The organism is Neobacillus niacini, assembly GCF_030817695.1.
GTDB lineage: Bacteria > Bacillota > Bacilli > Bacillales > Cytobacillaceae > Neobacillus > Neobacillus niacini_F.
This window is the reverse complement of sequence record NZ_JAUSZQ010000007.1, coordinates 1-57,671: the sequence shown is the minus strand read 5'-3', so window position 1 is coordinate 57,671 and position 57,671 is coordinate 1. Positions and strand designations below refer to the sequence as shown.

57 protein-coding genes and 3 pseudogenes (1 of these 60 running past the window's edge) are annotated in these 57,671 nt (G+C 37.3%); 1 reads left to right on the top strand and 59 read right to left on the bottom strand.

Going from position 1 to position 57,671, the window contains the following annotated elements; genetic code table 11:
- From QFZ28_RS28145 to QFZ28_RS27900, 51 genes and pseudogenes are all read right to left on the bottom strand, one after another.
- On the bottom strand, window positions 1-45 hold the beginning of the coding sequence (locus tag QFZ28_RS28145) for a 4-hydroxyphenylacetate 3-hydroxylase family protein (RefSeq protein ID WP_307197906.1). 1,425 nt of this gene lie to the left of the window's left edge; 45 of the gene's 1,470 nt are visible here — the first part of the coding sequence; the start codon lies at window positions 43-45; its stop codon lies off the left edge, out of view.
- Window positions 45-911 carry an alpha/beta fold hydrolase gene (locus tag QFZ28_RS28140; RefSeq protein ID WP_307197905.1) on the bottom strand — a complete coding sequence of 289 codons (867 nt, stop codon included), beginning with the start codon at window positions 909-911 and terminating at the stop codon, window positions 45-47. Before QFZ28_RS28140 ends, QFZ28_RS28145 begins: the two co-directional genes overlap by 1 nt.
- A 28-nt stretch (window positions 912-939) precedes the next feature.
- Window positions 940-1,875: a hypothetical protein gene (locus QFZ28_RS28135; RefSeq protein ID WP_307197904.1), complete on the bottom strand. Its 936-nt coding sequence runs from the start codon at window positions 1,873-1,875 to the stop codon at window positions 940-942.
- Window positions 1,876-2,144: 269 nt separating this feature from the next.
- Window positions 2,145-2,816: a GntR family transcriptional regulator gene (locus QFZ28_RS28130; RefSeq protein WP_307197903.1), complete on the bottom strand. Its 672-nt coding sequence runs from the start codon at window positions 2,814-2,816 to the stop codon at window positions 2,145-2,147.
- 454 nt (window positions 2,817-3,270) lie between these two features.
- Entirely contained in the window at window positions 3,271-3,975 is a 705-nt protein-coding gene (locus tag QFZ28_RS28125; protein WP_307197902.1) for an ABC transporter ATP-binding protein, read from the bottom strand.
- Complete coding sequence (locus QFZ28_RS28120; protein ID WP_307197901.1) at window positions 3,959-4,735, bottom strand: ABC transporter ATP-binding protein; 777 nt, start codon at window positions 4,733-4,735, stop codon at window positions 3,959-3,961. The genes QFZ28_RS28125 and QFZ28_RS28120 overlap by 17 nt, the downstream gene beginning before the upstream one ends.
- Window positions 4,701-5,699 carry a branched-chain amino acid ABC transporter permease gene (locus tag QFZ28_RS28115; RefSeq protein ID WP_307197900.1) on the bottom strand — a complete coding sequence of 333 codons (999 nt, stop codon included), beginning with the start codon at window positions 5,697-5,699 and terminating at the stop codon, window positions 4,701-4,703. The genes QFZ28_RS28120 and QFZ28_RS28115 overlap by 35 nt, the downstream gene beginning before the upstream one ends.
- 6 nt (window positions 5,700-5,705) lie before the next feature.
- Window positions 5,706-6,575: a branched-chain amino acid ABC transporter permease gene (locus tag QFZ28_RS28110; protein WP_307197899.1), complete on the bottom strand. Its 870-nt coding sequence runs from the start codon at window positions 6,573-6,575 to the stop codon at window positions 5,706-5,708.
- A gap of 92 nt (window positions 6,576-6,667) precedes the next feature.
- Entirely contained in the window at window positions 6,668-7,912 is a 1,245-nt protein-coding gene (locus QFZ28_RS28105) for an ABC transporter substrate-binding protein (RefSeq protein WP_307197898.1), read from the bottom strand.
- A 286-nt stretch (window positions 7,913-8,198) separates the two neighbouring features.
- Window positions 8,199-9,290, bottom strand: a complete 1,092-nt coding sequence (locus QFZ28_RS28100) for a tartrate dehydrogenase (RefSeq protein WP_307197897.1) — start codon at window positions 9,288-9,290, stop codon at window positions 8,199-8,201.
- Between the two features lie 111 nt (window positions 9,291-9,401).
- Window positions 9,402-9,488: a VOC family protein gene (locus QFZ28_RS29915; RefSeq protein WP_373428183.1), complete on the bottom strand. Its 87-nt coding sequence runs from the start codon at window positions 9,486-9,488 to the stop codon at window positions 9,402-9,404.
- A gap of 156 nt (window positions 9,489-9,644) precedes the next feature.
- The gene (locus QFZ28_RS28095; protein WP_307197896.1) at window positions 9,645-9,974 is read right to left on the bottom strand and encodes a 4-hydroxyphenylacetate 3-hydroxylase C-terminal domain-containing protein; all 330 of its coding nucleotides are present in this window, start codon (window positions 9,972-9,974) and stop codon (window positions 9,645-9,647) included.
- Window positions 9,964-10,149 (bottom strand): 4-hydroxyphenylacetate 3-hydroxylase C-terminal domain-containing protein, encoded by a 186-nt coding sequence (locus QFZ28_RS28090; RefSeq protein ID WP_307197895.1) that lies wholly within the window; start codon window positions 10,147-10,149, stop codon window positions 9,964-9,966. Before QFZ28_RS28090 ends, QFZ28_RS28095 begins: the two co-directional genes overlap by 11 nt.
- A 137-nt stretch (window positions 10,150-10,286) precedes the next feature.
- Window positions 10,287-10,580, bottom strand: a complete 294-nt coding sequence (locus QFZ28_RS28085; RefSeq protein WP_307197894.1) for an alpha/beta fold hydrolase — start codon at window positions 10,578-10,580, stop codon at window positions 10,287-10,289.
- A gap of 1,272 nt (window positions 10,581-11,852) precedes the next feature.
- Complete coding sequence (locus QFZ28_RS28080; protein WP_307197893.1) at window positions 11,853-12,023, bottom strand: hypothetical protein; 171 nt, start codon at window positions 12,021-12,023, stop codon at window positions 11,853-11,855.
- Between the two features lie 182 nt (window positions 12,024-12,205).
- A pseudogene (locus tag QFZ28_RS28075) lies at window positions 12,206-12,472 on the bottom strand (spore germination protein); the annotation flags it as partial.
- A 157-nt stretch (window positions 12,473-12,629) separates the two neighbouring features.
- Complete coding sequence (gene modA, locus QFZ28_RS28070) at window positions 12,630-13,439, bottom strand: molybdate ABC transporter substrate-binding protein (RefSeq protein WP_307197892.1); 810 nt, start codon at window positions 13,437-13,439, stop codon at window positions 12,630-12,632.
- Window positions 13,440-13,529: 90 nt separating this feature from the next.
- The gene (locus tag QFZ28_RS28065) at window positions 13,530-13,706 is read right to left on the bottom strand and encodes a hypothetical protein (protein WP_307197891.1); all 177 of its coding nucleotides are present in this window, start codon (window positions 13,704-13,706) and stop codon (window positions 13,530-13,532) included.
- 65 nt (window positions 13,707-13,771) lie between these two features.
- Window positions 13,772-15,169, bottom strand: a complete 1,398-nt coding sequence (locus QFZ28_RS28060) for a sigma-54 interaction domain-containing protein (RefSeq protein WP_307197890.1) — start codon at window positions 15,167-15,169, stop codon at window positions 13,772-13,774.
- Window positions 15,170-15,396: 227 nt separating this feature from the next.
- A complete protein-coding gene (locus QFZ28_RS28055; protein ID WP_307197889.1) occupies window positions 15,397-17,172 on the bottom strand; it encodes a sigma 54-interacting transcriptional regulator in 1,776 nt (591 codons plus the stop codon).
- An 804-nt stretch (window positions 17,173-17,976) separates the two neighbouring features.
- Window positions 17,977-18,438, bottom strand: a complete 462-nt coding sequence (locus tag QFZ28_RS28050; RefSeq protein ID WP_307197888.1) for a pyridoxamine 5'-phosphate oxidase family protein — start codon at window positions 18,436-18,438, stop codon at window positions 17,977-17,979.
- A 48-nt stretch (window positions 18,439-18,486) separates the two neighbouring features.
- Complete coding sequence (locus tag QFZ28_RS28045) at window positions 18,487-19,296, bottom strand: alpha/beta fold hydrolase (protein ID WP_307197887.1); 810 nt, start codon at window positions 19,294-19,296, stop codon at window positions 18,487-18,489.
- A gap of 413 nt (window positions 19,297-19,709) precedes the next feature.
- On the bottom strand, window positions 19,710-21,605 hold the full coding sequence (locus tag QFZ28_RS28040; RefSeq protein WP_307197886.1) for a TRAP transporter permease: 1,896 nt from the start codon (window positions 21,603-21,605) through the stop codon (window positions 19,710-19,712).
- Window positions 21,605-22,687 carry a TAXI family TRAP transporter solute-binding subunit gene (locus QFZ28_RS28035; RefSeq protein ID WP_307197885.1) on the bottom strand — a complete coding sequence of 361 codons (1,083 nt, stop codon included), beginning with the start codon at window positions 22,685-22,687 and terminating at the stop codon, window positions 21,605-21,607. The genes QFZ28_RS28040 and QFZ28_RS28035 overlap by 1 nt, the downstream gene beginning before the upstream one ends.
- Before the next feature lie 344 nt (window positions 22,688-23,031).
- A pseudogene (locus QFZ28_RS28030) lies at window positions 23,032-23,284 on the bottom strand (ferredoxin).
- Between the two features lie 116 nt (window positions 23,285-23,400).
- Window positions 23,401-24,798 (bottom strand): UbiD family decarboxylase, encoded by a 1,398-nt coding sequence (locus QFZ28_RS28025; protein ID WP_307197884.1) that lies wholly within the window; start codon window positions 24,796-24,798, stop codon window positions 23,401-23,403.
- A gap of 12 nt (window positions 24,799-24,810) precedes the next feature.
- The gene (locus tag QFZ28_RS28020) at window positions 24,811-25,659 is read right to left on the bottom strand and encodes a R2-like ligand-binding oxidase (protein ID WP_307197883.1); all 849 of its coding nucleotides are present in this window, start codon (window positions 25,657-25,659) and stop codon (window positions 24,811-24,813) included.
- 62 nt (window positions 25,660-25,721) lie between these two features.
- Window positions 25,722-26,873 (bottom strand): iron-containing alcohol dehydrogenase family protein, encoded by a 1,152-nt coding sequence (locus QFZ28_RS28015; protein WP_307197882.1) that lies wholly within the window; start codon window positions 26,871-26,873, stop codon window positions 25,722-25,724.
- A 13-nt stretch (window positions 26,874-26,886) separates the two neighbouring features.
- Window positions 26,887-28,344, bottom strand: coding sequence for an aldehyde dehydrogenase family protein (locus QFZ28_RS28010; protein WP_307197881.1), 1,458 nt, complete (start codon window positions 28,342-28,344; stop codon window positions 26,887-26,889).
- Window positions 28,345-28,359: 15 nt separating this feature from the next.
- Window positions 28,360-29,712 (bottom strand): MFS transporter, encoded by a 1,353-nt coding sequence (locus QFZ28_RS28005; RefSeq protein ID WP_307197880.1) that lies wholly within the window; start codon window positions 29,710-29,712, stop codon window positions 28,360-28,362.
- A 115-nt stretch (window positions 29,713-29,827) separates the two neighbouring features.
- Window positions 29,828-30,412, bottom strand: a complete 585-nt coding sequence (locus tag QFZ28_RS28000; RefSeq protein ID WP_307197879.1) for a UbiX family flavin prenyltransferase — start codon at window positions 30,410-30,412, stop codon at window positions 29,828-29,830.
- Window positions 30,413-31,185: 773 nt separating this feature from the next.
- A complete protein-coding gene (locus QFZ28_RS27995; protein WP_307197878.1) occupies window positions 31,186-31,587 on the bottom strand; it encodes a PaaI family thioesterase in 402 nt (133 codons plus the stop codon).
- A 12-nt stretch (window positions 31,588-31,599) separates the two neighbouring features.
- Window positions 31,600-31,752, bottom strand: a complete 153-nt coding sequence (locus QFZ28_RS27990; protein ID WP_307197877.1) for a hypothetical protein — start codon at window positions 31,750-31,752, stop codon at window positions 31,600-31,602.
- Window positions 31,753-32,085: 333 nt separating this feature from the next.
- On the bottom strand, window positions 32,086-32,877 hold the full coding sequence (locus QFZ28_RS27985) for an enoyl-CoA hydratase/isomerase family protein (protein ID WP_307197876.1): 792 nt from the start codon (window positions 32,875-32,877) through the stop codon (window positions 32,086-32,088).
- Window positions 32,878-32,898: 21 nt separating this feature from the next.
- On the bottom strand, window positions 32,899-33,384 hold the full coding sequence (locus tag QFZ28_RS27980; RefSeq protein ID WP_307197875.1) for a (2Fe-2S)-binding protein: 486 nt from the start codon (window positions 33,382-33,384) through the stop codon (window positions 32,899-32,901).
- Window positions 33,385-33,388: 4 nt separating this feature from the next.
- The gene (locus QFZ28_RS27975) at window positions 33,389-34,258 is read right to left on the bottom strand and encodes an FAD binding domain-containing protein (protein ID WP_307197874.1); all 870 of its coding nucleotides are present in this window, start codon (window positions 34,256-34,258) and stop codon (window positions 33,389-33,391) included.
- 51 nt (window positions 34,259-34,309) lie between these two features.
- Complete coding sequence (locus QFZ28_RS27970; RefSeq protein WP_307197873.1) at window positions 34,310-36,730, bottom strand: xanthine dehydrogenase family protein molybdopterin-binding subunit; 2,421 nt, start codon at window positions 36,728-36,730, stop codon at window positions 34,310-34,312.
- Window positions 36,731-36,732: 2 nt separating this feature from the next.
- Window positions 36,733-37,338, bottom strand: coding sequence for a nucleotidyltransferase family protein (locus QFZ28_RS27965; protein WP_307197872.1), 606 nt, complete (start codon window positions 37,336-37,338; stop codon window positions 36,733-36,735).
- Window positions 37,335-38,456, bottom strand: coding sequence for an XdhC family protein (locus QFZ28_RS27960; RefSeq protein ID WP_307197871.1), 1,122 nt, complete (start codon window positions 38,454-38,456; stop codon window positions 37,335-37,337). Before QFZ28_RS27960 ends, QFZ28_RS27965 begins: the two co-directional genes overlap by 4 nt.
- Window positions 38,457-38,505: 49 nt before the next feature.
- Window positions 38,506-39,270, bottom strand: coding sequence for a response regulator transcription factor (locus tag QFZ28_RS27955; protein WP_307197870.1), 765 nt, complete (start codon window positions 39,268-39,270; stop codon window positions 38,506-38,508).
- 259 nt (window positions 39,271-39,529) lie between these two features.
- Window positions 39,530-39,763 (bottom strand): molybdopterin converting factor subunit 1, encoded by a 234-nt coding sequence (moaD, locus tag QFZ28_RS27950; RefSeq protein WP_307197869.1) that lies wholly within the window; start codon window positions 39,761-39,763, stop codon window positions 39,530-39,532.
- Complete coding sequence (locus QFZ28_RS27945; protein WP_307197868.1) at window positions 39,760-40,230, bottom strand: molybdenum cofactor biosynthesis protein MoaE; 471 nt, start codon at window positions 40,228-40,230, stop codon at window positions 39,760-39,762. Before QFZ28_RS27945 ends, moaD begins: the two co-directional genes overlap by 4 nt.
- A 203-nt stretch (window positions 40,231-40,433) precedes the next feature.
- Window positions 40,434-41,450 carry a thiazole biosynthesis adenylyltransferase ThiF gene (locus QFZ28_RS27940; RefSeq protein WP_307197867.1) on the bottom strand — a complete coding sequence of 339 codons (1,017 nt, stop codon included), beginning with the start codon at window positions 41,448-41,450 and terminating at the stop codon, window positions 40,434-40,436.
- An 81-nt stretch (window positions 41,451-41,531) separates the two neighbouring features.
- The gene (moaA, locus tag QFZ28_RS27935; protein WP_307197866.1) at window positions 41,532-42,548 is read right to left on the bottom strand and encodes a GTP 3',8-cyclase MoaA; all 1,017 of its coding nucleotides are present in this window, start codon (window positions 42,546-42,548) and stop codon (window positions 41,532-41,534) included.
- Between the two features lie 139 nt (window positions 42,549-42,687).
- Window positions 42,688-43,335 (bottom strand): molybdate ABC transporter permease subunit, encoded by a 648-nt coding sequence (gene modB / locus QFZ28_RS27930; protein ID WP_307197865.1) that lies wholly within the window; start codon window positions 43,333-43,335, stop codon window positions 42,688-42,690.
- A gap of 121 nt (window positions 43,336-43,456) precedes the next feature.
- Complete coding sequence (locus QFZ28_RS27925) at window positions 43,457-43,675, bottom strand: hypothetical protein (RefSeq protein WP_307197864.1); 219 nt, start codon at window positions 43,673-43,675, stop codon at window positions 43,457-43,459.
- Window positions 43,676-43,680: 5 nt separating this feature from the next.
- Window positions 43,681-44,106, bottom strand: a complete 426-nt coding sequence (locus QFZ28_RS27920) for a benzoate/H(+) symporter BenE family transporter (RefSeq protein WP_307197863.1) — start codon at window positions 44,104-44,106, stop codon at window positions 43,681-43,683.
- On the bottom strand, window positions 44,051-44,707 hold the full coding sequence (locus QFZ28_RS27915; protein ID WP_307197862.1) for a benzoate/H(+) symporter BenE family transporter: 657 nt from the start codon (window positions 44,705-44,707) through the stop codon (window positions 44,051-44,053). The genes QFZ28_RS27920 and QFZ28_RS27915 overlap by 56 nt, the downstream gene beginning before the upstream one ends.
- A gap of 132 nt (window positions 44,708-44,839) precedes the next feature.
- The gene (locus QFZ28_RS27910; RefSeq protein WP_307197861.1) at window positions 44,840-45,631 is read right to left on the bottom strand and encodes an enoyl-CoA hydratase/isomerase family protein; all 792 of its coding nucleotides are present in this window, start codon (window positions 45,629-45,631) and stop codon (window positions 44,840-44,842) included.
- A gap of 31 nt (window positions 45,632-45,662) precedes the next feature.
- Window positions 45,663-47,231 carry an AMP-binding protein gene (locus QFZ28_RS27905; RefSeq protein ID WP_307197860.1) on the bottom strand — a complete coding sequence of 523 codons (1,569 nt, stop codon included), beginning with the start codon at window positions 47,229-47,231 and terminating at the stop codon, window positions 45,663-45,665.
- Window positions 47,232-47,273: 42 nt separating this feature from the next.
- Complete coding sequence (locus QFZ28_RS27900; RefSeq protein ID WP_307197859.1) at window positions 47,274-47,729, bottom strand: SRPBCC family protein; 456 nt, start codon at window positions 47,727-47,729, stop codon at window positions 47,274-47,276.
- 756 nt (window positions 47,730-48,485) lie between these two features.
- Here QFZ28_RS27900 and QFZ28_RS29910 point away from each other — a divergent pair.
- Window positions 48,486-48,605 carry an IS3 family transposase gene (locus QFZ28_RS29910; RefSeq protein ID WP_373428182.1) on the top strand — a complete coding sequence of 40 codons (120 nt, stop codon included), beginning with the start codon at window positions 48,486-48,488 and terminating at the stop codon, window positions 48,603-48,605.
- 111 nt (window positions 48,606-48,716) lie between these two features.
- On the opposite strand, the gene QFZ28_RS27895 is transcribed toward QFZ28_RS29910, so the two are convergent.
- From QFZ28_RS27895 to QFZ28_RS27860, 8 genes and pseudogenes are all read right to left on the bottom strand, one after another.
- Window positions 48,717-49,982: a benzoate/H(+) symporter BenE family transporter gene (locus tag QFZ28_RS27895; RefSeq protein ID WP_307197858.1), complete on the bottom strand. Its 1,266-nt coding sequence runs from the start codon at window positions 49,980-49,982 to the stop codon at window positions 48,717-48,719.
- Between the two features lie 720 nt (window positions 49,983-50,702).
- The gene (locus tag QFZ28_RS27890; RefSeq protein WP_307197857.1) at window positions 50,703-51,098 is read right to left on the bottom strand and encodes a hotdog fold thioesterase; all 396 of its coding nucleotides are present in this window, start codon (window positions 51,096-51,098) and stop codon (window positions 50,703-50,705) included.
- A 700-nt stretch (window positions 51,099-51,798) separates the two neighbouring features.
- The gene (locus QFZ28_RS27885) at window positions 51,799-51,993 is read right to left on the bottom strand and encodes a hypothetical protein (RefSeq protein ID WP_307197856.1); all 195 of its coding nucleotides are present in this window, start codon (window positions 51,991-51,993) and stop codon (window positions 51,799-51,801) included.
- Window positions 51,994-51,995: 2 nt separating this feature from the next.
- Window positions 51,996-52,961: a sigma 54-interacting transcriptional regulator gene (locus tag QFZ28_RS27880; protein ID WP_307197855.1), complete on the bottom strand. Its 966-nt coding sequence runs from the start codon at window positions 52,959-52,961 to the stop codon at window positions 51,996-51,998.
- A gap of 460 nt (window positions 52,962-53,421) precedes the next feature.
- On the bottom strand, window positions 53,422-54,579 hold the full coding sequence (locus QFZ28_RS27875; protein ID WP_307197854.1) for a TIM barrel protein: 1,158 nt from the start codon (window positions 54,577-54,579) through the stop codon (window positions 53,422-53,424).
- A gap of 1,328 nt (window positions 54,580-55,907) precedes the next feature.
- Window positions 55,908-57,038 carry a GerAB/ArcD/ProY family transporter gene (locus QFZ28_RS27870; protein WP_307197853.1) on the bottom strand — a complete coding sequence of 377 codons (1,131 nt, stop codon included), beginning with the start codon at window positions 57,036-57,038 and terminating at the stop codon, window positions 55,908-55,910.
- Between the two features lie 33 nt (window positions 57,039-57,071).
- Window positions 57,072-57,218, bottom strand: a complete 147-nt coding sequence (locus tag QFZ28_RS27865; RefSeq protein WP_373428174.1) for a Ger(x)C family spore germination C-terminal domain-containing protein — start codon at window positions 57,216-57,218, stop codon at window positions 57,072-57,074.
- Between the two features lie 257 nt (window positions 57,219-57,475).
- Window positions 57,476-57,671 (bottom strand): annotated as a pseudogene (locus QFZ28_RS27860) (IS3-like element ISBt2 family transposase); the annotation flags it as partial.

Below are 57,671 nucleotides of genomic sequence, written 5' to 3'. Positions count from 1 at the left end.
TTTTTTCAAACGATTTAAGTAATCAACACCTTTAATTGCAACCATTACACATTCACTCCTTTAGCAAATTCAATCTGGATTTCATTAAATTCTTCGTGCTTTTCCCATTGTGGCCAGTGTCCGGCATCGTTAATTATTTGAAGCTTACTGTTCGGAATAAGCTGTTGAAGATATTCTGCATCCTCTATTGTGGCTGTTGGGTCATGATCAGACATTAAAATAATAGTTGGTGCAGTAATTTTGTGTGTCCACTCTGGTTCCCACATGAAATTTTTACGTACCTCCCAATCTTGTAATACGACAATGTTATGAACTGCTTGTTTAAATTCCGGCTGTGTATAAATTTTATATCGTGACTCTACTAATTCTTCTGTAACAAAATTGGTATCATAAAATAAAAATTCAAGCCTAGTTCGTACAGTGTCGTAATTCGCTTCTAGTACAGCTTTTAACGTAGACTCTTTCAGCTTCTTCATGACATCTCGTTTGCCTTTAATATTTCCTGGTGTATTCAACAATAATGTTTTCACATATTGTGGGTGACGGGCTGCGAACCAAGCAGATAACCATCCTCCTAAAGATTCACCAGATAAATGAACATCGTCAATTGAGAGCGCTTTTATTACTGCCAATAAATGATCACTATATTCATTCAGAGTGTACGGATAATCAGGTTTCCCTGTATAACCATGACCGAGCATATCCATAACAATGACTCGGAAATGGTTACTTAAACTTTTAATATTCCTTGCATACGCTTCAATATGACCACCGATGCCATGTAACATGATAAGTGGTTCTCCTTCACCAGCTTCTACAATCCTTGTACTTACTCCATTTGCATCCACAAAATATTGCTTAAAAGGAATTCCAGACAACTCATTCCAAATACTCACATCATACTTAGACATTCTTTTTTCCTTCTTTCGTTTTTTATTTTTAAGGTTGTTTGAATTTAACAATTGCCATTCCTGTGACCCATTCCGGGATAGGTTCATAGCAGATTACTTCTGCTTTAAAATCTTGAAGTGTGCCGAGTAACACGAGCCAGTTTCGAATTTCTTGTCCTCCGTTTCCGCCGTTTTCCTCAATATAGTTATAACTCCATTTTCTCAATGAATTGAAATCGCCCTCAGTAAGCGCATTCAAAAATGTCCTGTCCCATTCTTCGTTAACCGGACCCGTTTTAATTGTCGTTACTCTTTTTTCTCTTGTTTTCTTATATTCATCAGGATCTTTAATCTCGGGACGACCATTCTTCAAAATATGAATCATATTTTGGTCTTCTTCTTTTTCACTGTCAATTTTAGGAATTGGTACCCAATGCGATAACCCTCCTGAAGCAACGATTGCCACTTTTTTATCCGAACCCCATGATTGGATAGCTTCACGAAGAATTACACCTAACTGAAAGCAGCGATCCATTGTAGGTAGCGGTGGTGCAGATGTATTGATTGCAATAGGAATGACAGGAATATCCAAATCAGGATTTAAGAAATAAATACCTTGTGTATGACCGTGATCCACTTTCATTGACATTGTAAAAGCGAAATCCACACCTTTTTCTAGACCAGTATCTAAGATATGTTTTGCCAAATCTTTTTGAACTGGAATTTGGTACTCCGGTAACTGCCAGTCCCCCCACCCTTCACATTCTCCAATTCCAATTGTAAAAGATGGCATATGGTTGTAATAATAACTATTGAAGTGGTCATCTGAAATCAAGACCAAGGCATCCGGATTAACTTCCTTCAACCAATCCTTCATTTCTTTTGTTTTATCTAGAAAACGTCTACCTCTTTCTCCTCCAGCTTCTTCACTAGTCATAATTAAAGGACTGTGAGACATTGCAATACCCGTTACAATTTTTGCCAACTTATTCACTCCCTTAATTTTTAAGTTTTTTTGAAATATATTAAAATTAATACCTATAAACACTGTGAAAACGTTTCCTACAACTTAAATACTAATATATTAGTTTTTGTTTGTCAATCTATTCTGAATATTTTCTCTCTAATTAACTGCAGTTGATTTTTGATCTTCAGATGATTTTGTCCCTGTATATTTTTTGTTTCGAACTTTATACAAAATCAACTAAAAAAACGTTGAATTACATATGAGTAATTTCAACGTTTTTGTTTAAATTAAGGAAGCTGCTCTCTCAATTTTTCCATATAGGCACGAATATGCTCTTCCATTAATACTTTTGCCTTAATTGCATCTCTTTCTTTTATAGAAGTTATAATTTGATCATGTTCATTTATTGATTCAGCAATATCGAATTTTAATTTATCAAGGGAGTTTAAAAGATAAAAATCATTCAAATCCCATAATTGTACACTTTGATTTTGTACTCTTTCTGAGTGCGTCATTAACATAATATAAGCATGAACTTCACGGTTATATTTAAAATAATAAGCCTTATCATTAAACTTTTCTAAATTTTTTTTGACATTTTCCTGATAACTGCATAAAGAGTTAATTTCAGCACTTGTATGATTTTTGGCTGCTAATTCAGCTGCTATTGACTCAAGTGCAGAACTAAGTAAAAGTTGATCTAATACATCCTTCTTAGAATAATCAACTACTTTACAACCAGACTGAGGAATTATTTCAATAAACCCATTACTATGCAGTAATTTTAACGCGTCCATTACTGGTCTTCTTGAAACATTAAACTTTTCAATTAAATTATTTACAAATATTTTCTCTCCAAATTTCCATTCTCCTGATAATAATTCTTCCTTCATTCGTTCATAAACTTGCATTGACTTCATAACTGGAGCTTTTTGAAAAGATTTATAAAGTTCTTCCATAACTATGTCCTCTTCCCCTCGTTGAATCAAAACGTGTTTTTACTGTTATTTATAATCCATATAATACTTATATATTAGCATATTTGTTTACACTTTAGGACTTACCTAGATTGTTTTTAATGCTCCTATTTGGGTTTTCCTCAACCGATGTACATGTATCGTAAAGTCGAAATTTATTTTCATACATTTTCCAATGTAAAAAACCTTTCTTATTAGGGAAAGGCTTTGGGCTTATTGATTTTGGATGAGGAGAGAAAGCTATTACAATCGACTGTACTTAAAGCTTTTTTATTTCAACTGCCGTTTATTTACTTTATGATATCCCATTGAACATCATCTAAAACAAGAGCAGCAACACCAGGTATTACATTTTTTAAAAAGGAACGCCGATTCTTACAACTAATATTAAATGTTTGCATAATACTCGCTCCTTCTTTACACCCTATTTTCTTGTTTATCCACCTAAATAAAGCCTCCGAATTTCTGGGTTTTCTTTGAGCTCTTCGGATCGACCCTCTAGAGCAATATGCCCGTTTTCCAAAACGTAAGAATAATCTGATATATCCAGGGCCATATTTGCATTTTGTTCAACTAATAAAATCGTTGTACCTTCTGAGTTAATTTCTTTAATGATTTCAAATATTTCCTTTACAAGAATAGGCGCAATTCCTAATGAAGGTTCATCCAATAATAATATTTTCGGGTTACCTACTAAGGACCTTCCTATCGCTAGCATTTGTTGTTCACCGCCACTGAGTGTTCCTGCTTTTTGATTTCGACGCTCTTTTAGTCTAGGAAAATAGTTAAAGACTCTTTCCATATCATGATTTATTTGCTTTTTATCTTTCCTAATGTATGTTCCAGCTTTTAAGTTCTCCATCACTGTTAATAGGGGGAAAACTCTACGCCCTTCGGGACAATGAATGATTCCTGCCTTAACTACATCACTTGCTTTCATCTTTAACATTGGAGTTTCTTCGAATAGATAACTTCCTTCTTTAGGCTTTAAAAGGAGAGAAATTGTTTTTAACGTGGTTGATTTCCCCGCACCATTTGCTCCCAAAAGCGAAACAATAGAACCCTTTTTCACTTCAAGTGAAACACCTTTCAATGCATGGACATGGTTATAATAAACATGAATATTATTTAACCTCAGCAAGTGATTTTCCCTCCCCTAAATAAGCTTCAATCACCCTAGGATCTTTTTGAATTTCCCTTGGGATTCCTTCTGCAATTTTCTGTCCAAAGTTCATAACAGTTACATAATCTGAGACCTTCATAACCAGTGACATATCATGTTCAATTAAAAGGATCGTATAATTCATCTCTTCCTTTATTCTAAGCAGTAACTGACAAATTTGCCCTGTTTCCACAGGATTCATTCCTGCAACTGGTTCATCTAGCAGCAACAATTTAGGTTCAGCCATCATCGCACGCCCAATATCGACCATTTTCTGATACCCAAATGATAGATTCGATACTTTTTCATTTGATAAATGGGTTAATTGCAAAAGGTCTAATAACTTATACGCTTTTTTAATTGATTCGGCTTCGTTTTTGCGAACGGATGGTAAATTCAATGCGATTGAAAAAATATTTCTTTTTAAACGTGAGTGTAATCCTGTTAACAGATTATCCAAAACTGTCATCTCTGAAAAAAGTTCGACATTTTGAAAACTCCGTGCGATTCCTTCGCTAATGATTTGGTGAGGTTTTACAGTTATTAAATTTTTCCCTTCAAAGGTTATTGCACCCATTGATGGAGTATAATATCGACTAATGCAATTAAAAATGGTTGTTTTACCTGCACCATTTGGTCCAATAATAGAGTGGATATTACCTTTTGAAACTTCAAAAGAAAGGTTATTTATTGCTACTAATCCATCAAATTGAACCGTTATTTCGTGAAAATTCAACATCCTGTTTTATTCCCCTTTCAGTTTTTTTCTTATTATCCTTTATTCTTTTTATAAAAGAATCATAAATGGATATTAAGCCCTTAGGACGGAATAGAATGATAAGAACAAATGCAATTCCAATCACAATGTTGGTTACGCCGATAAATGAATCAGTAAAATGTGGAATGATGGTTAAAAGTACGGCCCCAATGATAGAACCAGGTATAGACGCTGCTCCTCCCACAACAACCATACCAAGTATTAAAAGGGAACTTACAATGGTGAAATCGTCAGGACTTACATAGCCAATCCAATAACTATAAAGCCCCCCTGCAATACCAGTAAAAAAAGCACTGATTGCAAACATCATGGTTTTATAAAAAGCTACATTTATACCATTAGCTTGGGCGGCCACCTCACTGTCACGGATGGCAATAAACGCTCTTCCTAATTGACCTTTTAAAATATTCCTTAACATCCAAATAATAAGTAATGTGATACCGACAACCACATAAAAAAATGAAGAATCACTTGATGTTAGTAATGGCCGTGTAACAGTTAGTCCAGTGTACCCATTTGTAAGTGATTCCCAGTTCAATGCTATTTGTGGCACCGAAATACCAAACCCAAGAGTAGCGACTGCAAGAAATGGCCCACTTAATCGTACTGCTGGAATTCCTATAACGATACTTACTATTCCAGTAAATATCCCTGCTAAAGGTAACGTTAACCAAATAGGCAGGACAAAGATATTCGATAATATAGCTACTGTATAGCTGCCAACTGCTAAAAAACCGGCATTTCCGACTGAAATTTGTCCACCATAACCAACGAGTAAATTTAATGACAAGGAGCAAATGATATAGATACAAGTCATTACAAAAAGCGTCGTGAAATAACCCGATCCACCGACCATAAACGGGATTAATAGTACTAACAGTAGCAATATTAATAGATATAATTTACTTTTAGAAAATGTAACCAACACTTATCACACCTTTTTGATAGTTTTTCTTCCACCAAATATCCCTTGAGGCCGTATATAGAGTACTAAAACAATGAGTATAAAGGTATATACGATTTTTAATTCAGGTGCAATGTAATAACTAACGAGATTTTCAAATACCCCGATTAGCAGTCCACCTATAAGAGCACCAGGTAAGCTTACAAATCCTCCTAATACAGCTGCAGCGAAAGCCATAATTAAAACATCAAACATCATATTTGGTGTTAGAAAGGTAATGGGCGCTGTCATCATTCCGGCAATACCTCCAAGGACTGAACTAGCAAGCCAAGTAGCCATAAACACTCTTGAAACTTTAATCCCCATGAGTCTTGCTGCCGTTATATCTTGAGAGGAGGTTCTAATCGCTAAACCAATCTTACTGTATTGAAAAATGAGAAAAAATACGACCATTAGAACGAAAGTCAAACCAACCAAAAAGATTTCGTTTGGTGTAATAAATATACTTCCTAATTTATAAGCATCTCCGTGGATGGCTTCCGGATAGCTAGTAGGGTTATGCCCCCAAATTAAACCCGCAACCCCATTAATTATTAGAAATAGTCCGAGGGTAATAACCATTTGATTTAGAGGCGACTCTGATTGTAAACGCTTCATAAAAATGACATAAACAATGATTCCTAAAATAGCCGAAATAGCTAAAGCAATCAAAAACGAAGTTAAGTAAGGTAAGTTCATACTCGTAAGAAAGATATAGCTTGAAAAAGTACTAATCATTGCCATTTCACCTTGTGCGAAATTGACAACCCCTGTGGTTTTAAAAATTAAAACCATTCCCAATGCTGCGAGACCATAAACACAACCAAAAATTAATCCACTTAATATAATTTGAAACATTACATCTCACCTCTTGGTCCTTTAATTAATATAAAAAGATTGATAAGAAAGGAACAGGAATGAATCAATCATCCCTGCTCTGCTCCTTTCAATTAATAGCTGATTCCTCCTGATACTGGATCAAAGGTAATGACGTCAGATATAGGTGTAATTTTTCCATTATTTGCTTCAGTCATAAATAATGAAGTAAGGCCATAATGGTTATCTTTTGAGAAAGATACATCTACAAACATGGAATCCTGCCATTTATCAAATGTATAAAAAGTTTCTAAATATTTCTCCCAAGTCAAATCTTTGCCAGTACGTTTTAATGCTTCTACAAAAACCTCTGCCTCTGCCCATCCTAATTGTCCATAACCAATTAGTGGAGCCTTCGGCCAATCCTTGCTAAACCGCTCTTCATATAATTTTGCACTTGCATCATCCGACTGTTGAGGGATTTCAATCATCGAACTTGAAATCGTACCATTCCAAACATCTGTACCCGCAAGGTTAAATAAATTTGTATCCCCTCCACCTACATATGAAACCATAAATGGGATATCCTTTAATCCTATTTTATACATTGATTTCTTAAGATTCGCCGCAGGCGCAGGTGTTGAAAAATGCAAAATTACATCTGGGTTTGCTTCTTGAAGTTTCTTAGCTTGAGAACTTAATTCTACATCGGTAGATTGGAAATTAACTTCCGCTGCAATTTCTACACCTTCATAATTTTTAATAGATTCCTTTATAGAGTTATACCCTTCCTTTCCTAAATCGTCATTTTGGTAGGCAATTGCTATTCTTTTAGCACCAAGTTTATTAACTGCATAATCCAGAAAGACTCTACCTTCAATACTGTAGTTTACGGTATTCAAACCCATGATATTTTTAATTGGTGGATCAGCAAATGGCTTTGCACCTGAACTAATGATTGTAATTGGAATTTCCTTTTGCTTATAGTAATTTAAAACTGCTAAATTGTTGGCAGTTCCAACTGGTCCTAACATGGTAAATACTTTATCCTCTTCAATTAGACGTTTAGCCAATTGCACAGCTTTAGAAGGCTGATATTGATCATCATAAGCAATTAACTTTAGTTTTCGTCCATTAACTCCACCATTTTCATTAACATATTTAAAATAAGATTCAATCCCTTTTCTCATATTATCAAATGTTGCTGCTGGCCCTGACTGTGGTCCTAAATGTCCTACAAGAATCTCATCATCTGTAACTCCTTGTAAATAATCGCCTGATTTGGTATTTGTATTAGCTGAGTTAGAAGAATTACTAGAACAGCCGGATATTACCAAAATGAAAATAAGTAAAAGATTAATATAAAGAGCCTTTTTCATATTGAAACCCCTTTCAAAATAGTTGTTTGGAAAAACTCTTCTACAATTTCTTCACTTTTTCTAAGTTGAGAAAATGGATCATGATTAAATTCCTTACTTTTTAAGATACTTTAATAATAATATCAAAATATTTGTTCTACTTTCTTTCAGTAATTTCTCTTTTTTTCTATTTTCACCATATTATTATCCTTAGAAACAGCACCTCCTTTTAAAATACTAATATATTAGATTTTAATGTCTACATATTCTGAATAGTCTATTATTTTTTTATCAAGAAATATAATTATTATCTGCTAGTTTCTTCCCTTTTAAATGCAGCTTTTATAATATCTACTACACGGCTGCCAACCTCCGATGTTGAAGAATGTCCATTCATGTCAGGTGTTAGAAGCTTTCCTTCTATAAGTAAATTTTCTATTGCAGCCAATACTTGTTTCCCATACGATTCATATCCCCAAAAATTTAACATTTGGCTTGCAGACCAAATAGCTGCTAGTGGGTTTGCAATCTGCTTTCCAGCTATATCAGGTGCAGAGCCATGGATTGGCTCAAACATAGATGGAAACTCTCGCTCTGGATTTATATTGGCACCTGCAGCCAAACCAAGACCACCAGCAAGGGCTGCTCCAAGATCAGTTAAAATATCCCCGAATAGATTGGACGTTACGACAACTTCGAAACGCTTTGGATCTTTTATCATCAGCATCCCAGCCGCATCAACTAAGTAGGAACTTGTTTCTACATCCGGATATTCCTTACTAATATCCTCAAATACTTGGTCCCAAAATACCATAGAATAATTTAAAGCATTTCCTTTACTTATACTCGATAAAGATCTTTTTTCTCTCCGTGCAGTATCAAAAGCATATCGAATGATTCTCTCAGTTCCTTTTCGGGAAAAAACACTGTTTTGTATAACAACTTCCTGTTCTTTTCCTTTATAAAGCCAATCACCCGCACCAGCATACTCACCTTCACTATTCTCGCGAATAAAGAGCATATTGATATCTTCCCTTTTTACATCTTTTAATGGATAAGGTGCTCCATTTAATAGAGTTATAGGTCGGATGTTTACGTATTGGTCAAAGCTTTTTCGTATTTTTAAAAGAAGGTCCCAAAGAGAGATATGATCGGGAACTCCGGGGAATCCCACTGCACCTAAGTAGATGGCTTCATATTCCTTGAGCTTTTCAATTCCATCTTCATCCATCATTTTGTTATATTTGGAGTAATATTCACAGCCCCAGGGAAAGTATGTGAATTCGAATTGAAAACGTTGGTCTAAATCGGCGATTGTTTTTAATACTTTAATTCCTTCAATTATTACTTCAGGACCTATTCCATCCCCAGGAATAACTGCAATTTTATTAAGTTTCATAAAGAAAGCAAACCTTCTTCCTTAGCGAATCATTTAATATCATACAACCTGTGGTTCATTCTTGAAAAAACCACTCCACTTGTGTTGTCTTTAACTTTCTAAGTATTATTTCTATAATCCTAATACGTCTACATAGAAGTCTTTTGATTTATTTAAATTGCTTACAAAAAGTTCAATTTTTCCAAATCGTAAGATCATATATTCTCCTTGACACACTAAATTAAAATACTAATATATTAATTAATAGATAAAAAAAGTTTTAAATTAGTTGCTTTACTGGTTAGTTTTATCTGTATTGATTTGGTTAAGTAACCCATCTACAAGAGATAAACACTCAGATTTATCATAATTTTTTTATTGGGAGTTGATTCTTAAGAATAATGGATCACCTGCATAATAGCGCTCATAGAGCTCATGTCTTGAGCCGAATCCGGAAACGGCTAACTCAGATGCAATTTTATAAATTTGTATTTTTTCTTTCGCAGAGATATTTGCACCTCTAAAATTTTTTTTAATATCCTCTTTAATCGGACTATCGAATACACTAAATGAGGCTGGTTGATACATTAATCCACCTGCTAAAATTAATTGAAGTATTTCTCGTGATCGAGGATACCAGCGATTTCCAGAGTTACGAATAGCCCTTAAAGGTCTAAAATCAGGTATATAAAATTCATTCTTCATTCGGCTGTGCATTTTCCTCAGCGGACGTAATCGCAACCCAGCATAATTCAATACAGGTTGCTAATTCCCCTATCATATCCTGAACTTGAGGAAAAACGTTAGTATTAATTACTTCAGTTGCCCTCATAGCTATACCCGCAACAAATTGTAATTTCGTCGTTAAGGATTCTTTCAACTATTTCATAACTTCCCGTTTGCCTTTAATATTTCCTGGTGTATTGAGTAACAATGTTTTAACATACTGTGGTTGTTTTGCCGCGAACCAAGCTGATACCCTTCCACCTAGAGATTCACCTGATAAATGGACCTCATCTAGTGAAAGCGCTTTAAATTTGATAATAAATGATCACCGTACTCATCTAAAGTATATGGGCTATCAAGTTTCCCCGTATAACCGTGTCCTTGCATATCCAATTTAACAATCACTCGGAAATGCTCACTTAAACTTTTTATATTTCTTGCATACGCCTCAATATGGCCGGCTACTCCGTGCAGCAAAATAAGTGGTTCCCCTTTAGCTAATTGGGTCAACACGCGGATTGTCGAGGCAGGTTCAACAAAATATTGCTTAAATGAAATACCAGATAATTCATTCCAAATGCTCACATCATATTTAAAAATGTTTTTCCTCCTTTAACAATATTAATTTTTAATTTAAGTCCTATAAACACTATGAAAATGTTTTAATCCCTTCTTAAAATACTAATATATTAGTGTTTGCTTGTCAATATATTCAGAATAGTCTTTAAACGATTTTTGTTATATTTAATAAAATTTTTCAATATTTCCCCAAGCAATTTTATACAATATCACCTAATAATAGAATATTAAAAAGCTCAAAACTCTTTTAAGTAAAAAGTTTGGGCTTTTTATTTTTAGAACAGGTACCAATCCTACTTGGACAAGGGAATTTAACCCCTATCCCTAACCAAAGTCTACATAATTAATTGTTATTGGATTCAGTGTTATCTAAAATACACAAGAAAAGTAGAACAGAGACTATTTTGTTATTCGGAGTAGCAACCAATTTTAGTATTGGGGATTTTAACGATGCGATTAGAGGTTGGCAAGTATTTTTTCGAATAGGTTTTGAATGACGCGGCCGTTTCCGAATTGAGGGGTTTTCACCACAAACATTAAAGGCATATCGTCTTCAATAGACAGTACTTATTCGGCATTTTAAAGATGTAGAGATTGGAACTCTAAATACAGATCACTTAAAGGAATACTTGGCAAAATCGAGTAAACGTCTAAAACCATCTCCCTGGCTTAGTGAATACGATTTATAAAGTCATTGTTTCGCTGGTCACATGAAAAAAAGGATACATATTAAAGAGCCCAGCAGCAAAGATTAAAGAACCAAAAGTGGAGAAACGTATTCCAAAATTTTAACTGAAAGAGAAATTGAGCATTTACGAGAAGCCTGTATTACCCCTAACCTCTCTCTTCTCTAATCAAAACCAAGTCCCATCATTGTTGTTACTTAAACCTAATATATTAATATTTATTTTTCAATATCATTTTGAATTTTTTAAATATTTTTTAATATTAATTGTAGTAATAGGAATTAACGCTACTTTTTAATTGTAAAAAGGGACTAGAAGGATGTAATGGGGGATTTTTATCATAACAAAAAAGCGTCTAGTATTGGCTTACTTTCTTTTAGAAGTTATTTATACTGTCTTCTGGACTTAAATCCTTTAATTCTCGCTTTACGAGAAAAAGTTAAATATCCATATTTATACACTTTATGAATTAGAGTTTTGAATATAAAATTTTATTTTTTCTACTTGTCTTTTCAATCTGTAAAAAGTTTTCATTCTGAGGTACGGTCATTTGTTCACTCATAACTGCTGTTTTTTTGCTAAGTTCCGATAACTATATATTATCGGAAGCTAGAACATTTGTAAATAATGGAAAGATAAAAAGGGTGTCAAATCCCGACCTAAAGGGTGTGAAAAAATAGATATGAAGTGTTAGCTTCTGAATCTCAACAGAAAATTGATCTTCTTGTTTATTTACTACTAGTGTCTCAAATAATTGGGTCATGATTATTACTCCTTTATATCTTGAATTTTGTTTTGTTTGTCTTATCAACATTACGTCTTCTCCCTAAGAAATAGTTTTTATTGTAATTTCTTGGTTAGAATCATAAATACCTTTTTATTTCTTGTTCAACGCCCATTTAATTCAAAATATTTATCCTAAGTTTTCCTTTTCAATAGTTATGGCAATATTCGCAATGCGAAGGCAGCAGTATAAGCCGGTGTTACAAAGGGACAAATCGTTGTTAACGCGATTAGAACTACCGTAATGGGACTTACCAATCCCGCATCCACAGCTGCTTGGCCGATAACCAGCATCCCCACAATCGATAATGATCCACCTACTTGTTTCGGCAGACGAACGGTTGCTTCCCGTAACTCCTCCATTGAGATTTCTATTACTAATACTTCGATAACAGCGGGAAATGGAACACAAGCTCGTCCTCCTGTTTTATTGACGCACATCGGGATAAAATCAAAATTACTGAATTAGTGGAGATCACAGGCATGTCCCGCTTCCACCAAGCTTGCTACTGTTTTGTTCGGTCTTTCCGTTCTTTGAACTTGTGGGAACGAACTGGTCGATGATCAAAAAATGTTCCCTTTTAAATTAATTTAGACATTTAAATCCAAATTTTTCAAAATTCTCCATAGACTTTTCGTTTTGGAGATAATCGTAGAATAGTTGAGCTTCTTCTTGATGAATACTGTTTTTAATCACACCCACTGGATAAATAATTGGTTCGTGAGTATTTTTTTTAGCTGTTGCTACAGCTTCAATTTTTTGTGAAATCAACGCATCGGTCATATAAACTATTCTTGCGTCTACATTTTCCGTTTCTACATACGTTAGCACTTGGCGAACATCCTTGGCATATACGATTTTTCCTTTAACAGCTTTCCAGACATTTAAGTCTTCTAAAGTCTGCTTAGCATATTTTCCTACCGGTACAGACTCCGGGGTGCCAATGGAAAATCTTTTAACTTTGGTGATATTCTCAAAAGTTTTGATGACTTTATCTGAGTATTTAGGAACGACAAGTACAATTTCATTTCCGACAAGGTCTATACTTTTTTCCTTTTCAATTAGCCCTTCTTGTACTAATTGATCGAATTTGTCCTCAGCAGCAGAGAAAAACAGATCGACAGGTGCTCCCTGAGAAATTTGTTGTTTAAGAGCTCCTGAAGATCCAAAGTTATAGACTACTTTTATATGAGGATATTCCTTTTCAAAAGTCGTTTTTATGTCATTTAAAGCTCTTTGTAAACTTGCAGCGGCTGAAACAGTTAATTCCACTTCCTGATTAGAAGAATCGTTATTCTGTTCTTCTGGATTTTTACCTTGTTCATTAATTGAACAACCAGTTGTAACTATCATTAACAACATAATTGAGGAAAATAAATGATATAATTTCTTCATTATTCTCATCCTTTTCTAACTGAGGATTTTGCAAAAATAGATTTTTAAGAAAAAAGTTAAAAAAATAAAGCACCTGGAAAAATGTGATCTCTATGATGCTTCAAGAAATATTCTGATGATCCTGTTTTTGGGCATACCTGCAGAATTTTTCACTATTTCTTTTTCAAGCGGCTTTTTCTCTATATTTTCCTTTGCCATCGCTAACGCTGAAACAAGTAATATAATTGCATTTAGGAAGATATGGGTCTTTACTTTTTTAATTCCCATACATGTAGGGAGTTTGCAGTAAGGAAAGTTTTCATTCTATCACAGCTTTTATTGGCGGGCTTCTTCTACGTTGAAGAGACTTTTATATCATGTTTTTTCATTTTGCGGATTAAAGTCGTATGTGAAACGCCCAAAGTCTTGGCTGCTTTGCGAATACTCCCTTCCTGCTGGATCATGCTCTCAATTAGATTTTTCTCCACAGACTCAAATAAGTTTTTTCCAGCTTTCTCTTTTTTTAGGAGTTTTGATAGATTGACATCTTCGTTTTTCTTTGCTATGGGCAGCTCATTAGGTTCTATTACATCGTTTTTGGTGGTAAGAACAAGCCGCTCTATGATATTCGATAATTCCCTGATGTTACCTGGCCAGTGATATGCACAAAGAATGTCTATAGCGGCCTTAGAAAGTGATTTATTTTTTTCATATTCCTTATTGACATTTCGAAGAAAATGACCTATTAACAATGGGATATCGTCCTTTCGTTCCCTTAATGACGGAATATGAATTGGGATGACATTCAATCGGTAATAAAGATCTTCCCGAAATTCTCCTCTGGAGACCATAGATTCCAAATCCCTATTGGTTGCTGTGACAATCCTCACATTGGCCTGAATCACCTTCGTTCCTCCGACCCGAGTAAACTGCTGATCTTGAAGGACCCTTAAAAGTTTCGCTTGAAGATGCAGGGGGAACTCTCCGATTTCATCCAAAAACAATGTTCCTTGATCTGCCAGTTCAAATAGCCCCGGCTTCCCTTCTTTCTTCGCACCGGTAAAGGCACCGGTATCATAGCCGAAGAATTCAGATTCCAAGAGATCCTTTGGGATGGCCCCGCAGTTCACTTTAATAAAAGCTCCAGAATCTTTCCGCTTACTTGTCTCATGGATTTCCCTAGCCAAGACATCTTTACCTACCCCAGATTCGCCCAATAGAAGTATCATCGAGTCAGTCTGACCAATATAATGAACAAGCTCGATGATTTCCTCCATTTGCCTGTTAGCGGTGATAATTCCCCGTTTGGAATGGTGCTGTCGAAGTTCCAAAAGTTCCGTATAATATTTGGAGGAAAGCCTTTCAATTTCTTCTACCTTTTTCTTCATATTTATCAGCTCGGTAATATCATGGGTAATGGACAGCATCCGAATTAAACGGTTTTCATCATCAAACATGGGGATTGCTGTAACCAAGACATTAATTCCATTCTGATACTGTTGAAAGTCGGTTATCATTTGTTTTTCCTGTAAGGCTCTTAAGGTGACAGATGGTTTTTGAAAGATTCCACTATTTACAATATCCCGGATATTCCGCCCAGCATAGGCTTTTCGAGGCAGGTCACTTAATTTGAGCATTGCCTGATTGACCAATAAAATTCTTCCTTCCTGATCCATCACCAAAATTCCATCATGGAAATTTTCCACAATCGTCCGATATAATTCTAAGTCAGGCACCATTGTAAGTCCCATGTCCCCCTCCTACAATCTAATAGTATAGTATTATTATTGAAGAGAATATTTTTTGTATTGACTTTTCACATCATACAAGACGTTTGTAAATTATGAGACTCTTGCTTTACGATAAGTTAAGCTTTAGTAGAAACGCTTCTAAGTCTCATAAAAAACGAAATTCACCCTAAAATACCAATAGTCTGAAAAGAATGATTCTAAATCAAAGGAATTATTGTTATCTTCCTTTAGCGTATCTCCTCAAGGGCAACCCCAAATTTTTTCATTTTATTAAGTACAGTTGTATGGGATACTCCTATGGCCTTTCCGGTTTTTCGAACTGATCCGTATTTCTTAAGGGCTTGGATCAGCGCTTCCTTTTCCACGTGCTCGAACAGGTTATCTCCTTCTGCCGGATCGTTCCAAAACAGCTTAATGATATTCAAGTCAGCCTTAGGTTCGTCCTGTTGGATCATCGTATTTTCTTCCGCCTTGCTGCATTCGCGTATATGCTTGGGAAGGTGGCGCGGTTCTAAGACATCATCACGGTAGGTTAGCACGAGTCGTTCCACTATATTGGACAATTCCCTCACATTCCCAGGATAGTGGTACAATAACAATTGATCCACTACTTCTTTTGAAAAGCGTTTCGTATATTGATATTTCTCATTAAACTGCTTCAAAAAATAACCAAGCAGCGGAGTGATATCATCCTTTCTTTCCCTTAGCGGCGGGATTGTAATTGGCACGATATTTAAGCGATAATAGAGATCTAGCCGGAACGTACCTTCCTTCACCATCTTTTCCAGGTTTCGATTAGTTGCAGCGATAATCCTTACATTAACCTTGATCGTTTGTGTCCCACCAACACGCATAATTTCCTGTTCCTGAAGAACCCGCAACAATTTTACCTGCATTTCCAAAGGTAGCTCTCCGATTTCATCGAGAAAAAGGGTTCCGTTATTGACCAGCTCAAACATACCTGGCTTTCCTCCTTTTTTCGCCCCAGTAAAAGCGCCCTGTTCATATCCGAACAATTCGGATTCTAGCAAATTAGGGGGAATCGATCCGCAGTTGACTTTCATGAATGAATCTTTTTTTACACGCAGGCTGTTTTCATGCAGCACCTTGGCAATGACTTCTTTCCCAACACCGGATTCTCCTAGTAACAGCACAGTAGAGTCGCATGATGCAACATGATAGACAAGGTCAAGAACTTCCTGCATTTCTTGGCTATGGGCAATTATTTTCCCTGACGCATTTATTTTCTCAAAGCGCAACTGTTTGAGTTCAGATTGATAAAGGGATGTCAACTTTTTAGATTCATCCAGTTGTTCCTGAATTCTAGTTAATTCAGAGATATCCCTAACGTTTGCCAGAACCCGGATCAAATCTCCTTTTTGGTCGCAAACCGGCGTGGCTGTAACCAAAGTATATAATCTAGTGTTTTTATACTTCTGAATGTTAGTATAAGACTTTCCTAATTCAAGCGTTTTCATCACAACAGAATCATTCAGAAAAAGTCCTTTATCAACTAAATCGGTCATGTTCATCCCGATTATTTCCTCTTTGCTCAGCATAGCTATCTGTTCAAATGCTTTATTGATATGCAGGATACAGCCTTCTCCATCGGTAATCAGTATGCCATCGTAAGAATTATCTATGACCAGCATCAACTGATTCAATTCATCCTGCAGGTAGCGATAAATTTTATCCGATCTAATACTGCCGCAGTAAATTCCGTCCTTTACTACAGGAAGGAATTGATTGGTGAAGGATGGCAAGCGATGAAGCTCGGTTGTACAGTCGATTGTTACACATTTCTTATCGATGTACTCTTCGATGGATCGATCTGAATCTGTATTTAGTAAATCTCTCGCATGAATAATTCCTATGAAATTCTGATCAGACAAAACAGGAAGCTTATCTAATTCTGCAATCTTCATGTATTCAGACACTTTCCAGATAGGATCAGCACTCTGAACAACAGGAACATTTTGTTCGATAATATCTGTCCATTTCATGGTACATCACCTTATTGTCATATTTTTTGCAAGAATTGCATATTTTGGGGAACATTTCTAAATGAATAGATGAAAAGGAAGGAAATCATTTTGTGCTATTTTAATATTCATCCACTCTTTAATAGAAAAAAAGGTTTGAGAATCTAAAAATAAATAGCTACACGAAATTTAATGCACGTTATTGGTATAAGAACAAAGTTGTCTTAGAAACGCTAATTAACTTAAACATTGTTTTATTTAACAGCTTAGTTAAAAATCACGATCGATTATACCTTTACTTAAAAGAATTGGCTGAATCCTTTTACATAAATTGATTATTGTATGATTTCGCTCTCCCTAAAGTAAGTAATAAGCCATCGTATATTCATTTACGATGGCTTATTACTTACTTTAACCTATTGTCATAGCATAATAAAAAAATGTTTTAATAATTAGGGTAAAAGCAAAATTGTCATTTACTCTTCTTCTTATTAAACAATATATAGTAAACGCTTTCATAACTTAATATACAATAAACCCCTAACATGTATTTTTAAAATTTTATTTAGTTTATTTTAAAAATTTGTTTAAGTTAATTGCAGCTAACATGAAACAAGTCTCTTTTTTCTATGAAAAGGAGGTCTGCTCAAAATCAGAAATATCAGTTGTTGGATTATCTTCATTAGGAATTAATTTAGAGGAAACAAGGAATCCATGTCTCTAGTGAGTGGTTTTTGTACCAGAACCATTATTCTGCTAGAAATCTGTATGAGTCTCTCATCTATCAACATTCTTCGTATCTTAACCATCTAAAGATTTGTTTTTTCATCTTAATAATTCCTCAATTATTTCATACCAACGTTTGATAACAGTATCTGAATCTTTTAAATTAATTTTGACCCCTGACGTAATGTCCGCATATTTTGCTGTATCTTCTCGAACTGAGACAACTTCTGCTGAAAACCGTTCTCTTGTATGCTTTGCATTTGATAAGGGAGTCAGCCTCTGTAGGGAAAGCCTAATGTAATGAGCTTTTCCTGCGAAAAATACAACAAAAGTGGCTTGACTAGTTCGAAGGATATTATGAGTTGTGGTAGTATTCGGCCAAAGCGCCAATCTTAGCTTGGTACAATCCTTTGCTACAATCTCACCCACACTAATCATAGCTATATGAGGCCAAAAGTCTTCGGTCATAGTAAGCAACATCATAGCTTCGTGTTGTTTGGTATCCAAATTTTCCCCGTTTAAGAGTTTATATAACTCCTTTGAAATCTTCTGATTATCCATATTTACTCACCTTTTCCTATGATATCAACAAATGACTGCAGTTAAAGTTTAACTTTCTAATGTGGAGAGGAACTCCTTTAATAAATGATTAAACTCCTTCGGCTGATCCACATTAGCCAGATGACATGCCCTCGGAACAACCATTAGGTTTGAACCGGAAATACTTTCTGCAATCACTTGGGAGTAGGAGAGTGGAGTTTTTTGATCATTCTCTCCTATCAATACAAGTGTTGGAATATTTAAGTTCTTTAATCCGCTATCTAAGCTTGCGGAAAAACAGGCTTTCGCTGATTTCTGGTAGGCTCCTGTCTCCATCTCTGCTATACTCTTCCGCAAAGTTTCGCGAATGGCTTGGGCTGTATTCGAAAATGATAGAGTTTGATCCAGGTATTGGTTTGCATACTTTTCCATCCCCAATTCCTTGGCAATTCCCGCCGTCAATCTGATTTTCTCAGGTACTGCTTCCGGTTCAATCCTGGCGAAGGTATCTGCCAGTACAAGACCACTAACACGATCTGGATATCTTTGTGCAAAAGCAAGCGCCTGAACACCCCCCATAGAAACACCGCAAATAATTATCCTTTGTAAACCTAAGAAATCTATTAACTGTAAAATGTCATTCACCCAAAGATCCAAGCTGATTCCTGTATTCCAGGTAGATTTTCCATGTCCACGGGCATCGGGTGCGATTAATAACCTTCCCTTTCCATCTAAATCCTCTAATTGATATTTCCACATCTGATGATCTGTACCCAAACTATGAAGGAATACAATTCCCTCATGGGTTCCTGTGGTATTCAGATTCTCGGTCTGATTATGATAAAATAAACTTTCTTTATAGGTTTTCAAAAAAGACATAAATCTCCCTCCAATTAAAAAAACTTAGATGTTACAAATAATTATTTTGGTTCAAAACCTTTTATAAATCACTATTTATCATGTTCATAATGATTGTTTTTCGAATTTGATTAAGAGCATCATTTAATCTCTATAAAAGGCAGTTTATTCTAACTTTGTTAATAAGAAAAGCTCAAGGCGCACGTCTATCGGCGCCAAGCATAAGACGAGCCGGCTGGAAGGTTGTTCTTTAACCTTCTAGACGGATTGGCTTATGACCTCGAGCCGATGGCGCCTGGAGCTAGATAGGAAAATGAAAACTAAGTACAAAAAACATTCTTATCTTTTCCTGCTTTTAAGTCGGCAGGGTTCAAGTATATAGCATTTGTCCGGTAGACGAAAAATAAGAGTGCTGCTACAGGGTTTGCTGTGTTCTAAAAATTTCCCGACTTAGAGAGAGAAGCATCTTGTTCAGACACGATTAGCTGTTTCTTCTGGTGCAGTTTTTGATAATAAAGAGTAATGACAAGCACACCCGTTCCTACCAGGCTTGTAATCGTCTCAGGGTAGATTAACAGCATGGAAGCGACGATCAAGAAAGCCCTTACAATTGAAGCCGTATGTGTAAATACGTGACCGATAATGGCTGCAGAAAAAGCAAAAACTCCTAATATTGTAAATAATGTGACAATAACAATTTCTAGAGGAGATCCGATTAATAAAATAGCTGGATTAATAACAAAGGCAAACGGGATTAAAAAGGATGAACCTGCTAGAAACATAGATGTCCAACCCGTTTTTGACAAATTTGACTCGGCGATTCCCGCTGCACTGTAGGAGGCCAAAGCTACTGGAGGTGTGATCATTGACAAAATGGCAAAATAAAAAATAAACATATGTGCCCCAAGGTCAATAATGCCGAAAGTGACCAAGGCCGGTGCCATTAAAATGGACCCCATAATGTATGCGGATGTAGTTGGTAAACCCATCCCAATAACAATAGTGGCCATCGCAACAAGAATCAAAGCTAAATAAAGATTGCCGTAAGACAGACCCATTACCATTTCGGTAAATTTCAAACCTAATCCGGAAAATGAAATGACGCCGATGATAATGCCTGCTAAGGCACAAGGAATGGCTACTTGCAAGGCCTGCTTTGCCCCGCTTTCTAACGCTTCAAGAACTTGCTTGATATTCATACGGGTAGTTTTACGCAAAAAACTTATAACAACCGTAGCAATAATGGCGTAATACGCTGAAGTAAGGAGAGAAAATCCTCCCATCATAAGATAAACCAGCAGGATAAGAGGAATTATCATATGGGCCCGATCTTTTACCTCTTTTTTAATATCAGGCATATCTTCCTTCGCCATCCCTTTCATGCCGTCTTTCGAAGCCTGCAAATGGACAACTAAGAAATTTTGAATATAGAAGAGGAGGGACGGAATAATCGCAGCAAACGCAATTGTTGCATAAGGATAACCAAGCGTCTCTGCCATTACGAAAGCGGATGCCCCCATGATCGGTGGCATCAATTGGCCCCCTGTGGAAGAAACGGCTTCTACTGCTGCAGCAAACCTGCGTGAATATCCTGTTTTTATCATCAAAGGAATCGTAAAAATACCAGAGGCAACCACATTTGCTACGGCACTTCCACTGATGCTTCCCATTAAACCTCCAGAGATGACGGCTGCCTTGGCTGGGCCGCCTTTATACCTTCCTGTTAACCAAAAGGACAGGTCATTAAACAGCTTTCCGCCTCCAGAGACTTCAAGAAACGCTCCAAATAAAACAAAATAAAAAACACTGTCAGCGGAAACCGCAAGTGGAACTCCAAAGATTCCCTGAGGAGATAAAAACTGCAAATCGATCATGTCCTTTAAACTTAAGCCTCGATGCGCCAATAGCCCTGGAACCTTATCCCCTAAAAATCCGTAGGCTAAAAATATGACTGCCAATATTGTCATGGCGTTGCCTATTATTCTTCTTGATGCTTCTAAAAGCAGTAAAATCAAACTAATTCCGAAAAAGTAGTCTGTCCCGTTAATCCCATCAACAAACCATACCCTTGAACCTATCCTGTCTACATTCACAAAAATATATCCTGCGATGATCATCGATAGCATGGCACAAAGATAGTCAATTGCCCTTACCCACTTTTTGCTTTCATCTTTCGATATCCGAAAAAGCAGGAATGCCAGAGCAAGAGCAAACCCGATATGGAGCGCCCGCTGAGCAAGCGCTGGTAATGAGCCAAATGCTGCTGTATAAAGATGGTATAATGACCAGCTGACCGCCACCAAAAAAACCGGACTTTTTAACATTTTCATTATTTTAACCATCCTTTTTCTTTATAGTATTTCTCTGCTCCCGGATGTAAAGGGATACCTAGTTTTTCAGGCTTCCAAGCTTCTTCCGGATTAAATGCTGCCAATGCTTTGTGCACTGCAACCAAATCAGATTTATTCTCAGAAATTAACTTAGTAATGTTATATGCCTGTTCTTCCGGGAGATCTTGATTTGCTATAAGCACTGTCGGGAATCCAACCGTTTTCACCGGCTCATCCTGTCCTTTAAATCCGCCGGCTGGAAGTTCAGCTGCTTCATATCCGATTCCTTCTAATTTTCTTACGACATCATCGTCAATCGGCATGAATTTTACCGGAGTACTGAGGGCAATTTCGGTAAAGGCCTGATGTCCCTTTGTAATAACCTGGATCATCATATCGGCCCTTCCATCCTGGAAGGCTTGTTGAATCACATCAAATGTTGTATGTGATACAGATCCGCCATTTTGTTTAATATTCTCGTAAGTTAAGTCGTATTGTTCCAAGATCTGACTGGTCGCAAATTCTCCTAAACTACCTACATTAATAGCCATTAACCTAACTGGTACTTTTTTCTCTTTTAAGTCTTTGAGGCTTTCAATACCGTATTTGTCTGTAAAATCTTTTCTTAATACGATTCCTACATAATACTGGTCAAAATTTCCTGCCAGTGCACGGATATTATCATGTTTTTTTTCATAGGCAACGTTGCCTTCAAAAGCCCACTTATTCGTCACACTGAAACTAAGAGCGAGCTCTGACTTTTTATCAGCCACCATTGTTGGATTACCTATCCCGCCTGCATAAGGAAGAACGTCAAAGACAGATCCAGCAGGCATGTTTTTCCTTAAAACTTCCGCCATTGCCGCACCGTAAACATACCAGGGGCTTCCCTGTGTCAAAGTTGCTATTTTCAGCTTAACTGAGGGACCTCCAATTTTCTCTTTACTAGTTTCACTTTGTGCCCATAGCTTTGTTGTAGTAATCTTCACTTGATTAGAAGGCAATGATGAGGAACATCCTACTGTAAATAACAAAAAAGAGGCAAAAACAATAAATATTGCCTTTACTTGCTTTATTCTCATTTGAAATCCTCCTTAAGAGTAAAATCTTATTGATTTTATCCAATGGTGTGAAACAGTGCAGTTTTCGTAAACAAGATTCACATCCCGCTCTATCGATAAACAGGTTAGCCTCCATTTCGAACTGGTCTAATGCTTTTTGTATAGTTCGGCTTACAATATGTCCACTGTTTATAGACTTAGGCGGCTGATGTTTTCACATCATTTACGCTACACCTGCCACTTCGTATTTGAGGCTTACTTCCCTGTTATTACTGCCAATCTGTCAGTCGCTTGCAAGTATTCCAGCCTGGTTCGAAATGATTTTGCTCTCATTTGTTATGAAGGTAAACAAAATAAAAATTGAATTATACTTTTTCATACATTAAAGGGTTTCCATTAAAAGGTTCATCAGCTATTTTAATGGAATCAGTCGGACACCCATCAATGGCGTCTTCCAAATCATCACAGAGATTTTCTGATATTGCGGTAATTCCTTGGTTATTATCAAGTATCACATACGAAATTCCATCATCATCATAATCGAATATATCTGGAGCACTGGAACCACATGCTCCGCAAGCTATGCATGTCTCTTTCTACAATTATATATTTTGCCATCTCCAACACTCCCAGTAGTTGATTTTATAACCTTTACATAACACAATGCTTCAGTAAACGTTTAGACTATCCTTAAAGGATAGTCTAAACGTCTTTTCATGAAGTTTTGCTCTGTTTTACAAATTTTTATCTCCTTCAAGATGAACAGATTGAATCGATTTATCAGGATTGATATAGTCTTCTAGATTGCCCTCATTATAACCAGGAATTTGAATTCGTAAGTATTGCATCGGTTCACTGTTTAACGGAACTGTACAGTCAAACCCCATCTTTGAGCCAACTCCATCGCGGGTAGACGGGTCAAGCTTCGAACCCTGTGCTTCATGGATTACTACGAAATCTCTGTCCGCTTGAAAGCGGGTAGCGATTGCCCATTCCACCTCTTCCATATTAAAAATATCAACCTCTTCATCAGTAACAACAACATGCTTAATATCAAAACTGTTAGCAAGGGCAGCAAAAATTGCATTTTTCGCTTCACCATCATTTCGTTTTTTTATTGAAACAATGGCATGATAGCGACATGTACCACCTGGACTCATATGCACCGCTTTTACTGACGGAACAGTCTGGCGAACACTTTGGAATAGACTTGCTTCACGGGGAATGCCACCAAGCAAAAGGTGTTCATATCCAGCAGGGACAATTGTATAAAAAATCGGGTTATTTCGGTGAGTTACCGCTGTAATCTCAATCACCTCTTTGTCGCTGCGTGGTCCATAGTATTTCGGAAATTCTCCGAAAGGTCCTTCAGGCTCACGAACATGAGGAAGAATTTTGCCTTCTAATACAATTTCCGCGTAAGCCGGGACATCGATATCGACCGTCTCACAACGAACCACTTCCAATGGTTCTCCCCGAAGCGCGCTTGAGATTTCAAGTTCATCTACTCCGAACGGAGTGCTTGCCTGCGATGCTAATAAGGTCACCGGATCAACTCCAATGACGATCGCACATTCCAGTGGTCTTCCCGCCTCCTCGGCCTGCTTATACAAATGAAAAGTATGGCGGGGTAAGATTAGGGCCCCTATTTTATTTTTTCCTGAAATTTGGAGGCGGTGAATCGAAACATTCTGTTTCCGAGTAACTGGATCCCGAACAATAAACAATCCAGCAGTGATATAATTACCTGAATCTTCCTCATGGTGCACAGGAATTGGAAGCATTTTCATTAAATCGATATTTTCTAAGATAATATTCTCCTTGACAGGCGCTTGTTGTTTGTTTAGCAATCGGCAAGGAACGGGAGAAGCCACAGCTTCGGTGAATTTGGAAATAACCCCATATTGGTCCGTTTCCAACGCTTCTGCAAAATCTTCCCTTGTCGAGCAAATACCAGAAACAACAGGAATAGTATAATCTTCAACCTGCGTAAAATATGATGCTTTTTTGCCATCCAATTTTTTCGCTACTTTTGCAATTTCATACTGTAAACTAACATTTCGATCAATTACCGCCAAACGGTCAGTCAATTGAAGATGCTCTAACCAGGTGCGAAATGTCCTTGCTTTCATAAAGTCTCCTCCTTAAACGGTAACTGATGTACCTAATATATCTTTAAGTCTGCGTTCGAACATTTTCGTCACCCTTTCACGCCCCTTAACTTCAGGTGGAGTTGGGTATTCCTTTCCATCTACAACGACAGGTTGATCATATCGGATCAATATAAGGGGAAGATATTCCTCGTACAATGCAAGAATTCGCTTGGCATGCTCTGGTTTACGGGCAAACAGCTTTAGCATACGAAGTCCGAAACCAACATGACGTCCTTCGTCTTCCTTAATCCGAGCATATCCTTCACCCAAACCAGGAAATAATCCTTTACTTCCGTATACCGCTTGGAATACATCATATCCAGTCATCGCTTGAACACCTTCTATAATCCCTTGGTAATGGGTTAGCCCTTCAACCAGTGCCTCTTCACGTTCCTCTTCTCCCTGATCAAGAGCAGCCAGCATCTTTTTCACACGCTCATCGAGCTTCTGCTGAACCGCATTTTTCACTGAAGGAATTCGCTCACGACCAATTACTTCTTTAAAATAGCGCATAAAGAATTCTGTATGCTTAAATTCTTCGAGCAATTGAGTACTGAGGAATGCCTGTTGTTCTGTAGAAGAACCTAACATGATCCAGGGACAGAACTTTAATGCTACATTTTCTTCAGCATCGAGAAATCCTGTACAGAAATGAATAAGATATCCTTTTAGATCCTCATCAAGCGCTTCATAGTCTCTTTTGTCTTGGCTGAGGTCAATAGCAGCAGGATCCCAAGTTCCAAATCGAATGGCTTTTCGATATAAATCCCATGCTACTTCATCCGTCGTCTTATCAACACTAGGAATTAGCTCTTCAGTCTTATTTACATTTTCAGTCATAATCATTTCCTCCTAAATATTTAATGTGAATTTAAACACTTTCTTCAAAAGCTTTATATTTTCTAAAAAAGTTGTTTGAGTAGCCCCAAAATCTCTTCTTCTGTAGCTCGTCGAGGATTAAATTTCCACATTCCACTTTTCACAGAATCATTTGCAATCGCCTTTAGCTGCTCTTCTTTAACCCCTACCTGTTGTAATTTCTGCGGTAGTCCAACATCGTCACGTAACCTCGTTACCTCTTCTATAAATTGGTCTGTAATCTCCCAATCAGGTAACGATAGGTCGATGTCTCGAAAAACGCTGGCCATTTCAACGTACTTATCCATTAAGGATATCGAATTATAACGAATAACTCCCGGTAACAGGAGACCTATCGCCACACCGTGACTAACATGGGCATGACCGCTTACTGCACTGCCGATCGCATGTGTCAAACCTAGGAAGGATTGATTGAAAGCCATTCCTGCTAAAAGACTAGCCTCTGCCATTTTGATCCGTGCCTCAACATCCTCCCCATTATAAACGGCCCGACGAAGGTATCTGCTGACAGTGCTCATGGCTGACAGTGCAAGCACATCACTGGCAGGCTGGGCTATCCGTGACACAAAGGTCTCTGCCCCATGTGCGAAAGCATCGAACCCTGATGCTGCTGTAATTTTCGGTGGCGCAGTCATCGTCATTTTAGGGTCAACAATACTTATATCCGGTGCAACAAATGGGCTCGTTACCGTAACCTTCCGATTCTCCTCACAATCCGACAAAACAGCAAAAATAGTTACTTCACTTCCAGTACCAGACGTTGTAGGTATCGCAATGAGAGGTATATTGGAGGCCTGTTTGATAAGATTGACTCCAGCATAATCACGAATACTTCCACCATTGCTAGCGATGACACGGACACCTTTTGCTGTATCTATCGGACTGCCCCCACCAATGGCGATTAAAGCATCGCCTTCTTCCTGTTGAAACACTTGAGCTACTTTGTCAACGGTTTCAACACTCGGGTCCGGTTCCACTTCATCATAAACAACATAAGAAATTCGGTTGTCTTTTAATATCTTTGTTACATGCTCAATTAGACCCGAATTTAATACCCCTTTATCGGTAACGATAAATGCACGTTTTACTTTAAAGGGTAAATTGCCAAGTTGTTTGATCTTGTTATAGCCAAAATGAATTTTCGTGGGCAGATGAAACTCAAATGAAGGATACATAGTGAATTCTCCTTTATTCTTCAATTTCGATATTAATATGTTTGGTTTCGGTATATTCCAATAATCCTTCTATTCCCCTTGTGCGTCCTATTCCGCTTTCTTTATAGCCCCCAAATTCAGTTTGCGGGTAATTCTTGTTATAGGTGTTAATCCAAACAGTTCCCGCCTCCACTTTTTTTGCAATACGCATTGCTCTGTTGACATCTTTTGTCCAGACCCCGGCAGCTAACCCAAAAATAGTTCCGTTAGCGAGGGAGATCGCTTCTTCCTCATCCCTAAACACTTGTACGGCAAGTACGGGGCCAAAAATTTCTTCCTGTGCAATTCTTGATTCCATTGGTACGTAATCAAAAATTGTCGGCTCGATATAAAAACCTTTATCGAGTTCGCCTCCGATTAGCCTATTTCCCCCTATAACAAGCTTTGCATCTTGTCTACCAATCTCGCAATATTCCAATACTTTATTCAGCTGTTCTTCCGAGATTACAGGTCCCATATCGGTAGATTCATTTAATCCGTTACCTATTTTCAGCTTTTCAGCTTCTTTACGTAACCCTAGTACCACTTCCTGATGTATCGATTCATGGACAATCACTCTTGAACCCGCGAAACACATTTGGCCGGCAGTAATAAATGCTGATTTTGCTACAGTTGGAATAGCCTTGTTTAGATTTGCGTCAGCAAATAATATGTTTGGAGATTTCCCCCCAAGTTCAAGAGCTAGTTTCTTCACCTTTTCTGCTGCTTTTTTCATTAAATTTTTGCCGGTAGTCGTGTCACCTGTAAAGCTGATGGCGTTAACATCAGGATTTGTCGTCATTTCATCTCCGATAACCTTACCGGGGCCTGTCACGATATTAACAATTCCAGGTGGAAAATCATCAATTTTTTCGATTAATTTGACGATCGCAATGCTCACAAGCGGTGTTCGGCTTGCCGGTTTTAGAACTACTGCATTTCCTGCAGCAAGTGCAGGAGCAATCTCGCGAATCATTAGCATTGCCGGCCAGTTCCAGGGTGAAATAATCCCTACAACTCCAATCGGCTCTTTGTCAATAATGCCATATGAAGTGGAGGAAAGATTAATTGACCTTCCGAATATGCTACGAGCCATACCTGCAAAATATTTTAGGGTATCAATACAAGCGTCCAATTCTATACGTGACTCTTTGATTGGTTTTCCGTTCTCCAACGTTAGAATTCTAGCAATTTCTTCTCTTTTTTCCTTCAAATTATAGGCCCATTGCATTAAAGCATCAGAACGTCGCGAAGAATTTGAACGCCAATCTGATTTTCCAAATGCCGACTTCGCATCCTTAATGGCCAATTTAATATCTTCCAAGCCTGACTTTTGCGACTCTCCAATAATCTCAGCCGTAGCAGGATTGACAGACTCCATCGTTTCTCCAGTTTCAGCTTCCCGCCACTCGCCATTAATGTAATTTCTAGTAACCTCTATTTTGGTAAGCATTTTTTTCCTCCCTATTTATTTAAGATTGCCTCTTGTCTCCGGTACGATGAGGCTTCCAATGATGTAGACAAGAAAAATTCCAATTGCAAAATACATGAGTGTATTAGGTATGTTTTCAACCGTACCACTCGCTAAGGTGACGAAAGTTGGCATCATACCGCCAAGTGCGAATCCCATGTTCCATGATAATCCGGTTCCTGTAGAGCGTATGGCTGTTGGAAAACGCTCATTAAGAAAAATTAGTACAGGTGCATATGCTGCATTTCCTAAAAATACAAGTCCCATAGCATTCAAATAAATCGAAAAAGTGGTAACAGAGTCTGCTAATGCTAGATAAAAATATGGAAGTCCAATAATATTTAAAAAACCAACAAGTAAAAAGGTTTTCTTTCTGCCAATCAATTCACTAATGTGACCAAACAGCAGAGCCGCAATGATTGTCACAATACTCGTGGAAATGAGTACCCCTGATAAGACTTCTGACGATACTTTATTAACTACTTTCAGGAACGTGGGAATAAAACCAGACGTAAGGTAATAGCCTGAACCGCCTCCAATAACGATCATTAGGTTCACAATCAAAACACGGGAGTATTTTTTAAAAAACATTTTAAGAGGTGATTGCTCCAATACAACCTCTTGATCTTTATCTTTCTCATCTTTCACTTTATTTTCTTCACGTAATTGTACCCATAGGGGTGACTCGTTAAGGGATCTAAATACAAAGAGTCCAGCACCAGCACCAAGAATCCCTGTAAAGAACATCACCCGCCATCCCCAATCATTAAATGCCTCACCAGGAAAAATAGCGGTAACAATAGTAAACGTCAGTGAAGCGAACAAAGCCCCTAATCCCGCTCCTCCACCGCCAATTAGACCAGACATCAATCCGCGCCATTTAGGAGAAGCAGATTCTGTTCCAATTGTATGTGTAGATGCCACGACACCACCGACAAAAACCCCTTGAACTAAGCGTAAAATTAAAAAAATGATTGCTGCCATAAAACCAATTTGTGGTACTGTAGGTAAAAGTCCGAAGGCAGCCGTACTTACACCAACCCCTACAACAGCGACGATCATCGCTTTCTTTCTCCCGTTTTTATCAGCATAAGATCCAAATATTGCGGATCCAAGCGGTCGCATAAGCAGCGTTACAGCAAAAGAAGCATACACAGCAGCTAAAGAAAGCGTAGGACTGCTTGTTGGGAAAAACAATGCACTTATTGTGGGAGCGACATAAAGAAGAAGAAAAAGGTCATAGAGATCAAAAGACCATCCTAATACTGACGCAACCATTGCAGACCTAAACTGACGTCCGGTAACTGTGACTTTTTCTTGAGTTGAATGAGTGGTTACAGCATTCGACATTAGAATCCCCCCAATTTTTTTAACATGTTCTGTAGTTCCTGTTTAACCATATAAAATAAAGTAGTGTTACCGAAAAAAATAGTAGAGCATAGGAAAATATCATTAACCCGCTTAATTATTTTGTTATTGATTCTTTTTCATTTAGTCCTGACCACCGTTCAAAGAGTTGAGCATCAATCCCAAATTGATCTAATGCCTTCCCGACACTTTGATTAACAATATCATCTAATGATTTCGGTTTATGGTAAAAGCTAGGAACAGGAGGGAGGATAACTGCACCACTCTCTGTAACTGATTGCATGAGCCGCAAATGGCCTAAATGAAATGGTGTTTCACGTACCATTAGTACCAATTTCCTTTTTTCTTTCAAAGTTACATCGGCCGCCCTCGTGATTAAATTGTCATTAAAACTATTAGCAATTGATGATAGAGTTTTGATAGAACATGGGGCAATAATCATTCCATCCACATGAAATGAACCACTTGAAATGCTTGCCCCAATGTCTTGTAAGTCATATACAAAACTACACAGTGATTTTACTTGTTCCACCGAGTATTCTGTTTCATATTCAATCGTTTTTTCAGCCGAAGCACTAATAATGACATGACTCTCTATCTGCAGCTTGTTTAAAGTCTCAAGACACCTGATACCGTAAATTGATCCACTTGCTCCAGTTATACCTAAAACAATTTTTTTCATCTTTGTTGTCCTCCTGTACTTGAAATCGTTTTTCAGAAAAAGCACATTGTAATTTTTTTAACGAGAAGGCAATCATCAAGAACCATTAAATGTTGAATAGAAGAATTTTTGAAACGCTTACAAAAATATGGGTGAGAACTCTACCAATAAGCCAAAATCATTAAAAAGAATTCATTGACGATAATATTTAGCTGTAGACTGGCCTGCTACGATATAAAAAAATATTTCGGACAGTGTATTTAGCGCTCTTTCCTCCAGCTTTTGCATTATTATCTAATCTGTTTTTTCCAGTTTATTAGCTGTCAAAGTTAATCCCCCCTTAAAACTTTTCATTATATATACTTGCAAATTTTATGCCAATAATGAATTCGCTCAGAACCTAATTTTGTAAGCCCTTTGATCTTCAAACTGGAACGTTTGTAGTTACAGGTGGAACCTCTGCAGTTCCGTAATTTAGATGGAAATCATAAAGGGGATGACTCAAAAGCAAAGTGCCTGGCACTAATGAGTCATCCCCTTCAATTGAAAAAGATATGTGACATAGAAAGTCACTTTTTCATATTATTACGTTTTTATTTTATGATCCTATATTATTCTTAGATTCTTCCAAAGATTGCTCTAATCTTTGATTTATTAATGTATATTGCATCTTACTTAATACCCCACAGATGAACTGGAAAAAGAATATCCCTTCATCCCGATTATGAATAAAGATTGTTTGGCATCACAACCAACGATTCCAAGTTTATATCAATAATTTGATTAAATTGAAATCATTTATCTAAAATCATAAAATTAGCTCTTGCTGTTGCAATATGTTTCCCATCCTCATTAAACGCATCAGCATTTACAACCGTTATACGCTTTCCTCTTTTTACAATACTTGCTTTTGCAACCAACCGTTTTCCAAACATCGGACGAAGATAGCTAGTATGTAAGTCAATCGTATTACTATATTTATTGCTTTCCAATGTTGTAGAGATTGCTGCAGCCATTGACATGTCAAGAAGAGTTCCAATTAAACCTCCATGCATCGAATGATAAGATTGTGTAAAATCTTCTTTTACCTCTATTTCTAATTCACATTCTCCATCATTTCCTTTCACCACTTCAACACCCATCATTTTCCACACTTTTCCCTCTGCCATTGCTTTCACTCGTGAATGAATTTCCATGATCTATTCCCCTCATTTCTCAGATATTTGTTGGTCATTATAGTAAATTACTTCTGTAAGGATTTTGCAGCCTTGAAATTTCTTGAGACCTTCTCTTGCTTCTCTTTCTATGTCAAATTCAAACATTCTAATATGTTCTTTTGAATATACAGTGATTACCCACATAAAAAAATCCTCCAATTAAAGACAATTTTCTACCCCTTTGCTCTTTGGTAATTCTAGAAAGTAACAGCAGCTAGTATCGAGATAGTTTTTCTAAAAGAGCATAATAATAGTATTTTAATTACTGATGCAAACATTATTTTATACTTTCCCTGGTCAAAGGAGACCTTCGCAGTTGTGCACAACCAACTTTAAATTTCTGGAGATTATACAAAAAAGCTTGCAGAGAAAAAGAACACCCTCTTTCTCCACAAGCTGGCAAAGAACTGGTTCTCTATTCTTTCCTTTTGCTTGTTAGAACTTTTAGTTGTTTGTCAACAGCATAAAGTATCGATCTTACTTCCCTTTAAAAATAGGCTTTCTTTTCTCAACGAACGAATCTACGCCCTCTTTAAAGTCTTCTGTTGTGCGCAAGAGACCGTATGCTTTTCCTTCCATTTTCAAGCCAACACTTAGCGGACTTTCTTCTGATGCATTCAACACTTCTTTCGCGACACGCTGGGCAAGCGGTGAAAACTTAACAAGCTCCTCAACCAATGCATCGACCGTCTGCTGAAGTTCCTCTTTGGATACAACCTGTGTTAACAGACCCCATTGGTACGCTTCATCTGCCGGGATTTTTCTTGCACGCATAATCATGTCTTTCGCTCTTGTTAAGCCAACTACCTTTGCAATCCGCTGTGTACCGCCGCTCCCTGGAATCATTCCGAGGTTCATTTCCGGAAGGGCTAGCAGTGTATCTTCCCGTGCGATTCGGAAATCACAAGCCATCGCGAGCTCCAGTCCTACACCGAACGTATACCCTTGCAGCTGAGCGATGACCGGTTTTGGGGAACGCTCAGGAGCTGCTACGTTCTCTGCTAAATGGGAAAGCTTTTCTTGATGTGTCGCCATAAATTCAGGAATGCTTCCTCCTGCACTGAAGCATACATCACCTGCTCCTTTGAGGATGATGACACGCACTTCATCGTCTTGATTTAAACCAGCAAAAATTTCTGTAAGCTGATCTCTGCCGAGCATACTGATATAATTCATTTTCTCTGGACGATCGAACACGATTGTTGCCGTTTGTTTTTCTACATTTTTCTCTACTCGAATGTGGTCATAAGTTTGTTCTGTTGTCGTCATATCTTTTTACCTCTTTCTACTTTAAGATGAAATCAGTGTTTTTTTATCTTCAATTGTTTTCTCAATTGCTTTAACGATACCGTCATACCCTGTGCAGCGGCATAAATGTCCAGAAAGCATTTCTTTTATTTCTTTAGTAGAGGGATCTGGGTTTTTCTCAAGATAATCGGACGTAGACATTAAGATACCCGCTGTACAGAATCCACATTGCAGACCATGACACTCAATAAAGTTTTTCTGTAAATCTGTTAATTCACCCTTATCCGCTAACCCTTCAACTGTTTTAATGCTTTGCCCATCTGCTTGTACGGCAAACATAAGACAACTTCTCACTGCCGCGTCATTGACGTTTACGGTACAAGCACCGCAAACACCGTGTTCACATCCAACATGTGTACCTGTCAGTCCGCATACATCTCGAATAAAATCACTTAACAGCATTCGAGATTCCACTTCTTCTTGATAAATTTTTCCATTAATTGTTACTTCTATTTGGTGTCGTCTCATTTCGCTACCTCCTTGCTCTTTCATAGGCTTGAGTTAACGTACGCTTTGTTAGTATTTTAGCAAGATGTGTTCGATATTCTGCTGCAGCATGAAGATCAGATTCGGGCTCAACTGCCATTTCAACACTTTCTAATAACTTATCTATTAAAGAATCAGACAATATCTCTCCTACCAATATATCTTCTGCATCCTCAATTAATAAAGGAATTGCCTCAACTCCGCCGAGAGCTAATCTTACTGAAGAAATTTGGTTTTGATCATCAACTGTCATAAGACAAGACGCAGCAACTAACGCGAAGTCTCCATGACGCCTTGCGATTTCCTGAAATGAATATCCGCTTCTACCTTCGATAATTGGAATAGAAACCTCAGTTAAGATTTCTGTCGGCATAATATCTGTTGTCAAATAGGTAATAAAGAAATCTTCTGCATCGACGTTGCGAACCTCATCTTTTGAAGCAATTTGCACAGAACCGTTCATTGTTAGCAAAGCAAGCGGGAGTTCTGCACTTGGATCTGCATGAACGATGCTTCCTCCAAACGTTCCTCTGTTCCTTGTTTGCACATGTCCAATTTGAGTAATTGCTTCTAATAAAAGACCACAGGCATTTGCAACGATCTCCGATTTTTCAACTTTGCTTTGTCTTGTCAAAGTGCCTATTTTAAGGACATTTCCTTCATGTTTAATATAATCAAGTTCATTTAAACCATTAATATCTATTATGCACTTTGGTGATGCAAGGCGCATATTCATAATCGGCACTAAACTTTGCCCCCCAGCAATGATTTTTCCATCATCACCGATTTCTTCTAAGAGATCCAATGCTTCACTAAGTGTAGTAGGTTTATAGTAATCAAACTTCGGTGGTTTCATTTTCTCCCTCCCCTTCAGTAATGGTCTTTAAGATTCATGTTTAATTTTCGCTTAAGGTGTTAGCATTTTCTCTTTTGCTTCACTAAGTAATTTCCAAATGCGGTTTGGACTTAATGGCAGTTCATCAATCACAATATCTAAATGTGCTAATGCATCAGTTACTGCATTAGCAATTGCTACTGGTGCACTCATTGTATTCCCTTCACCAAGCCCTTTAGCACCTAAAGGAGTAATAGGGGATGGCGATTCAGTATGTTTAATGGTTACTTTTGGGATTTCAGGTGCAGTCGGGCATAAGTAATCCATAAAAGATCCCGTCAAGAACTGACCATTTTTGTCATAAGCTAGTTCCTCGTATAAAGCTCCGCCTAAGCCATGTGCAAGACCACCCATAATTTGTCCATCTACAATCAACGGATTTAGTAGTTTCCCAGCATCATGAACGGTAAAATAATCAATTATTTTCACTTCGGCTGTATCTGGGTCAATTTCAACTGTAACCATATCAGCAACAAATCCATATGTGACAGAAGAATTGATTCGATCGTTTTCATCAGGAGCCTCTGCTACTTTTGCTTTATAATAATAAGTTTCATAGATTCCTGGTTCCATATCTTCAGGCAAGGAAAGCGGATTCCAGTGAGCAATGCCTGCTGCGCGTTTTATCGGAAACTTTTTAGAAGGATTATCCTTTACGTAAATGACACCATCCTCTTGATCGAGCTCTGATACGTCAACTCCAAGTTGAGAAGCTGCAATTAGATATAGCTTTTTTCGTACTTTATGTGCAGCATAATAAATCGCACTTGATCCTAATGAGGCAAAACGACTTGAATAGCTTCCTGATGCAATAGACCATGGACTCGTCGATGTATCAAGTTCTGCAATCACATTTATTTGTTCTCTCGGGATGCCTAAAACTTCAGATACAATTTGTGCCGCAACGGTTTCATGTCCTTGACCTGTTGGCGTTGTGCTAATTCTTACGTTAACACTCCCTAGTGGATCCATTGAAACAGTAGCAGCTTCATTAGCTCCTGATTTCGGTAATGATTTCGCCCTCTCTTCTGGTGTTAAGGCAACAGTGATATATCCCATATTAGATCCTGATGGTTCGACAATACAGGCAAGGCCTACGCCTATAATTTTTCCTTTTTTACGTGCTTCTTCCTGTTTCTTTCTAAACGTCTCATATTTCCCAGTGATAAGCGCAAGTTCAAACGAATTCACATAATCCCCGCTGTCGTAAATACCTCCAGAAGCTGTTGTATATGGAAATTGTTCTTTTCTAATCAGATTTCTTCGAATAACATCTGCATGCTCCAGTTCAAGCTCTTTAGCGACTTGGTGCATGATTCGTTCTAATGAGAAGTAATGCTCCTGTCCACCGTAGCCACGAATTAAGCCTGTAGGTGACTTATTTGTCATGACAGCATACGCATCAATAGCTAAGTTTGGAATATCGTATGCCCCTGTTGAGTTTGCATGGTTACGATATAAGCTGGCTGGTTCTGGTGCTCGAATATATGCACCAACGTTGTCAATTAGTTTCATTCTTAATCCGGTAACCTTGCCATCACTTTTTACTGCTGCTTCAATGTAAGTCACGCGATCGGTTCCACTGGCACTTGAAGAAAGATGTTCTTGTCTGTCTTCAATCCACTTTACCGGACAACCAACAAGCTTACTTGTGATTGAACAAAGAACGATATATGGGAATATTCCTGCTTTTATTCCATAACTTCCACCGATATCCTTTGGAATAATAATTCTTAATTTGTTGCTTGGAATTTGTAATGATTGAGCCATAATAGAATGAATAACAAATGGTCCATGAAAATTTGCATTAACTGTATATTGATCATGAGCCGAATCATAGTTCGCAATCACGCCATATGTTTCTACAGGGGTAGCTGTATATTTTGGAAAGTTGTATTTATGCTTTACGATTCGATCGGCTTCCTCGAATGCCTTATCAACATCACCGTAATGAAATTGTCGATGATTTGCGATATTTGAACCAACATTTTCATGCAATACCGGTGCATCATCATTTAATGATTTTTCTATATCAACTATTGGTGGTAAGGATTGATAAGATACCTTAACTTTTTCAAGAGCGTCCTCCGCAATATAACGGTCCTTGGCAACTACGATGACAACAGGCTCTCCTACATACCTCACTTTATCGATTGCAAGAGGAAAATACTTAACAGGTGCAGTAACACCAACACTAAAAGGCTTTAAAAGATTTTTAATGTCTTGTCCTGTTACAATTCCTTTAACTCCCGGCATTTTTTCTGCTTCCGCTGTGTCAATGGATTTAATATTTGCATGAGGGTGAGGACTTCGCAAAATAGCCGCATGTCCTGTTTTTGTTGTCGTACCAAGATCATCTATATATGTCCCTTGACCGGTTAGAAGCCGTTTGTCCTCTACTCTCGTCGCAGACTTACCAATTATCTTTGTCATTTTCAAACCTCCTCTTCTTTAATCAAGCGTTGATAATCTTCCAAAGTGTCAACATCAGGTATGTTCATCTCGTTCATTTCGGCATAAACAACCTCCCTGGTGAACTTTTGAACCACTGACTTTCCGCCACTATCTCCATCTATCTTTAAAAGATGAGGAAACAATTTCCGATTGAATAATACTGGATGACCTTTTTCGTTGTTCAAAAAGACAGACTGGACAATTGATGGTTTATGGTTCAAAAGGTAAGTCTCTACTACTTTGTTAATTGAATGTTCATATATTTCAGGCTGATCTCCCAAAAGAATAACTGCTGCCTCTACTTGTTGAGGTAATGAATGCAATCCTGCTTTAATAGAGGTTGACATGCCTAAATGTGAATCATTATTTTTGATGACTTCCTTTACTCCAGGAATTGAAACTTCCTTACATAACCCCATAACTTTTGGATTTATGACGACAACCAAACCATCAAGAACTGAATTTAAAGACTTCTCAATAACATGGCGAACAAGGGATTTTTGCTGATAAGGCAAGAGCATTTTCGGGGTGCCCATTCTACTTGATAATCCTGAAGCTAAAACAATACCCCAGACTTCATTTTTCATATTTGCAATGAAAAATCACACCCCTCTGTTGAATTGGCCGTATTTAAAAGGCTGTTCCCCTTTGTTTGTTTTAAGTGCACGGAATTGCCATCCCGATGAACATTGACCAATTCCGAAGCAATACTTAAAGCAATTTCTTCAGGATTTTTTGCACCGATATCAATCCCTACTGGACTATAAATCCGATCAAGTTTTAATTCGGCAATGGAATACTTGTTACATATCGGCTGCAGCAGTTGTTCTGTTCTTGTCACTGGCCCGAGCACTCCGATATAGGGAATGTTTGACTTTAAAAGCGTTTCTAAAACAATTTGGTCTTGGATAAATTGATGGCTCATTACAACGGCATATACATTCTCATGTAATCCAACTTCAGGACTTTCATCTCTTTGATAGCAAATTAACTCATCAGCTAATGGGAAATTAGTCTCACTCACAAAGCCTGGTCGATGATCAACTACCTTTACCAACCAACCTAAGTTTTTCACTGTCTTGACCAATGGCGCAGCATCTGGTCCAGCTCCAAAAACGCACAGTGTAGGCACGGGATCAATATAATCAAAGAATACCTCAGTGTTATTATTCAGTGAAGCAAGCATTGATTTTCCCTTTAATAATTTGGAGTAGGGATTGGTTTTTACTTCAAACCGATTAATAGAAATAACTTCGTTTTTAACAGAAACAATCCATTTATCGCCGATTTCAAATTCGTTGTTAGATGCTGTAATCGTTGCAATTATTTCTGTTTTACTTGTTGTAAAAGCTGCTTTCATTAACTCGCATTTTTCAGGATGACCGATGGGATCATATAGTTCGAGAAAAATTTCTATCGCGCCGTTGCAACCTACTCCAAGCCCCCAAATTTGGTCTACTTCATCTCTGAAATCATAATAGATTTTTTTGGGCCTCCCAGTTTGTAAAACTTCTTTTCCGTGTTCAATGACATCGCTTTCAACACATCCCCCGCTTAACAAGCCTATTAGCTCTCCATCCTCAGCAATAAAGCATTTTGCCCCTTCTTTCTGATATGCTGATCCTTCTACGCGAATGACGGTGGCCATGACGCCTCTTTTATTCTCTCGACCACACCTTTCCATCTCATTTGTTATTGTAAACACAACAACCCCTCCTGAAGTTTTAAAATTTTGTCAACGTTACAATATTCATTTATATTTTTTCTGTCTGATCCCAGAAAAAATGCTCACGATACTGAGTTGGTGTTTTCCCTTCTATTTTTTTAAATGTTGTTGCAAAGTAACTAGAATTAGCAAAACCTGCATTATTAGCAATAACGTCAATTGGTAGTGAAGTCATTCTTAACATATTTTTTGCCTTATGAACACGAATCCAAGATAGGTATTCGACAAAAGTCATCCCTATTTCTTCCTTAAATAATTTACTAAAGTACGATGGACTTAAATAAACTTTATCAGCAATATTTTTAAGAGTAAGACTTTCGTTGTAATGTAACTGAATGTACTGCACTGCGCTTTGAATTGGCTTTCTTAAGTCAAAATTGATGCTGTCTTCATCATTCACTGTCTCATTTATTTCCTTTTTAATTACAGGTTTTAAAACACGATCGAATGTGTCCAAAAGTTGATTTTTAGTAAGCGGTTTCAATAAATAAGCTGAAAAACCTGCATTAATTGCTGATTGGACGATTTCAAACATTTTTAAACCGGTAATTACAATGATAGATAAATCCGGATAAAGCTGCAGTGCATTTTTTCCCAAAGTTATCCCATCCATATCAGGAAGTGAAACATCCAACAAAAGCGCACTTGGACGGGATTGTTTAAGCATCAACATTGCCCTTTGTGCGGTATTAGCTTCATAAATACGAAGAAAACTATAGGCGCTGTTTTCAACAATATGACGTATATCACTTATACTACTAGAGTCTGTATCAACAATTAAGAGTTCAGCCAAAAGATCCCCCCTTACTTATAAATCTTTTTATTAAACATATTATTTTGAACTTAATTATAAAAATAATTCAGGCATAACTGTTTTAATTTTTTAAGATGAGTATTATAAAAATTTATCAAATATACAAACTATAATAAGATTTCTAAGCAATATTAAAGGTTCTTATACAAAATCTACTTGCTATAAAAATTTATAGATTCCTTACCTATAGTTTAAAAGTTTGCACCAGATCAATTTGATTTTAAAAATATTCAACTTATTATCCTCCGCTGACAGGAGGGATCAGAGCAACAATGTCACCTTCTTTAATTAAGTCCTCATCAATCGCATATTCTTCGTTGATTGTAATCATGAAGGGCTGTCCTTGATTCCAACCATGTTCTTCTTCTAATTTTTCTTTTAACGCTGTAACCGTTAATTCTGTCTTATTGATCATAATTTTATCTGTTCCTAACTGTTCTTGCAGATGGGCAAATAATAAAACAGTAATCATTCATTTTCTCCCATTTCCGGTCTCCCTTTCTGATACGGTTTTTGTTCGAGCTGATCGCCGATCCACATATCACCGTCTTCCCAATGCTCTTTTTTCCATATAGGGACAATTTGTTTTATGCGTTCAATAGCGTATTCATTCGCAGCATATGCGTCTTTTCGGTGTGGAGTTGAAATAGCGATAACGACGGCAATTTCGGAAATGTCCAGTCTTCCTATTCGATGGGTAATTGCCGTTTTCGCTTCAGGCCATTTCTCTTTAATATCTGTTCCGATTTTTTCAAGCATTTTCACCGCCATCGATTGATACGCTTGATACTCTAGATACAATGTTCGTTTCCCCTTCGTAATTTCCCTTACCGTACCAATAAAAGTTGTCACCGCTCCTGCTTCTCGTCTTACGACACTATCAATCACTTTCTGTACATTTATAGGTTTATTAATTACTTCGAATAATGATTTATCCACGGCGTTATTTCATCCTCTCCTTGAGCAATTGTATGTTAGAATTTGGGCTATATTTGTTAACGAATAACCAAATAATCTAACAATCTATCTTCCTCGAAACAAATAAGAACCTCTTTTTGGTTCTCGTTTGCAAAGTTCATCACATGTTGTACCGCAACAGTCACTACAATCGTAATTCTATCATTCTCCTCATTGTTTCAAATTTATCCTAAATAACGGTGGTATAACGTTTTGGCTTCCTTTACATCTTTCGTGCCATGAACAAACACCCGGCCATCCCGAAAAATAACAATCCTGAAAGATTTAACTGTAAATGATATCAAATACGGGTTTTGTTCTACTTTCCCTTCATGTGACAGCTGATCCGCAAGCTTTTTCAATTCATATTGAACTGATTTCGGCGGCCTAATTTGAACAGTATCCCTCCCGCATAACACTTCCGTTTTCATTTGATTTTCGAATGAAAGAAACGGATAAATCGGATTGTCACCACAAGATAAACATGTGGCTTTTTTCATTTTTCCAACTTTCACAGCAGTATGCTGGTTTTTCCATAAATCAAAAGACACAAGGGTTTTCCTTAACAATTCTTCGTCTTCTACTAATATTTTCATCGCTTCTGACACTTGGTAAGCCACAACCATTTGGACAGCAGGACTGATAATGCCAGCTGTATCACATGTCACTCCTCCAACGGGTACATGTTCAAGCAAGCAATGTAGACACGGCGTTTTTCCCGGAATGATTGTATAGCTCATACCGTAACTACCGACACATGCTCCATAGATCCAAGGAATATCATGTTTTTGCGAAAGGTCGTTGAGCATCATTCTTGTGTCAAAATTATCCGTTGCATCCAAGATGAGATGAACTTCAGGCAAAAGCAATTCCAATTTCTCAGCTGTACCATCGATCACATGTGGAATAATTTCAACAAAGGAATTTACTTTACTTAAGCGTTCTTTCGCCGCTATAGCTTTTGGCATTTTCCTTCCTGCATCCTCTTCATCGTACAATTGTTGGCGCTGAAGGTTGCTCCATTCTACATAATCGCGGTCCACGATTGTCAGCTTGCCGATTCCTGCTCTTACGAGGCCTTCTGCGCTGGCTGTTCCCAATGCTCCTGCCCCAACTACGAGCACATGCTTGTTCGCTATCTTTTTCTGTCCCTCTTTTCCAATCGATGAAAAAAGTTCCTGTCGAGAATATCTATTGTTCAACTCCAATCATTCCTTCCCGTATGATCTTTGCCTACTCGTGAAAAGGATTGTGCCATTGATGTTGTTGACACGTTTTTTTTATTAACCGCCAATATAAGACATTTCAATTCTTTTCCGGTTTTTCACCGTCTCTTCCGTTCGTTCATCAGAATAGCGGTTTTTTCTGTTATTCCAAACTTCCGTAACGGCATTTGCTATTTCTTCGTCTGATATTTCTGACCTGACCACTTCCCTCAAATCAAAGCCTTTTGCCGCAAATAAACATGTGTACAGTTTTCCTTCGGCTGAAATGCGTGCTCGTGTACAGCTTGAACAAAATGATTCCGAAACAGAAGTAATGAAGCCAACCTCCGTTTTTGTTCCCACGTAACGATAACGTTTTGCTACCTCCCCAAAATAGGTAGGTTCCAGCGCCTCAAGCGGATAGACAGCTTGAATCCTATCGAATATTTCCTTTTTGGAAACAACTTGTTCAAAATTCCAGCCGTTCGTACTTCCCACGTCCATAAACTCAATGAATCGTAATGTAATGCCCTGCTCTTTAAAATAGGAAACCATCGGAATAATTTCATGGTCATTCATCCCTTTTTTCACAACCATGTTCACTTTTACTTCAAGCCCTGCATTACGTGCTGCTTCAATTCCTTTTAAAACTGCTTTCGTGCTGACACCGCGTCCATTTATTTTTTTGAATAACTCATCATCGATTGCATCGAGACTGACATTCACCCGCTTTAAACCAACCTTTTTAAGATCAGCAGCGTGCTTTACTAGATAAACGCCATTTGTCGTTAACCCTATGTCATCAATTCCATCAATCCTCATCAGATTCTGGACTAAAACAGTCAAATCTTTTCTTAATAAAGGCTCACCGCCTGTTAAACGAATTTTCTTCACCCCAAGCTGAACAAAAATTCTTGCCAACCGCTCAATTTCTTCAAATGTGAGAAGGTGTTCCTTTGGCATAAATACATAATCCTGATCGAAAATTTCTGCAGGCATACAGTACGTGCACCGGAAATTACAGCGGTCTGTAACGGAAATACGCAAATCACGCAATGGACGGTTCAAATGATCATGTATTAATAAATGTTTCATGATTGTCACCTCAAATTCAACATTCTCCTATCAAGTGCAGGTACTTGAACTAGGCCATCATCCAAAACACTGAACCCTTACGGGGGATATGGTCTCATTCCCTCTATACGTTGAAAGCCCCAATGAAAGAAGTTTCACTTTATTTTAAACAGGAGCTCATCCATAAAAAGAGGAAGGAAATGGCGATGGACACGGCCACCCACAGCCAAAGCTTTTGCATGTCACTAGTTTCATACGCCATATAAATAGCTACAGGAACAGTTTGGGTTTTTCCAGGAAGATTGCCTGCAAACATCAAGGTTGCACCAAACTCACCAAAACTGCGTGTGAAACTTAAAATGATACCTGCTGCGAGCTGTTTTAAAGTAAGCGGTACTTCTATTTTCCAAAACACCTTCCACTCTCCTGCCCCATCGACGTAGGCAGCATTCGTGATATCTCGATCTACGGATAAAAATGACTGTTTAGCGGTTTGAAACATCAACGGAAAGGCGACCACAATGGAAGAGATAACAGCCGCCCACCATGTAAACATAATGGAGTATTGAAAGAAATTAAGCGTTTTACCTATAAAGCTTGTGTTGCCAAAAAAGAGAATTAATATCAGCCCCACAACCGTAGGAGGCAGCACCAAAGGAATCATCAATATTGTCTCTAGTACGATTTTCCCTCTAAATAACTTTCCAGATAACCATTTTCCCGCATAAATTCCAAAAAACGCCGTAAAAATGACTGCTACGATAAATACTTTTACGGATAAAAAGACTGGAGACCAAAAGTCCTGCATGACATCCACCTCTCTTTCCCCATAAATCTCCTACTAATTTTTTATTCTTTTCATAAGTGACATACTGTCTGTGTTCAACCATTCCCTCCATACTTCTAGAACCTGGGGAATGTTTATTATTTCACACTCCATGAGATACTTTAGAATCTGCACCTTTTACGTTTTGATGATCACGGGTGGCTTTAAAATCAGCTTTTTCAATGATCAGAGAAATAGCAACACCGCCTAATATCGCCCAGAATGGGGAGCTTACATCATAAAAATGGATTCCTGACATCGCAATGATGAGGGCAAAAAATGAACCAACCTGGAAGTGAGGTTTAGAAAACGCTTCCTGCAATGAACTTAAAAGAACTCAGCCAGTCCAGCAACAGTACTGATTAATACTTTCGGCATTGCAGCTACAAAAGGTATGACTGAACCTGCAAACAGTCCAAATGTTGAAAATAACACACCACAAACAACGACTGCTGCATATCTTCCTTCCATTTGACCAGCTTCTTTTGATGCACAGATTGCTGTCATTGCCCCCGCTATATTCGCATTATGTCCTCCAAAAAAAGACGTAATAACCCCGCCAATGCCGCTTAAAATGGTCATCTCATTAATCGGTGGTTTATATCCCTGTGTCATTAACACACCTGTAGCCTGAGCGTTTTCAGCACCAATTACTAATAGTGCAAGTGGGATACCGATTGAAATAATCGCATCAATGTTAAACGATGGTGTAACTAGCTGAGGTACGATAAAAACTGATTCCAAATCTCTCACTTTGAATTCTCCCATTGTTACCGATAAAACGATAGCAACTGCTAATGACATTAAAATGGGTGGGAAAATTTTTTATATAACGGAATGAGAGAAGATACACGAGGATTGATGAACCTGCAATGACTGGTGCTTTTTCGAGTGATGCAATCATCTCTGTCCCAAAACTAATCATTGCTCCAACAATCATCGCCATAACAATTGGAACCGGAATCCAGTGCATCACTTTACCGATAACCCCTGTAATCCCCAAAATAAATACAATGATCCCTGCCGCTAAATAAGCACCTGCAGCTTCATTTAAAGAAAAGTTTGACAATGAACCGACAACAAGCACAGCACCAGGAATTGAATAAGCGCCAGCAATCGGCTGTTTATTTCTCAGGGAGATGAGTATTCCTAAAACCCCACCAAAAAAATATATTGCAAATAACCAAGAAATCATCTGTGTTTGAGTTAATTCACCATTTGCTGCTCCGTTTATTATAATTAATGACGGACCAGTACAGCCAAAGATTGCTGCCATCGTTCCTGCACTAATAGTATTTACATTCAAATGACTTGAAAACCCTTTCTTGTTTTCAGAAACCTTGTTTAGCTGCATGCCAACACTCCTTCTACTATCTATGTTCTATTAACCCCCTTGAAGCATACATGAATTGTAATAGTAACTTTTTTTGAACTCCCTTTATAAAGAGATAATCACCGGCATCCTCTGCCGGTGATTATCTCTTTATTACACTCCTGTAAAAACAGGTTTCCTCTTTTCAACGAACGAGTCTACGCCTTCTTTAAAGTCTTCTGTTGTACGCAAGAGACCGTATGCTTTCCCTTCCATTTTCAATCCAACACTTAACGGACTTTCTTCAGAGGCGTTTAACACTTCTTTAGCGACACGCTGGGCAATCGGAGAAAATCGAACAAGCTCCTCAACTAGTGAATCTACTGTTTGTTGAAGGTCCTCTTTGGACACTACTTGTGTTAAAAGACCCCATTGATACGCTTCATCAGCAGGAATTTTTCTTGCACGCATAATCATGTCCTTTGCTCTTGTTAAGCCCACAACCTTTGCAATTCTCTGTGTACCTCCGCTCCCTGGGATCATTCCTAGGTTCATTTCTGGAAGGGCAAGCAGCGTATCCTCGCGTGCGATTCTGAAATCACATGCCATCGCAAGTTCTAGTCCTACACCAAACGTATACCCTTGGAGCTGAGCGATGACAGGTTTTGGAGAACGCTCAGGAGCAGCAACGTTCTCTGCTAAATGGGAAAGCTTTTCTTGATGTGTCGCCATAAATTCAGGAATGCTTCCTCCTGCACTGAAGCATACATCACCTGCTCCTTTGAGGATGATGACACGCACTTCATCGTCTTGATTTAAACCAGCAAAAATTTCTGTAAGCTGATCTCTGCCGAGCATACTGATATAATTCATTTTCTCTGGACGATCGAACACGATTGTTGCCGTTTGTTTTTCTACATTTTTCTCTACTCGAATGTGGTCATAGGTTTGTTCTGTTATAGTCATTTGTTATTTCCCCTTTTCTATTTTAAGATTTTTATTTGCTGATAGTTTCACTTTGATTGTGCAGCGCATCAAAATCACCTTCACGCAATTTTCGGCGAAGAATTTTTCCTACAGGACTTTTTGGAATTTCTTTTACAAACGTATACTTACGAGGTCTTTTGAAATTAGATAAACTGGGAAGATTCTTGCAAAATTCATCCAGTTCTTGTGCTGTAACTGATTCGTCTTTAGAAACAATATAGGCTGATACGATCTGTCCCCAGCGATCATCCTGCTCCCCAATAACGGAAGCTTCCAAAACTTTAGGATGTTGAGTCAGACAATCTTCAACTTCTAATGGATGAATGTTTTCTCCTCCAGAGATAATCATATCGTCAACCCGGCCAACAACGAATAAGTCGCCGTCTTCATCAATAAAACCAATATCCCCTGTAAAATACCAGCCCTCGCGAATCGCTTTATTAGTAGCATCAGGGCGATTCCAGTACCCCTTGAATGCTTCAATGGAATCCAGGTTTGCAATAATTTCACCAACTTCTTCTTTCCCAACAATATCATCAGGAGTAGAATGGCCATCTGGATCTGCTTTTACCAGACGAATATTTTGGTGTATACCAGGTTTACCAGCACTGCCTGGCTTTTCATGAACATTTGGGCAGATGGTAAACGTATAAACTTCCGTACTGCCGTAATGATTTACAAACAGTTTTGGTTTAAGTAAGCTCATACATTGATTTACTAATGTCGTTGTCATTGCTGCACCGGCATAACCGATTTTTTCAAGCTTAGAAAGGTCATACTTGTCAAAATCTAGGTGTGTTAGCATATCATGATAAAGCGTCGGCACTAAATAAAGGGAAGAAATTCCTTCTTTGTGTACAATTTCAAGCGCCTCACCAGCATCAAAGTCACATTCTGGTAAAAGGGCAAATTTTCCATTTAAAAAAGCTATTGAGAGCAGCGAACGAACTCCCATTGTATGATAAAGCGGCATTACTCCTAACGTGCTTTCCCATAACTGATACTGGTTTTGGACGATATGTGCCATTGCTGAGGCATATTCATTCCTATGGGTTCGTGGTACACCCTTTGGACGTCCTGTTGTTCCAGATGTGTAAAGCATAATCGAAATATCATTTTCATCTAAAGTTGGCTTTTGATAACTTCTTGGGCTTCTGTCTACTAGTTCAGGATAAGAAATATCTACACCATTGTAATTCTCAACACCAATCAAGATTGGCCTTTCAGCAAAGTTCGAACCTAACACAGCATTTTGACTTGCTAATTCATAGACGACCGCTTTCGCTTCAGCATCGTTTACACAATACTCGACCTCTTTAGCAGATAAGCGGTGATTTATTGGAGTATAGATCGCACCGATCTTTTGTAATGCCCAGTAAACCATAACATTCTCATGTCTGTTCTTTAAGATTACGACAACACGGTCCTGCTTTTGAATGCCTAGACGCTGCAAAGAAGCAGCTACTTTTTCTACTTCATTTTGCAATTGGACATAAGTATAAGATTTTAGTCCTTGAACTAGAGCGATATGGTTTGGATAGCGCTCAACCGCAAAATCCAATAATGTACCTAAATTCATAAAAAATCTCTCCCTTCTCCCCTTTATTGATTAATTATTTAATTAACTGTGTACGTTTGCTTTTTTTAATTCTTTCCCAAATTTACTAAAGAAGTCTTTAATGACCAACTTGGCTACGCCACCTAGCATTCGTTGACCGACCATCGCAACTTTTCCTCCCACTTCTGCTTCAAAGGTGTAATGAAGAACAGTTGTGTTTTCATCTACTGATTCAAGGTTAATATCTGCGACAGCCTCAATACTTCCAGGACCGCCCTCACCTTTTACGATCATTCGATAAGATTTAGGTTTATCAATATTTGCTAATTCAATAGTAGAAGAGTAGTCACCCTTCACTGCTGCAACACCCATAGAAATATCAGCTTCATACTTATTTTCTTCTACTAGCTCTAATTTTTTGCACCCCATAATGCATCTTTTAAGCACCTCGGAATCTAATAACACATCCCAAGACTGTTCAATACCTGCTGGCAAATTCAACTTCCCTTTACCTTCCATCGTTAACTCCTCCTATTCTATCTTTAAATAATTTTCTAAATTTAAAAAACTTTTAAGAAAGCGGTTACAAACATTAATGAAAAAAAGTTAAAAAAGAGTATTAAATATTTATGGAGCGTTTAGGTTGATCTCACCTTTCATTAATAACATAATAATCGATAAACTTACTTTCTGTTTTCAAAATCTTGTTTTAATCATTTAAAATATTTCTTATTATTTCAAACATTGAATGTTTTTGACCAGATCTGTTTTCTTTTCGTTATACTAGATTTATAAATAACAGGATGTATTTTCTTATATTAATGAATAGTCACTTTTTGAATACCACCTTTTAACGAAGATTAGACGTGCGAATCCTTATCGAAAAATGGGTAAAGCACCCAAGAACACCGTACATGCCATAGCTTACTAAACCTTGAGTTTAATCAAGAAAAACCAGGTAAAGTGTTATTGGCGGATATTACGTATCTTTATTACGGAAAGGGACGGAAAGTTATCTTGTGTGAAAGATAGGGCAACACGAGAAATGGTTACCTATCATCTATCCAGTTCTTTAGATATTGTCTATAAAACATTGATTAAGTTGAAAGAAGCTATAGGTGAACAGTTTCACCCTGATGTCATTTTCATTCTGGCTAGGGTTTTCATTACACCCATCCTCTCTTTCAAGAGAAGATCAAAAAATTAAAGTTAATACTATCATGTGTCGGAAAGGAAACTGTTGGGATAACGCTCCAATAGAATCTTTCTTTAGTCATCTTAAATGATCATAAATCATGTGAGAACCTAAAGGAATTACAGAAAAAAGCAGACGTATATATTTACGATTGTAATTATGAGAGATACCAATGGAGATTAAAAAATGACCCCGGTTGAATACCTGGGATCACCTTCTAGTAGCAAGTTCCTGTTTATTAAACTGTCCATTTTAAAGGATACAGTCCAGGGTTGAATGCCGCTTTTTTAAAAAATTATAAAGCCTATATATTATGCACTTTTTGCTTTTTTATTTTCTGTCTGCATTTTACTTTTTGCTTTTCTATAGTCCTCTTGATCAAGTAATAAAGAAACGACAAATCCTACCAATAGAGCCCAGAAAGCGGCACCAACTGAAAATACGGTTACATTAGAAATAGCTATAAGAAATGCTACCATGGCTCCATTTTTAAATTTCCCGTTGAAAGCTCCAGCAAATGTGCTTATAAACACTCCAAATATAGCAAGACCACCGAGCACGGAGAGCAATTGATTAGGAACAACCGTCGAAACTGCAATAACCATCCCTGCTACTAAACCAAAACAAATCCAAAGAAATCCATCAAAAGTTGCTGCTACATATCTTAAATTTTTATCCTCACCTGCTGCATCGCTAGAAACCATAGCAGTACTTGGTCCAGCTATAACAGTAGGATGTCCTCCAAAAAGAGAGTTAACGATTGTACCAATACCTGGAAGAGTAAACATAGCATTGATAGGAGGTTTATATCCTGTAGCATAAAGCACCCCGACAGCCTGCATATTCTGAACACCAATAATAAGTATTATTAAGGGTAACGTGAGTTCTAAAGTAGCCTGTATACTAAATTGAGGCATTACAAAGATGGGTTGTGCAAGTGCAGGTTGTATCGAGCTAAAGTTTGTCTGACCAATTACTGCAGCGACTACCCCTCCTATTATCATTGCTCCTAGAATAGGCGGGAATTTTTTTGAGAATTTTTTCATCGCTAACAAGAGGAAAAATGCTGCAAAGGAACTCCCTGCAACGGCTGGTGCCTCTACCACAGCCTGAATTGCTTTAATACCAAAAGAGAGAAGGACCCCAGCAATCATACCTAACATGACCGGGAGAGGAATTAATTCTATAACCTTCTTGATCAAACCTGACATTCCAAGAATAGTAACCACTATTCCAGCAACAATAGATGCACCAATTGCCTCATTAAAAGGAATATGTTTTAAGGCATTACCTATTAGAATAGCACCAGGTATGCTATAAGCAACCACAATTGGTATGCGATAGCGGAGTGACAAGATAATTGTAAATATACCTCCCGCTGTATAAATAATAAACAACCAGGAAACGGCCTGCTCAACAGAAAGATTCCCTTCTTTAGCTGCATTCATTACAATTAAACCTGGCCCCATAATGCTAAACAACGCAGCAACCAGACCAGTTCCAAGAGCAGAGGGAGTTAAATTACCGAAAAAATCCTTAATATTTTTCCTAACGTCTGTACCTCGTTCGATACTCATGTTGGAAACCTCCTTTTTTATCATTCCATTGTAAAGAAAAAGATACTTGTTCCTGGTCGCAGAACCAGGTCTAAGTCCGGATTACCTAAAACAGCAGACGACTCCTCCTAGCACATTAGCCAACGTGATAGATGGCTAATCCCTTCTTCCGAAGATAGACTACTTCCTTTTACCTTCCATTATTCATTCCCCCTATTCTATGTTTTAAATAATCTTTCAAAATTACAAAATAATTAAGAAAGCGTTTTCAAACAATAGTAAGTAAAAACTATCAAAGAATTTTTATCATCCACCATGAAGTAGAATTAAAATACGATCCTTGATAATAGAATAATCAATTAATTTACTTTACCCTTTTAAAATCTTATTTTTCTTTTTTAAAAATATTTCTTACTTCAAACACATTGTTCTAGAATCTATGTTCTTTAGTAGGGGTATCGCCGACAGAACGCAAAAAACATAATTTTTTCGCTTTTTGTCGGCGATATTCCTGATATACTTGTTTTTCACAATTACAGACCTTTTTTATTTACTAATAATCGACACCTTTTGATTTTTCTGAGTTTTAAATTGTTATGTGAATACCAGGTACATTGTATATCAAAAGCCGCTGTTACATAAATGATACTAAGACTTCGTATAATTAAATAATCATTGATATAGATTATATATTTAATAGAATGTTTTTTGTACAGAACTTAAATTTCAAAGAAACTAAGTTTACTTTTTCTTTTTTATTATGGCTACTGTACAGCGAGAAACACATATAAGTTTTTCTTCTTCGTCTAAAATTTTGATATCCCATACCATAGTGGTACGACCCTTATGCAACGGCTTTCCCACAGCTGTCACCATCCCATCCCGCTTTCCTCGGATATGATTGGCACTGATTTCAAGACCGACTGCTGCTTCGTTCTCTTGGTCAATTAAATTCCATGTTCCCATGCTGGCAACAGTTTCTGCTAACACTACCGAGGCACCTCCATGAAGCAGTCCAAATGGCTGATGGGTTTTCGCATGAACCGGCATAGTTGCTATTACTCGATCTTCCGATAGTTCTCCTAGTTCAATACCCAAAGATCCCATAATTGTTTCTTCAATTGGCTTTATTTCCATCTAATTTCTCCCCTTTTCTTAATTTCATATCCCAATTTGTGAAAACATACTCTTTAGCTCTGTCTTTTCATTGTGAATCCTTAAGCAGCTAGATGAAAATAGATATATGCTCTACTTTAAGTAGATGACCAGCCTTAATGGTAATCAACTTTTCTTCAACTTTCATGAACAAAATCCTGCAAGTTAACCTACTCACCAGGGCGATGTCAACAACATCACTTATTTTCATTAAAAAATTAATAATCATGGAACAAGAGATAAAAAATATTCAAAAAAGCATTATCGTTTCTGTTTCTTCAATAAACATCAACCATTTTCTTAATTAAATTATTATTAATTATACATTTTTTAAAAAAACGTAGTTTAAGATTCTTATTCACTTCACTTTCATTTTCTTACTTACAATTACCGCCCTGACTCTTTTATGTTTAATGCTTTTATTCAGTAGCTGTAGCTCAGTTTATTTTTCTATCATTAAATTTACCTCCAATATTAATTTTTATGAATATCCCTTTTACTCAGAAGGTTTTTTATCAAGAACGAATGTTTGGTAATAATGATGATATCAATTGTTCTTGAGAGGGTGTTTTAATTGACCAGATACCAACAAATGAGTTTGATTTTTCTTTCCAAAAACAGTTTTCGACCAAAAGATGCTTGATGACCATCTATTTTTATTAAATTGGTCGAACTGCCTCTATTAACTTGAGAAAATAGCCTTTGTTAGATTTTCAGGAAGATGCCCTAAATCAATATGCTGTGCTTGGACAGTAAGAACTAGTCTTTCAATAGTGTTTTGTAATTCTCTTACATTTCCTTTCCATTCATAATCTGTGAATATGTGAATTACTTCTTGATCAAAGGTTTTGAATTTATTGTATTTATGACCATACATATCTAGGAAATGGTTTGCGAGAAACGGAATGTCCTCTTTCCTTTCAGATAAAGGAGGTATCGTAATCGGTAAAACAAATAATTTATAAAATAAGTCTTCGCGAAACTTCCTTGCCTTACCATTTCCTCCAGGTTACGATTTGTCGCTGCTATAAACCGGACATCTACTTGAATAGGTTTTGTTTCTCCGAGTGGCATAAACTGTTTTTCTTGTAAAAGTTGAAGTAATTTCGCTTGTAAATTAAGTGGCAATTCACCGATTTCATCTAAAAATAAAGTTCCTTTATGAGCGGCAAGGGCTAACCCTTTTTTTCCATGTTTACTTGCGCCGGTGAATGTACCTTTTGAATAACCAAAAAGCTCTGATTCCATTATACTTTCCGGGATTGCCCCGCAATGTATTTTAACGAAGGGTGCTTCTTTTCTATTGCTTAAATTATGTATTGTTCTCGCCATTACTTCTTTACCAACACCTGTTTCTCCATTAATATATATAGTAGCTTCGACATCGGCAATCCTGCACGCAAGTTCATATACCTTTTCCATGGCCTTTGATTTAACGACTATCTCCTGATCTTTCGTCTGCAGAATGCTAAGCTCCTGCCGATAGTAATCTAAAACACTCTTTGTCTCTTCCAATTTTTTTTGCAGGTTATCTATTTCAGTTACATCTTTTGAAATATTAATTACTCTATTCAATTTTCCATCATCATTAAAAATTGGGTGTACTACCACAATTAAGCGACGGCCGGACTTAGTTATTTGATTCATTGTAATTTTTCTTTTCTGAGCAATTACATGTGTTGTTGACGAAGCGTTTATAACACCACCGTTTTTTTCTAAAGTAAAAGCAGACCTTCCAACAAAATCATATTCCTTTACACCCATAATCTGCTCGCAAGCGTTGTTAACCCTTAATACTATTCCCTCTGCATCAGTAATCGTAACTAATTCACCACTCAAATTCATGATGGCTTCCATTTCTTGTTTTAACTCAATAACTTTCGCAGATTTACTTAGAAATTCCTGACTAAACTTCTTTAGGGAAATAGTATCACGCCCAGTTTTCCCGGTATTAAAGAGATTTTCATTAAAGGCATTTCTTCAGTAGAATTATAGGAGGATATTTGAAATTCCCCTTCTTTTATAACTTTAATAATGTTACTTTCAGGCAAAACATTTTGTATTAATTTCTTGGTGGTATTTTTGACTTTTAGCATACTTTCACAGAGCTGGTTACCTTATAATATGTCTCCCTGATAATTTACTACCAAAAGGCCAAAAGGAAAATATTTCCCCATTTCTTGTAAATCATACAAATTGATGTCCTCCTTTTATATTCACTAACTTTAATAACACTAATTCTATTTCACCACCAAATAAACCGACAGGAGACTGCATCTGTCGGTTTGAAATGAGTTGTAGTTTCTTAGTTTACTTTTACAGCAGTTTTTTCAAGACTAACCCATTGTCCCTTTTCCGCCGATTCAAGTATGGCATCGCTAATAACGGAGATTTGGTATCCATCATCGAAATTCGGAGAAACCTCTGTATCTTCAATTATAGATTTCAAGAAATCGTACGCTTCAATAATTTTCGTTTCTCCATACCCAATACCTAAAGCTGGAATCGGCCATAATCCTTCTCCGTATGGATGAGCCGGTCCAGTGTAAACTGTTCTAAAGCCTTTTGCATCACCTGAATCATCTGAGAAGCATACTTGAAGCTCGTCACGACGCTCATAGTTAAAGCAGATCGAGCCCTTTTCACCGTGAATTTCAAATGTTAAGAAGTTATTTCGTCCCCATGCATTAAGTGTTGCTTCGATGCTTCCAATTGCGCCGTTTTCAAATTTTACTAATGTTGTAATTTCATCATCAACATCAACTGTTCCTTTAGGTACATCAAATGCTTGATGTCCTTCGCCTAACGGTAAAAACTCTCCGTCTTGATAGTCTTTGAGATGAACATATTTGATACGGTTGGCATATTTTTTTATCACTTCTACTGGATCTCCGCCACCTGCTTCAATATGTGTAGTATCAGGACATAAATAAATCTCGGTTAATGGTATTAATTTATCTAACTGCTCTGGTGACTGGACACATGTTCCTAAATGAGGGTGGTAGCTCGGAATGAGAGCGTATTTTTCAGCAATTTGAACAACTTTGTTTAATGAATCACCCAGATACTTGTAATCGCTTTCTAAAATGCCGTTCTTTCGTACTGCTCCTCCTCCTACAACTAGGTGCTTCGCTCCTAATCTTGATGCCAGTGCAGCTACAGTTTCAATTTTCGCTAATTCTTCTTCTAAAATATCGGGAAAAATAAAGTTTCCTCCGGTATATACGCCTATTAAAGTTAAAGAAAGATCAGCGAGCAGTTTTGGAAATTCTTCTTTTTTATCTTTATATTGCATCAGATTCCCGTCAAAAATTTCAAAACCTTTGTAGCCAGCTGTAGCAATATCTTTAAGTGCATCCTCTGTTGAACCGTTTGCAAGATAATAGATATCCTTTACAGAAGTAACTCCAGCTGGGTGGCCTACTACGCCTCCCCAGGTATTCGTTTGATAGCCTAATTTCATACTTTTCCCTCCAATAAGAGTAATTTAATATGGTGTCTTAATACTAAAGTCAACCACAACCCCGATTTCCTAAACCGTATTCATACTCCCATCACATCTTTGTAGTATCCAACTTATCTTATACCCACCACATCTCGGTGATCTGCTCCTTGAACTAGACCCTTTTAGCGAGAAATTGCTTTCCTTAAAACCTCATCTAAAATAATCGCTTTATTAATAGCAAAATGCAGTTGATTTTGGATTTGGGTTGCAATTGGGAACAGCCCGAATTTCACTGTCTTTCAGCTTTCACGGTAACAATTCAAAAGAAATGTAATGGATTACATTTCTTTTGAAAATTTTTAAATACTTCGCAAGACTCCCTCACACCAACCATCTTTGTTCTTTTTTCCTTTCCTGTTTCTACACTCAAATTTAAACCGATTACGAAATTGTCGTCGAATCGCCTTCAGACAAGCTTTTCGTTCATCTAGAGACTGATTTTTTTCTTTCGGAAAACCCTATCATTCATTCCAATAAAAATAGCATCTTTTTAGTAGAGTAAGAAACTGAACGTATGTTTTCCTTCGTGCGGTTTTCCGAGGTTGTTCTTTTCCATTAAAGAACTCTTGTTTAGTTTTTTTGTCAGTAATTACTTTTTATGAATATTATTTCGAAATACTCTTATCTTCCAATATGAGGAGTCAGAAAAACCATTGGGTTATTCGTAACGGCTTGTAAAAATTTTTTTCTTATCGATTTTGCAAAGGTGTTATGCATGTTAGAACTATTATCACTTCTCAAAAATTATTATGATTATATTAATTTAAAGGCTCCATATGGGTTTTCCCGCCACAATCATCTATAATGTATAAAAAAACATGGATTAGAAAAGGTTACTAAAGATTAGGCTTTTTTTATATCTGATTTTAAAGAAAACTGGCTGATTGGCGAGCCCCATAGGGTGAAGACATAGGCGTAGTTGCACTTATGCCTGATAGGAAAGTTATACTTTCCTATCAGCCAAAAAAGAATTTATCTTTTGAGAAAGAATGCATTATAAGTCCCTTCCGATATTCCAATGTTATGAACAACTTTTAAAGGTGGAACTAATACCATGAAAATAGTCTTACTCATTATTTCTTTAATTAAGTATCACTTTTAATTTCGTAATCAATCTTCTCATGGGAATCAAATTTTCAAATGCTATTCGTGATATTAAAAATCCCTTTTGGGTTATAACATTTCCAGAATACCTTATCATTATCTCCTTACTATCCACCATTTCCATTCTACTCATTGTTTCATTTTAAAAAAAAAGGCGGAAAACAAGAAAAGTGTGAAAATGATTACTTACTTTTTTCATCAGCGTTAATACTAGCATGTTGCGGGCCAAATTGTTTACGAATCAGATCAACCACTAATAGTAATACAGGGATTACGACACAAAACAGGGGGTAAACAAAAGTAATAAGGAATGTCCCTTGCTGAACTTGCTCTGTCCAATTACTTGTTACTATCATAGATATGTAAAGGACTACGATTCCAATCGGCAGCACCAGCTTTTCTTGATTTAGAATCTTGAATAAATCAGCAGAGACACTCACAGCAGCATAAGAAAAAATGGCGATCTTAAAAAAAACGCCGATAATCAAAGTGAGGATGACAATGGCATCCACACGTTGCAAGAAATCGGCTTCGTTCACTTTGCTGATTGTGACCAATAACGGAAAGGTAGACCGACTATACATATTAGACCCAAGAACAGAGATTTCAACTGCATGTGTAAAGGTTAATAAGAGGCCGCTGAAAATGATAGCCATAACACCAGTTCTCTTTCCTAATTTGGATTTATTTAAATGGGGGAGAATAGTTGTAAAACAAATAAACATTTCTGCGAATGGAAATATGAATATTTTTGGATAAGCCGAGTGCAAAATGGGCCTCCACCCTTTTTCTACTATTGGTAACAGATTCTTAACATCGATTATGCCGGAAAATAGAACCAAGAGATTACCTAAAACACCTAATACAATTAGAATCAATAAGTAGATTTCAGCAATTCTCGCAAACACTTCTATCCCTTTGTACAGTACATAAACAACCGCAATGATCATTATAGTATTTATGATTAATAGCGGAGTCTGGTCATATAAAGCCGTGACTAATAGGTCACCCCCATCCCTTAAGTTTCTTGCAGCGGTATGTATGAAATAAGGAATATATAATAAACTAATCGGCCATCCAATATATTTACCGAGAATTTTTCTGGAATAACCACTTAATGTCATATCGGGATATTTACAATGAAAATAGACAATAACTTGAAATAAAACCACAGCCCCGAATAATGCAATTAATACTGAGAGCCAGACACTCCGTATCCAAGAAATCCCAATTGGATAAACTAGTGAGATACCAGTTGTAAACAACACCATTAAGGCAAACAATTGACCTGGGCTAATTCTTTCTTTTTCCACGTCTAACCTTTCCACCCTTCACTGTTACTCTTTTTACTCTTGTTTCGACATATATGGTTTCAACCGCATGCCGGAATTCCGGATGAATGCATCCACCTTAACGTCTACTTTGCTTTGAGCAAACGTTTGGCTCCAGTCCTTCTTCATTTTCTCCCACGCTTTCGGGTTTGCACGATTCACTGCTTCCCCAAACCAAAGATATCGCTTTTCTCATTCTGGGCGGCTTTCACAGTAATCATCACTGCTTTCTTTGTCTCAGTTCATTCTTTCAGGGTTATACCAAAAGACCAGTGGAGAGATTCGAGTAAAGGGAAAAGTTGTTGAAATCAAAGACATAAAACATGCTCAGGAACTTGGGGTTAGTACAATTTTCCAGGAGCCAACTCTTGCACCGGATTTAACTGCAGTCCAGAATCTATACCTTGGTAAGGAAATCGTTAAGCCAGACTTCTTGTGTGGCTGAAAGAAGCGAGTGTTTTTACTATTTCGTTGTTATATAGGTTGATAATCGTTGATAAATACATCATAGTCGAGCCATAAGGTAAGTAGGTAATATCCGTTACCCATTTTTCATTTTGTTGACTCGCTTTAAAGTTACTATAGAGAATGTTCGGTACAACAATATTACTCTCA

Excerpts from the sequence above, each read along its gene's own strand:
- QFZ28_RS27915 (WP_307197862.1), bottom strand. The coding sequence starts at position 44,707 with ATGCAGCTAAACAAGGTTTCTGAAAACAAGAAAGGGTTTTCAAGTCAT.
- QFZ28_RS28130 (WP_307197903.1), bottom strand. The coding sequence starts at position 2,816 with ATGGAAGAACTTTATAAATCTTTTCAAAAAGCTCCAGTTATGAAGTCA.
- modB (WP_307197865.1), bottom strand. The coding sequence starts at position 43,335 with ATGCAGGACTTTTGGTCTCCAGTCTTTTTATCCGTAAAAGTATTTATC.
- QFZ28_RS27900 (WP_307197859.1), bottom strand. The coding sequence starts at position 47,729 with ATGGAAGGTAAAGGGAAGTTGAATTTGCCAGCAGGTATTGAACAGTCT.
- QFZ28_RS27905 (WP_307197860.1), bottom strand. The coding sequence starts at position 47,231 with ATGAATTTAGGTACATTATTGGATTTTGCGGTTGAGCGCTATCCAAAC.
- QFZ28_RS28095 (WP_307197896.1), bottom strand. The coding sequence starts at position 9,974 with ATGAAGAATGAATTTTATATACCTGATTTTAGACCTTTAAGGGCTATT.
- QFZ28_RS27975 (WP_307197874.1), bottom strand. The coding sequence starts at position 34,258 with ATGAAACCACCGAAGTTTGATTACTATAAACCTACTACACTTAGTGAA.
- QFZ28_RS28020 (WP_307197883.1), bottom strand. The coding sequence starts at position 25,659 with ATGACTGAAAATGTAAATAAGACTGAAGAGCTAATTCCTAGTGTTGAT.
- QFZ28_RS28100 (WP_307197897.1), bottom strand. The coding sequence starts at position 9,290 with ATGAAACTTAATAAAATTGCAGTTATTCCTGGGGATGGAATAGGTCCT.
- moaA (WP_307197866.1), bottom strand. The coding sequence starts at position 42,548 with ATGAAACATTTATTAATACATGATCATTTGAACCGTCCATTGCGTGAT.
- QFZ28_RS28065 (WP_307197891.1), bottom strand. The coding sequence starts at position 13,706 with ATGGGAATTAAAAAAGTAAAGACCCATATCTTCCTAAATGCAATTATA.
- QFZ28_RS27970 (WP_307197873.1), bottom strand. The coding sequence starts at position 36,730 with ATGACAAAGATAATTGGTAAGTCTGCGACGAGAGTAGAGGACAAACGG.
- QFZ28_RS29915 (WP_373428183.1), bottom strand. The coding sequence starts at position 9,488 with ATGATCTTACGATTTGGAAAAATTGAACTTTTTGTAAGCAATTTAAAT.
- QFZ28_RS27890 (WP_307197857.1), bottom strand. The coding sequence starts at position 51,098 with ATGGAAATAAAGCCAATTGAAGAAACAATTATGGGATCTTTGGGTATT.
- QFZ28_RS28005 (WP_307197880.1), bottom strand. The coding sequence starts at position 29,712 with ATGTCGAATGCTGTAACCACTCATTCAACTCAAGAAAAAGTCACAGTT.
- QFZ28_RS27885 (WP_307197856.1), bottom strand. The coding sequence starts at position 51,993 with ATGTATGGTCATAAATACAATAAATTCAAAACCTTTGATCAAGAAGTA.
- QFZ28_RS28000 (WP_307197879.1), bottom strand. The coding sequence starts at position 30,412 with ATGAAAAAAATTGTTTTAGGTATAACTGGAGCAAGTGGATCAATTTAC.
- QFZ28_RS28040 (WP_307197886.1), bottom strand. The coding sequence starts at position 21,605 with ATGAAAATGTTAAAAAGTCCGGTTTTTTTGGTGGCGGTCAGCTGGTCA.
- modA (WP_307197892.1), bottom strand. The coding sequence starts at position 13,439 with ATGAAGAAATTATATCATTTATTTTCCTCAATTATGTTGTTAATGATA.
- QFZ28_RS28105 (WP_307197898.1), bottom strand. The coding sequence starts at position 7,912 with ATGAAAAAGGCTCTTTATATTAATCTTTTACTTATTTTCATTTTGGTA.
- QFZ28_RS28140 (WP_307197905.1), bottom strand. The coding sequence starts at position 911 with ATGTCTAAGTATGATGTGAGTATTTGGAATGAGTTGTCTGGAATTCCT.
- QFZ28_RS28110 (WP_307197899.1), bottom strand. The coding sequence starts at position 6,575 with ATGTTTCAAATTATATTAAGTGGATTAATTTTTGGTTGTGTTTATGGT.
- QFZ28_RS28035 (WP_307197885.1), bottom strand. The coding sequence starts at position 22,687 with ATGAGAATAAAGCAAGTAAAGGCAATATTTATTGTTTTTGCCTCTTTT.
- QFZ28_RS28045 (WP_307197887.1), bottom strand. The coding sequence starts at position 19,296 with ATGTCTTTTTTGAAAACCTATAAAGAAAGTTTATTTTATCATAATCAG.
- QFZ28_RS27910 (WP_307197861.1), bottom strand. The coding sequence starts at position 45,631 with ATGACTATAACAGAACAAACCTATGACCACATTCGAGTAGAGAAAAAT.
- QFZ28_RS27875 (WP_307197854.1), bottom strand. The coding sequence starts at position 54,579 with ATGAAATTAGGCTATCAAACGAATACCTGGGGAGGCGTAGTAGGCCAC.
- QFZ28_RS27980 (WP_307197875.1), bottom strand. The coding sequence starts at position 33,384 with ATGAGACGACACCAAATAGAAGTAACAATTAATGGAAAAATTTATCAA.
- QFZ28_RS28010 (WP_307197881.1), bottom strand. The coding sequence starts at position 28,344 with ATGCTTACCAAAATAGAGGTTACTAGAAATTACATTAATGGCGAGTGG.
- QFZ28_RS28080 (WP_307197893.1), bottom strand. The coding sequence starts at position 12,023 with ATGACCCAATTATTTGAGACACTAGTAGTAAATAAACAAGAAGATCAA.
- QFZ28_RS28060 (WP_307197890.1), bottom strand. The coding sequence starts at position 15,169 with ATGGGACTTACAATGGTGCCTGACTTAGAATTATATCGGACGATTGTG.
- QFZ28_RS28025 (WP_307197884.1), bottom strand. The coding sequence starts at position 24,798 with ATGAAAGCAAGGACATTTCGCACCTGGTTAGAGCATCTTCAATTGACT.
- QFZ28_RS28015 (WP_307197882.1), bottom strand. The coding sequence starts at position 26,873 with ATGTATCCTTCATTTGAGTTTCATCTGCCCACGAAAATTCATTTTGGC.
- QFZ28_RS27990 (WP_307197877.1), bottom strand. The coding sequence starts at position 31,752 with ATGTGGGTAATCACTGTATATTCAAAAGAACATATTAGAATGTTTGAA.
- QFZ28_RS27965 (WP_307197872.1), bottom strand. The coding sequence starts at position 37,338 with ATGAAAAATGAAGTCTGGGGTATTGTTTTAGCTTCAGGATTATCAAGT.
- moaD (WP_307197869.1), bottom strand. The coding sequence starts at position 39,763 with ATGATTACTGTTTTATTATTTGCCCATCTGCAAGAACAGTTAGGAACA.
- QFZ28_RS27895 (WP_307197858.1), bottom strand. The coding sequence starts at position 49,982 with ATGAGTATCGAACGAGGTACAGACGTTAGGAAAAATATTAAGGATTTT.
- QFZ28_RS28120 (WP_307197901.1), bottom strand. The coding sequence starts at position 4,735 with ATGTTGAATTTTCACGAAATAACGGTTCAATTTGATGGATTAGTAGCA.
- QFZ28_RS27995 (WP_307197878.1), bottom strand. The coding sequence starts at position 31,587 with ATGGAAATTCATTCACGAGTGAAAGCAATGGCAGAGGGAAAAGTGTGG.
- QFZ28_RS27985 (WP_307197876.1), bottom strand. The coding sequence starts at position 32,877 with ATGACGACAACAGAACAAACTTATGACCACATTCGAGTAGAGAAAAAT.
- QFZ28_RS27880 (WP_307197855.1), bottom strand. The coding sequence starts at position 52,961 with ATGAATTTGAGTGGTGAATTAGTTACGATTACTGATGCAGAGGGAATA.
- QFZ28_RS28055 (WP_307197889.1), bottom strand. The coding sequence starts at position 17,172 with ATGAAATGGACAGATATTATCGAACAAAATGTTCCTGTTGTTCAGAGT.
- QFZ28_RS28050 (WP_307197888.1), bottom strand. The coding sequence starts at position 18,438 with ATGGATAATCAGAAGATTTCAAAGGAGTTATATAAACTCTTAAACGGG.